General features: G+C 72.2%; 54 protein-coding genes and 2 pseudogenes (1 of these 56 only partly in view). 27 read left to right on the top strand and 29 right to left on the bottom strand.

Annotation, left to right across the window (positions count from 1 at the left end):
• Positions 1–544, bottom strand: partial view of a proline iminopeptidase-family hydrolase gene (locus HLK59_RS01335; RefSeq protein ID WP_171139272.1) — the 5' portion only. It extends 353 nt beyond the left edge of the window; the window shows 544 of its 897 coding nt (coding positions 1–544); its start codon is at positions 542–544; its stop codon lies off the left edge, out of view.
• Positions 545–776: 232 nt separating this feature from the next.
• On the opposite strand from HLK59_RS01335, the gene HLK59_RS01330 reads away from it, so the two are divergent.
• Positions 777–1,544 carry an FCD domain-containing protein gene (locus HLK59_RS01330; RefSeq protein ID WP_346779616.1) on the top strand — a complete coding sequence of 256 codons (768 nt, stop codon included), beginning with the start codon at positions 777–779 and terminating at the stop codon, positions 1,542–1,544.
• On the opposite strand, the gene HLK59_RS01325 is transcribed toward HLK59_RS01330, so the two are convergent.
• A complete protein-coding gene (locus HLK59_RS01325) occupies positions 1,486–2,025 on the bottom strand; it encodes a DUF2269 domain-containing protein (RefSeq protein WP_171139271.1) in 540 nt (179 codons plus the stop codon). The genes HLK59_RS01330 and HLK59_RS01325 overlap by 59 nt on opposite strands.
• Before the next feature lie 87 nt (positions 2,026–2,112).
• Positions 2,113–2,430: a hypothetical protein gene (locus HLK59_RS01320; protein WP_171139270.1), complete on the bottom strand. Its 318-nt coding sequence runs from the start codon at positions 2,428–2,430 to the stop codon at positions 2,113–2,115.
• 374 nt (positions 2,431–2,804) lie between these two features.
• On the opposite strand from HLK59_RS01320, the gene HLK59_RS01315 reads away from it, so the two are divergent.
• Positions 2,805–4,886 (top strand): SpoIIE family protein phosphatase, encoded by a 2,082-nt coding sequence (locus HLK59_RS01315; protein ID WP_171139269.1) that lies wholly within the window; start codon positions 2,805–2,807, stop codon positions 4,884–4,886.
• A 41-nt stretch (positions 4,887–4,927) separates the two neighbouring features.
• Complete coding sequence (locus tag HLK59_RS01310; protein WP_171139268.1) at positions 4,928–5,566, top strand: TetR family transcriptional regulator; 639 nt, start codon at positions 4,928–4,930, stop codon at positions 5,564–5,566.
• A 154-nt stretch (positions 5,567–5,720) separates the two neighbouring features.
• Here HLK59_RS01310 and dmpG read toward each other — a convergent pair whose 3' ends face one another.
• Genes dmpG through mhpD form a run of 3 tightly spaced genes read right to left on the bottom strand, consistent with a single transcriptional unit; the run spans position 5,721 to position 8,490 of the window.
• Positions 5,721–6,740, bottom strand: coding sequence for a 4-hydroxy-2-oxovalerate aldolase (gene dmpG / locus HLK59_RS01305; protein ID WP_171139267.1), 1,020 nt, complete (start codon positions 6,738–6,740; stop codon positions 5,721–5,723).
• Positions 6,737–7,678, bottom strand: a complete 942-nt coding sequence (locus tag HLK59_RS01300; RefSeq protein ID WP_171139266.1) for an acetaldehyde dehydrogenase (acetylating) — start codon at positions 7,676–7,678, stop codon at positions 6,737–6,739. The genes dmpG and HLK59_RS01300 overlap by 4 nt, the downstream gene beginning before the upstream one ends.
• Complete coding sequence (gene mhpD / locus HLK59_RS01295; RefSeq protein WP_171139265.1) at positions 7,675–8,490, bottom strand: 2-keto-4-pentenoate hydratase; 816 nt, start codon at positions 8,488–8,490, stop codon at positions 7,675–7,677. Before mhpD ends, HLK59_RS01300 begins: the two co-directional genes overlap by 4 nt.
• Positions 8,491–8,587: 97 nt before the next feature.
• Between mhpD and HLK59_RS01290 the strand changes: the two genes are divergently transcribed.
• Positions 8,588–9,310: an IclR family transcriptional regulator gene (locus HLK59_RS01290; protein ID WP_171139366.1), complete on the top strand. Its 723-nt coding sequence runs from the start codon at positions 8,588–8,590 to the stop codon at positions 9,308–9,310.
• A gap of 5 nt (positions 9,311–9,315) precedes the next feature.
• Here HLK59_RS01290 and HLK59_RS01285 read toward each other — a convergent pair whose 3' ends face one another.
• On the bottom strand, positions 9,316–10,356 hold the full coding sequence (locus HLK59_RS01285; RefSeq protein WP_171139264.1) for an amidohydrolase family protein: 1,041 nt from the start codon (positions 10,354–10,356) through the stop codon (positions 9,316–9,318).
• Between the two features lie 196 nt (positions 10,357–10,552).
• Here HLK59_RS01285 and HLK59_RS01280 point away from each other — a divergent pair, with 196 nt between their 5' ends.
• The 4 genes from HLK59_RS01280 to HLK59_RS01265 all read left to right on the top strand — a co-directional run bounded on the left by HLK59_RS01280 (position 10,553) and on the right by HLK59_RS01265 (position 14,645).
• Complete coding sequence (locus HLK59_RS01280; RefSeq protein WP_171139263.1) at positions 10,553–11,620, top strand: iron-siderophore ABC transporter substrate-binding protein; 1,068 nt, start codon at positions 10,553–10,555, stop codon at positions 11,618–11,620.
• 134 nt (positions 11,621–11,754) lie between these two features.
• Positions 11,755–12,729 carry an iron chelate uptake ABC transporter family permease subunit gene (locus tag HLK59_RS01275; RefSeq protein ID WP_171139262.1) on the top strand — a complete coding sequence of 325 codons (975 nt, stop codon included), beginning with the start codon at positions 11,755–11,757 and terminating at the stop codon, positions 12,727–12,729.
• Positions 12,730–12,733: 4 nt separating this feature from the next.
• Complete coding sequence (locus HLK59_RS01270) at positions 12,734–13,786, top strand: iron ABC transporter permease (RefSeq protein ID WP_171139261.1); 1,053 nt, start codon at positions 12,734–12,736, stop codon at positions 13,784–13,786.
• Positions 13,787–13,790: 4 nt separating this feature from the next.
• Complete coding sequence (locus HLK59_RS01265; protein ID WP_171139260.1) at positions 13,791–14,645, top strand: ABC transporter ATP-binding protein; 855 nt, start codon at positions 13,791–13,793, stop codon at positions 14,643–14,645.
• Here the strand turns inward: HLK59_RS01265 and HLK59_RS01260 are convergent.
• Positions 14,615–14,932 carry a hypothetical protein gene (locus tag HLK59_RS01260; RefSeq protein WP_171139259.1) on the bottom strand — a complete coding sequence of 106 codons (318 nt, stop codon included), beginning with the start codon at positions 14,930–14,932 and terminating at the stop codon, positions 14,615–14,617. The genes HLK59_RS01265 and HLK59_RS01260 overlap by 31 nt on opposite strands.
• A gap of 180 nt (positions 14,933–15,112) precedes the next feature.
• Here HLK59_RS01260 and HLK59_RS01255 point away from each other — a divergent pair, with 180 nt between their 5' ends.
• Positions 15,113–16,057 carry a zinc metalloprotease gene (locus HLK59_RS01255; protein ID WP_346779615.1) on the top strand — a complete coding sequence of 315 codons (945 nt, stop codon included), beginning with the start codon at positions 15,113–15,115 and terminating at the stop codon, positions 16,055–16,057.
• A 3-nt stretch (positions 16,058–16,060) separates the two neighbouring features.
• On the opposite strand, the gene HLK59_RS01250 is transcribed toward HLK59_RS01255, so the two are convergent.
• Positions 16,061–16,987: a LysR family transcriptional regulator gene (locus tag HLK59_RS01250; RefSeq protein WP_171139258.1), complete on the bottom strand. Its 927-nt coding sequence runs from the start codon at positions 16,985–16,987 to the stop codon at positions 16,061–16,063.
• 50 nt (positions 16,988–17,037) lie between these two features.
• Here HLK59_RS01250 and HLK59_RS01245 point away from each other — a divergent pair, with 50 nt between their 5' ends.
• The gene (locus HLK59_RS01245; protein WP_171139257.1) at positions 17,038–17,733 is read left to right on the top strand and encodes a type 1 glutamine amidotransferase domain-containing protein; all 696 of its coding nucleotides are present in this window, start codon (positions 17,038–17,040) and stop codon (positions 17,731–17,733) included.
• Between the two features lie 71 nt (positions 17,734–17,804).
• Here HLK59_RS01245 and HLK59_RS01240 read toward each other — a convergent pair whose 3' ends face one another.
• The gene (locus tag HLK59_RS01240; protein WP_171139256.1) at positions 17,805–20,057 is read right to left on the bottom strand and encodes a heavy metal translocating P-type ATPase; all 2,253 of its coding nucleotides are present in this window, start codon (positions 20,055–20,057) and stop codon (positions 17,805–17,807) included.
• Positions 20,058–20,217: 160 nt separating this feature from the next.
• Between HLK59_RS01240 and HLK59_RS01235 the strand changes: the two genes are divergently transcribed.
• The gene (locus HLK59_RS01235; protein WP_171139255.1) at positions 20,218–21,126 is read left to right on the top strand and encodes a hypothetical protein; all 909 of its coding nucleotides are present in this window, start codon (positions 20,218–20,220) and stop codon (positions 21,124–21,126) included.
• Positions 21,127–21,194: 68 nt separating this feature from the next.
• On the opposite strand, the gene HLK59_RS01230 is transcribed toward HLK59_RS01235, so the two are convergent.
• On the bottom strand, positions 21,195–21,797 hold the full coding sequence (locus HLK59_RS01230; RefSeq protein ID WP_346779614.1) for an iron chelate uptake ABC transporter family permease subunit: 603 nt from the start codon (positions 21,795–21,797) through the stop codon (positions 21,195–21,197).
• An 11-nt stretch (positions 21,798–21,808) separates the two neighbouring features.
• Here HLK59_RS01230 and HLK59_RS01225 point away from each other — a divergent pair.
• Positions 21,809–22,711: pseudogene (locus tag HLK59_RS01225) on the top strand (SidA/IucD/PvdA family monooxygenase); the annotation flags it as partial.
• 10 nt (positions 22,712–22,721) lie between these two features.
• On the opposite strand, the gene HLK59_RS01220 reads toward HLK59_RS01225, so the two are convergent.
• Positions 22,722–24,539, bottom strand: a complete 1,818-nt coding sequence (locus HLK59_RS01220) for a glycoside hydrolase family 15 protein (protein ID WP_171139254.1) — start codon at positions 24,537–24,539, stop codon at positions 22,722–22,724.
• Positions 24,540–24,597: 58 nt separating this feature from the next.
• Positions 24,598–25,377: a DeoR/GlpR family DNA-binding transcription regulator gene (locus HLK59_RS01215; protein WP_171139253.1), complete on the bottom strand. Its 780-nt coding sequence runs from the start codon at positions 25,375–25,377 to the stop codon at positions 24,598–24,600.
• A 138-nt stretch (positions 25,378–25,515) separates the two neighbouring features.
• On the opposite strand from HLK59_RS01215, the gene HLK59_RS01210 reads away from it, so the two are divergent.
• Together HLK59_RS01210 and HLK59_RS01205 are read left to right on the top strand one after the other, a co-directional pair.
• Positions 25,516–26,400 (top strand): SIS domain-containing protein, encoded by an 885-nt coding sequence (locus tag HLK59_RS01210; RefSeq protein ID WP_171139252.1) that lies wholly within the window; start codon positions 25,516–25,518, stop codon positions 26,398–26,400.
• 8 nt (positions 26,401–26,408) lie between these two features.
• A complete protein-coding gene (locus HLK59_RS01205; protein ID WP_171139251.1) occupies positions 26,409–27,263 on the top strand; it encodes a class II fructose-bisphosphate aldolase in 855 nt (284 codons plus the stop codon).
• A gap of 42 nt (positions 27,264–27,305) precedes the next feature.
• Here HLK59_RS01205 and HLK59_RS01200 read toward each other — a convergent pair whose 3' ends face one another.
• Entirely contained in the window at positions 27,306–28,439 is a 1,134-nt protein-coding gene (locus tag HLK59_RS01200) for a methyltransferase (protein WP_171139364.1), read from the bottom strand.
• A 67-nt stretch (positions 28,440–28,506) separates the two neighbouring features.
• On the opposite strand from HLK59_RS01200, the gene HLK59_RS01195 reads away from it, so the two are divergent.
• Positions 28,507–29,181 carry an alpha-ketoglutarate-dependent dioxygenase AlkB gene (locus HLK59_RS01195; protein WP_171139250.1) on the top strand — a complete coding sequence of 225 codons (675 nt, stop codon included), beginning with the start codon at positions 28,507–28,509 and terminating at the stop codon, positions 29,179–29,181.
• A 36-nt stretch (positions 29,182–29,217) separates the two neighbouring features.
• Positions 29,218–30,462, top strand: coding sequence for an ROK family protein (locus tag HLK59_RS01190; protein ID WP_171139249.1), 1,245 nt, complete (start codon positions 29,218–29,220; stop codon positions 30,460–30,462).
• Here the strand turns inward: HLK59_RS01190 and HLK59_RS01185 are convergent.
• Complete coding sequence (locus HLK59_RS01185; protein WP_171139248.1) at positions 30,448–31,287, bottom strand: helix-turn-helix transcriptional regulator; 840 nt, start codon at positions 31,285–31,287, stop codon at positions 30,448–30,450. The genes HLK59_RS01190 and HLK59_RS01185 overlap by 15 nt on opposite strands.
• Positions 31,288–31,388: 101 nt before the next feature.
• On the opposite strand from HLK59_RS01185, the gene HLK59_RS01180 reads away from it, so the two are divergent.
• A complete protein-coding gene (locus tag HLK59_RS01180; RefSeq protein ID WP_171139247.1) occupies positions 31,389–32,096 on the top strand; it encodes an SDR family NAD(P)-dependent oxidoreductase in 708 nt (235 codons plus the stop codon).
• Here the strand turns inward: HLK59_RS01180 and HLK59_RS01175 are convergent.
• On the bottom strand, positions 32,063–32,377 hold the full coding sequence (locus HLK59_RS01175) for a hypothetical protein (RefSeq protein ID WP_171139246.1): 315 nt from the start codon (positions 32,375–32,377) through the stop codon (positions 32,063–32,065). The two genes, HLK59_RS01180 and HLK59_RS01175, sit on opposite strands and share 34 nt — an antisense overlap.
• Positions 32,378–32,460: 83 nt before the next feature.
• Here HLK59_RS01175 and HLK59_RS01170 point away from each other — a divergent pair, with 83 nt between their 5' ends.
• Positions 32,461–33,462 carry a helix-turn-helix transcriptional regulator gene (locus HLK59_RS01170; protein ID WP_171139245.1) on the top strand — a complete coding sequence of 334 codons (1,002 nt, stop codon included), beginning with the start codon at positions 32,461–32,463 and terminating at the stop codon, positions 33,460–33,462.
• A gap of 17 nt (positions 33,463–33,479) precedes the next feature.
• Positions 33,480–33,929: an RpiB/LacA/LacB family sugar-phosphate isomerase gene (locus HLK59_RS01165; RefSeq protein ID WP_171139244.1), complete on the top strand. Its 450-nt coding sequence runs from the start codon at positions 33,480–33,482 to the stop codon at positions 33,927–33,929.
• 3 nt (positions 33,930–33,932) lie between these two features.
• On the opposite strand, the gene ilvY is transcribed toward HLK59_RS01165, so the two are convergent.
• Positions 33,933–34,784 carry an HTH-type transcriptional activator IlvY gene (gene ilvY / locus HLK59_RS01160; protein WP_171139243.1) on the bottom strand — a complete coding sequence of 284 codons (852 nt, stop codon included), beginning with the start codon at positions 34,782–34,784 and terminating at the stop codon, positions 33,933–33,935.
• Between the two features lie 88 nt (positions 34,785–34,872).
• Between ilvY and HLK59_RS01155 the strand changes: the two genes are divergently transcribed.
• A complete protein-coding gene (locus HLK59_RS01155; RefSeq protein WP_171139242.1) occupies positions 34,873–36,342 on the top strand; it encodes a ketol-acid reductoisomerase in 1,470 nt (489 codons plus the stop codon).
• A 75-nt stretch (positions 36,343–36,417) separates the two neighbouring features.
• Positions 36,418–36,960 (top strand): GNAT family protein, encoded by a 543-nt coding sequence (locus HLK59_RS01150; RefSeq protein WP_171139241.1) that lies wholly within the window; start codon positions 36,418–36,420, stop codon positions 36,958–36,960.
• Positions 36,961–37,001: 41 nt separating this feature from the next.
• Here the strand turns inward: HLK59_RS01150 and HLK59_RS01145 are convergent.
• From HLK59_RS01145 to HLK59_RS01130, 4 genes and pseudogenes are all read right to left on the bottom strand, one after another.
• Positions 37,002–37,106 (bottom strand): annotated as a pseudogene (locus tag HLK59_RS01145) (DUF1272 domain-containing protein); the annotation flags it as partial.
• A gap of 28 nt (positions 37,107–37,134) precedes the next feature.
• A complete protein-coding gene (locus HLK59_RS01140; RefSeq protein ID WP_171139239.1) occupies positions 37,135–38,043 on the bottom strand; it encodes a phosphotriesterase in 909 nt (302 codons plus the stop codon).
• On the bottom strand, positions 38,040–38,624 hold the full coding sequence (locus tag HLK59_RS01135) for a DUF4865 family protein (protein ID WP_171139238.1): 585 nt from the start codon (positions 38,622–38,624) through the stop codon (positions 38,040–38,042). Before HLK59_RS01135 ends, HLK59_RS01140 begins: the two co-directional genes overlap by 4 nt.
• A gap of 95 nt (positions 38,625–38,719) precedes the next feature.
• Positions 38,720–39,295 carry a TetR/AcrR family transcriptional regulator gene (locus tag HLK59_RS01130; protein WP_171139237.1) on the bottom strand — a complete coding sequence of 192 codons (576 nt, stop codon included), beginning with the start codon at positions 39,293–39,295 and terminating at the stop codon, positions 38,720–38,722.
• 162 nt (positions 39,296–39,457) lie between these two features.
• On the opposite strand from HLK59_RS01130, the gene HLK59_RS01125 reads away from it, so the two are divergent.
• The 3 genes from HLK59_RS01125 to HLK59_RS01115 are packed head-to-tail and all read left to right on the top strand — an operon-like array spanning position 39,458 to position 43,070.
• Positions 39,458–39,748 carry an SHOCT domain-containing protein gene (locus HLK59_RS01125; protein WP_171139236.1) on the top strand — a complete coding sequence of 97 codons (291 nt, stop codon included), beginning with the start codon at positions 39,458–39,460 and terminating at the stop codon, positions 39,746–39,748.
• Positions 39,745–40,512 (top strand): ABC transporter ATP-binding protein, encoded by a 768-nt coding sequence (locus HLK59_RS01120; protein WP_171139235.1) that lies wholly within the window; start codon positions 39,745–39,747, stop codon positions 40,510–40,512. The genes HLK59_RS01125 and HLK59_RS01120 overlap by 4 nt, the downstream gene beginning before the upstream one ends.
• A complete protein-coding gene (locus HLK59_RS01115) occupies positions 40,509–43,070 on the top strand; it encodes an ABC transporter permease (RefSeq protein ID WP_171139234.1) in 2,562 nt (853 codons plus the stop codon). The genes HLK59_RS01120 and HLK59_RS01115 overlap by 4 nt, the downstream gene beginning before the upstream one ends.
• A gap of 32 nt (positions 43,071–43,102) precedes the next feature.
• Here the strand turns inward: HLK59_RS01115 and HLK59_RS01110 are convergent, their stop codons facing one another.
• Positions 43,103–43,645 (bottom strand): ATP-binding protein, encoded by a 543-nt coding sequence (locus HLK59_RS01110; RefSeq protein WP_171139233.1) that lies wholly within the window; start codon positions 43,643–43,645, stop codon positions 43,103–43,105.
• Between the two features lie 187 nt (positions 43,646–43,832).
• On the bottom strand, positions 43,833–44,156 hold the full coding sequence (locus HLK59_RS01105) for a hypothetical protein (protein ID WP_171139232.1): 324 nt from the start codon (positions 44,154–44,156) through the stop codon (positions 43,833–43,835).
• 349 nt (positions 44,157–44,505) lie between these two features.
• On the opposite strand from HLK59_RS01105, the gene HLK59_RS01100 reads away from it, so the two are divergent.
• On the top strand, positions 44,506–45,630 hold the full coding sequence (locus tag HLK59_RS01100) for a PLP-dependent cysteine synthase family protein (RefSeq protein ID WP_171139231.1): 1,125 nt from the start codon (positions 44,506–44,508) through the stop codon (positions 45,628–45,630).
• A gap of 173 nt (positions 45,631–45,803) precedes the next feature.
• On the opposite strand, the gene HLK59_RS01095 is transcribed toward HLK59_RS01100, so the two are convergent.
• Both HLK59_RS01095 and HLK59_RS01090 read right to left on the bottom strand, forming a co-directional pair.
• The gene (locus HLK59_RS01095) at positions 45,804–46,274 is read right to left on the bottom strand and encodes an SRPBCC family protein (RefSeq protein WP_171139230.1); all 471 of its coding nucleotides are present in this window, start codon (positions 46,272–46,274) and stop codon (positions 45,804–45,806) included.
• Positions 46,275–46,326: 52 nt separating this feature from the next.
• Positions 46,327–47,157, bottom strand: a complete 831-nt coding sequence (locus tag HLK59_RS01090) for a DeoR/GlpR family DNA-binding transcription regulator (RefSeq protein WP_171139229.1) — start codon at positions 47,155–47,157, stop codon at positions 46,327–46,329.
• A 291-nt stretch (positions 47,158–47,448) separates the two neighbouring features.
• On the opposite strand from HLK59_RS01090, the gene HLK59_RS01085 reads away from it, so the two are divergent.
• Complete coding sequence (locus tag HLK59_RS01085) at positions 47,449–49,764, top strand: hypothetical protein (protein WP_171139228.1); 2,316 nt, start codon at positions 47,449–47,451, stop codon at positions 49,762–49,764.
• 33 nt (positions 49,765–49,797) lie between these two features.
• Here HLK59_RS01085 and HLK59_RS01080 read toward each other — a convergent pair whose 3' ends face one another.
• The 4 genes from HLK59_RS01080 to HLK59_RS01065 all read right to left on the bottom strand — a co-directional run bounded on the left by HLK59_RS01080 (position 49,798) and on the right by HLK59_RS01065 (position 54,512).
• Positions 49,798–52,236, bottom strand: coding sequence for a right-handed parallel beta-helix repeat-containing protein (locus HLK59_RS01080; RefSeq protein WP_171139363.1), 2,439 nt, complete (start codon positions 52,234–52,236; stop codon positions 49,798–49,800).
• A 190-nt stretch (positions 52,237–52,426) separates the two neighbouring features.
• Entirely contained in the window at positions 52,427–53,032 is a 606-nt protein-coding gene (locus tag HLK59_RS01075) for a hypothetical protein (protein WP_171139362.1), read from the bottom strand.
• 169 nt (positions 53,033–53,201) lie between these two features.
• Positions 53,202–54,032, bottom strand: coding sequence for an MOSC N-terminal beta barrel domain-containing protein (locus HLK59_RS01070; protein ID WP_171139227.1), 831 nt, complete (start codon positions 54,030–54,032; stop codon positions 53,202–53,204).
• A gap of 42 nt (positions 54,033–54,074) precedes the next feature.
• On the bottom strand, positions 54,075–54,512 hold the full coding sequence (locus HLK59_RS01065; protein ID WP_171139226.1) for a DUF6643 family protein: 438 nt from the start codon (positions 54,510–54,512) through the stop codon (positions 54,075–54,077).
• A 296-nt stretch (positions 54,513–54,808) separates the two neighbouring features.
• Between HLK59_RS01065 and HLK59_RS01060 the strand changes: the two genes are divergently transcribed.
• The coding region (locus HLK59_RS01060) for a TerD family protein (protein ID WP_171139361.1) at positions 54,809–55,404 on the top strand (596 nt) is incomplete at its 3' end.

Here is a 55,404-nt window from a genome sequence, read left to right as displayed (position 1 = left end):
TGAAGACCTGCTCGGCCGCCCGGTAGTCGGGGTGGTCCGTGGTCCCGGCCGCCTCGTGGGCGTGCAGGGTGTGCTGGACGTCGGCGGGGAGCCCGGCCCGCAGTTCGGCGGCGGCCCGGAGCCACAGCCCCATGGACGCGGGGGAGTTGGCGATGACCAGGCCGCGCAGCCCGGGCGGCCGCCGTACGGCGTGCTCCGCGGCGAGCATGCCGCCCCAGGACTGGCCGAGGATGTAGTAGGCGTCGGCGATGCCCAACTCCGCCAGGAGACGGTCGAGTTCGTCGAGGAAGAGCTGGACCGTCCAGAAGTCGGCGCCCTTGTCGGGCAGATGGCTGGAGCGGCCGGTGCCGAGCTGGTCGTAGTGCACCACGGGGCGGCCCTGCCGGGCGATGTTCGCGATGCTGAGCGTGTAGTCGTGACCGGCGCCGGGTCCGCCGTGCAGGACCACCAGAGGTGTCCTGCCCGGTCCGCCCGTGATCCGGTACCAGGTGGACCAGCCGTTGAAGTCGACGGTGCCGGTGTGGTTCGGTTCGGGGATCGCCACGGTGAGGCCTCCCAGAGCGGCCGGAAAGGATCAGCCGCTGTCTGAAAATCGTTGGGTGTGACGGGGATGGGTGAGATAGTCATTGGGCAAAAGGTCAGCGCACAAGACCTTTTAGCGGTACCTGGGGAAGACGTAACGACGCATTCACGTGGACCGCACGCGTTAACAGAAGCGGCGATCCGGAGGAGGACAACTGACATCCGCACCTGAACCCGGGGACGAGTTCTCCCGGGTGCTCGACCGGGTACTGCTCGGCGGCAACGCGTCGTCGGCACTGCGCCCGGTGCGCGTGGCCTCGGCGGTCGACGAGGTCTCCGACCGGCTGCTCACCGCGATCGCCGTCGGCGACTTCCTGCCGGGCGAACGGCTCCCTGCCGAGCGGGAACTCACCACGCTTCTGCACGTCAGCCGTCCCACCGTCCGCGAGGCCGTCGCACGCCTCCAGGCCCTCGGCGTCATCGAGATCCGCCGCGGCCGCAACGGGGGAGCCTTCGTCCGCGACAGCTGGAGCGCGTCCTCCGGCGCCGCGGTCCGCCGTACGCTGCTGCCCCGGTGGGAGGAGTTCGAGCAACTCTTCGACCTGCGCGGGCTGGTGGAGGGAATGGTGGCCGCGACGGCCGCACGGCGCCGCCGGCCGGAAGACCTGGAGCGGATGCGGGAGGCGCTGGCCGCGCATCTGGCGGCCGGCACCCCCCGCGAGGAACAGGCCGCCGACAGCGCGTTCCACCAGGCCGTCTGCGCGGCCACCCGCAATCCGCAGATCGCCCTGCTCAGCCGTGACCTGCTCACCCGGATCAGCCTCGGCTTCCCGATCGAACCCTGGGGCAAGGGCGAGCGCTCCCACCACCACCGGGCCGGCCAGGGGCACACGGCCCTGTACGAGGCCGTCGCGGCGGGGGAGCCCGAGCGGGCCGAGGAGATCGCCCGCGAGCACTTCATGATCAGCGCCGAGATGATCCGGGACGTGCTGGCGCGGGTGCGGGACGGGGAGTCGCCCTGAGCCCGCGACCCCGTCGGGTGAGGCCCCACGGCTTGAGAACCGAGATCACCGTCATGAACACGTAGGCGGACAGGGACACGATCGGCCCGAACAACACGTCACCGGCGTCGGGCAGCGGTCCGCCCGCGGCGACGGCCGCGACCGCGGAGTTCACCGCGGGACGCAGGGCGAGGACCGTCGCGGTGGTCGTGGCGAGGGTCAGCCAGAACTTCGTCCAGACCCAGCGATGCCGCGCCAGGCCCCACCGCGTGCCCACGGAGAGCAACAGGCCGCTGAGGAGGGTGAGGAACGCCAGCGGGAGCAGCAGCCAGTCCGCGAACAGCTTCATGGTCCGCACGGAGGCCTCGACGGTCACCGCCGACCCGGTGGTGGCCGCGGTGATCCCCAGCGCCAGCAGCCCGAGCGTGAGCCCGAGCCAGCCGGCCGAGGCGGTGACATGGACGACGAGGGAGGCCCGGCGGGCGGGACGTGTCAGTTTCACCCGGGCCACGGTGCCGGGCCGGGGCTCCCGGGGCGTCCGACGGCGGGAGTAACCGCGCCTACCGGCCTCGGAGTACGCGGCCCGCGCTCAGCCCTTCGGCAGATACCCGCTCAGCGCGTCGATGAGGGCGTCCAGGGGCGGCTGCTCGGCGGAGCGGTCCGTGCGGACCGTGCGCCCGTCGAAGCGGACTTCGTACTGGAACAGGTCCGCGGCGCCCATGTTCCACGTGAAGTCCGATACGTCGTCCAGCGCCGGATCGCCGAGCAGCACACGCAGCTCCTTGAACTCGGCCGCGCTCGTGCGGTGCACCACCGAGCCCTTGCGGTCGTCGCTCGCGCGCACGGTGCCGTCGCCCCGCAGCACCACCGACCGGTCGACCCCGGCGAAGCCGCCGCTGATCTTCATCGACACCAGCGTCTGCCCCGGGCTCCTGACAGGCACCGGCGTCGGGGACGGGCTCGCACTCGGAATGCCGCTCCCGCTCCCGCTCGGACTCGGACTCGTGCTCGGGGACGCGGAGGCCGGCTCGGACGGCGAGGCGGGCGTGGACGCCGCGCTCACCTCGGACTCCGTCGCCTCGGGAGCCGTACTCCCGCCCCCCTCGAAAGTGCAGCCCGCCAGCGCCAGTACGCAGGCCACCACCACAGCCGCCGAAACCCTGCCGAACACGGTGCCCCCCGCCTGCCGATCGCCACAGTTGGAGAGTCCCTATCACGGAATCCCGCACTCCGACCCGGAAGAGGCACGCACGCGACGACGAGCGGCGTACCGTCGTAAGAGTGGACGTCACGGCGGACCGTCTGGTGTCCCGGGCCGCGCGCGCACTGAGCGGGGCGGTGGACGGGCTGGTCCGCGATGTCGAGGAGTGTCTGCGCACCGAGGTCCCCGAGCTGTGGGACGACCCCGAGGCCATGGTCTCCACGAACATCGCCGACCATGTCGTCGCCGTACTGGCAGGACTGGAGCACGGAGTCGAGCCGAGCCGCATCGAACCACCCGCCGCGGAGATCGAACGGGCCCGCCGGCTCGCCCGGTACGGCACCCCCGTCAGCACGCTGCTGCGGGCCTTCCGCCTCGGACAGGGCGTCGTCCTGGACCGGCTGCTCCGGGAACTGCCACGGCTCACCGACGACGTCGCACTCCTCAGCGCCGCGACCCGCGAACTGCTGGCCACGGCGACCGGCTACGTCGACCGCACGTCCGAGTACGGCGTCCTGGCCTACCAGGAGGAGCGCGAGCACCGGCTGCGGGCGAGGCTCTCCCTGGTCAACGAGGCGGGCCTGCGCATCGGGACCACCCTGGACATCACCCGCACCACCCAGGAACTGGCCGACCTCGCCGTCGAGCACTTCGCCGACCGCGTCACCGTGGACCTGCTCGACTCCGTCCTGCACGGCCACGACGTCCCCACCGCCGACCCGCCCGTCCTGCGCCGGATCGCCCAGCGACCCCCCGCGGAGGAACCGCGGCTCCACACCTACCCGGACGGATCGCCACCGGCCCTGGCGCTGGGCACCGGAGAGGCCTCCCGGGACCGCTCGACCCTGGTCGTGCCGCTGCGCGCCCGCGGCACGACCCTCGGCGTCGCCCGGTTCGTCCGCGACCGCACCGCCGACCCCTACGACGACGAGAGCCTGCTGCTCGCCCAGGAGATCGCTGCCCGGGCCGCGGTCGCCGTCGACAACGCCCGCCGCTACACCCACGCCCGCGCCACCGCCCTCACCCTCCAGCACAGCCTGCTCCAGCGGCACATGCCGCAGCAGTCCGCCGTCGAGGTCGCCTGCCGCTATCTGCCCGCCGGCGACCGGGTCGGCGTGGGCGGCGACTGGTACGACGTCATCCCGCTGTCCGGCGCCCGGGTCGCCCTCGTGGTGGGCGACGTCGTCGGCCACGGCATCCACGCCGCCGCCACCATGGGCCGGCTGCGCACCGCCGTACGCACCCTCGCCGACTTCGACCTGCCGCCCGACGAACTCCTCACACACCTCGACGACATCGTCATCCGCCTGTCCGCCGAAGCCGCCGGGGACCCGGACGGCGAACCCGCCGGCGACATCGGCGCGACCTGCCTCTACGCCGTCTACGACCCCGTCTCCCGCCGCTGCACCCTGGCCCGCGCGGGCCATGTGCTGCCCGTGCTGGTGACCCGCGACGGCACCGTCGATCTCATCGACCTGCCACCGGGCCCGCCGCTGGGTCTGGGCGGTCTGCCCTTCGAGGCGGCGGAGGTCGACCTGGCCGAGGGCAGCCTCCTCGCCCTCTACACCGACGGACTGATCGAGGCCCGCGACCACGACATCGAGGCGGGCCTGGACCTGCTGCGCGGCGCCCTCGCCCGGGCCGGGCCCTCCCTGGAGGCCACCTGCGACACCGTCCTGGAGGCCCTGCTGCCGGCCCGCCCGGACGACGACGTCGCCCTGCTCCTCGCCCGCACCCACGCGCTGGGCGTCCGTCAGGTCGCCACCTGGGACCTGGAGGCCGACCCCGCCGCCGTCGCCGGGGCCCGGGCGGACGTCGCCCGGCAACTGCGGATCTGGGGCCTGGAAGAGCTCGACTTCACCACCGAACTCGTCGTCAGCGAACTGGTCACCAACGCCATCCGCTACGGCCGGCCCCCCATCCAGCTGCGCCTCATCCACGACCGGGGCCTGCTGTGCGAGGTCTCCGACGCCGGCGGCACCACACCGCACCTGCGCCGGGCCCGCGCCCTCGACGAGGGCGGCCGCGGACTGCTGCTGGTCGCCCAGCTCGCCGAGCACTGGGGCACCCGCCACGCCTCCCACGGCAAGACGGTCTGGGCCGAACTCAACGAGTCCGACCGGACGCTCGAGACGTTGCTGAACGTCACCGTGTCAGAATGAACGCCCGTCCCTCCCGCACCGATCGACCGAGGTAGCGCCCCGTGACCAAGCCCGTGGCCCGCGTGCCGCAGCGACGCAACGCGCGGTCCAACCGGGCGCGCATCCTGGCCACGGCCCGCCAGGAGCTCGGCCGCAACCCGGACGTCACCCTGGAGGAACTGGCGCGCGCCGCCGGTGTCGTACGACGCACGCTGTTCGGTCACTTCCCCGGCCGGCAGGCGCTTCTGGAGGCCCTGGCCGAGGAGGCCGCCGAGACGCTCCAGGCCGCGCTGGACAGCGGGGCGGCGCGGCGCGAGGAGCCGGCCGAGCGGGCGCTCGCGTACTTCGTCTTCTCGTTCTGGCCGGTCGGGGACCGCTACCGCTTCCTGCTGGCGCTGGCCCGCCGCGACCTGGGCGTGGACCGCGTGTCCGAGATCCTGGCCCCGGCCCGTGCCGCGGCCACCGCCATCCTGGAGCAGGGGCAGCGCGACGGGGTCTTCCACACCCAGCTCCCGGCCGCCGTCCTCAGCGCGGGGCTCGAAGCGATGACGGTCGCTCTGCTGGAGGAGGTCAACTCCGGGGCACTGGAGGACGACGGCACCCGCACGGCCGTCGCCACGCTGGTCGCGGCCGGGGTGCCGGAGGAGCGGGCCAGGACCGTGGTGAGCGAGGTCGCCGCGGCGGTACGGGCCGCCGGCTGAGCGCTCCGCTGGAAGGCCGGTGGCGGCCGGTCGGGCAGTTCCCCGCACCCCTCACGGAGCGCGGCACCGCGGCGGACTTCGCCAGGACCGCCCGGTCGGCCCTACGGACGACCGCCCCGGCACCGAGCGCAAGGGCAGTCCCGTATGGGGGGAGTCAGGCCGCGTTCTCCGCGCGGGCCGCCAGGTCCAGCGCGATGTCGGTGATCATGTCCTCCTGGCCGCCGACCATGCCCCGGCGGCCCACCTCGACCAGGATGGCGCGGGTGTCGAGGCCGTGGCGGGCGGCGGAGTTCTCGGCGTGCCGCAGGAAGCTGGAGTACACCCCCGCGTAGCCGAGGCTGAGCGTCTCGCGGTCCACCCGCACCTCGCGGTCCTGGAGCGGTCGTACGAGATCGTCGGCGGCGTCCATCAGCGGGAACAGCTCGCACGCGTGCTCCCAGCCCATCAGGTCCGCGACGGCGACGAACGCCTCCAGAGGACAGTTGCCCGCGCCGGCGCCCTGGCCCGCGAGGGAGGCGTCGACGCGGACGGCGCCGCTCTCCACGGCGACCACGCTGTTGGAGACGCCGAGGGCGAGGTTGTGGTGGGCGTGGATGCCCAGCTCGGTCGCCGGGTCCAGGACGTCGCGGTAGGCGCGGAAGCGGTCACGGACGCCGTCCATGGTGAGCCGGCCGCCGGAGTCGGTGACGTACACGCAGTGCGCGCCGTAGGACTCCATCAGCTGGGGCTGGCGGGCCAGTTCGGCCGGTTCGGCCAGGTGGGACATCATCAGGAACCCGGCGACGTCCATGCCCAGTCCACGGGCGGCGGCGATGTGCTGGGCGGAGATGTCGGCCTCGGTGCAGTGGGTGGCCACGCGCACTGAACGGATGCCCAGGCGGTGCGCCTGGCGGAGGTCGTGCAGGGTGCCGATGCCGGGCAGGAGCAGGGTCGTGGGCACGGCGTGGAAGGCGGCGTCGGTGACGGCCTCGATCCACTCCCAGTCGGTGTGCGCGCCGATCCCGTAGTTGATGCTGGAGCCGGCCAGGCCGTCGCCGTGGGCGATCTCGATGGCGGCCACGCCGGCCGCGTCCAGGGCGGCGGCGATGGTGCGGGCCTGCTCGACGGTGTAGCGGTGCCGGACGGCGTGCATGCCGTCCCGCAGGGTGACGTCCTGGATGTACAGACGGGTCATCGCGCGGCCCTCTCGGCAAGGCGGTGGGCGGCCATGCGTTCCGCGGTGCGCAGCGCGGCCGAGGTCATGATGTCGAGGTTCCCGGCATAGGCCGGGAGGTAGTGGGCGGCGCCCTCGACCTCCAGGAAGACCGACACCTTCAGGGCGTCGCCCGCGCCCGGCGCGAGGGTGCCCAGCGGGTCGTCGGCGGCCACCCGCTCGAACTGCACCTTCTGCTTGAGGCGGTAGCCCGGCACATACGCCTGGACCCGGCCGACCATCTCCTCGACCGACGCGGTCACGGCCTCGGTGGCGCAGTCGGAGACCAGGCAGTGCACGGTGTCCCGCATGATCAGCGGCGGTTCGGCCGGGTTGAGGACGATGATCGCCTTGCCGCGCGCGGCCCCGCCGACCCGCTCGATCGCGGCGGACGTCGTCTCGGTGAACTCGTCGATGTTCGCCCGGGTGCCGGGACCGGCGGAACGGGAGGCGATGGACGCGACGATCTCGCCGTAGTGGACGGGCGAGACGGCGTTGACCGCGGCGACGATCGGGATGGTGGCCTGGCCGCCGCAGGTGACCATGTTGACGTTCGGGGCGCCGAGATGGGCGTCGCCGTTGACCGGCGGGACGACGTAGGGGCCCAGGGCCGCCGGGGTGAGGTCGACGAGGGTGCGGCCGAGCGGCCGGAGCACCTCGTCGTGGCGGCGGTGGGCGCCGGCCGAGGTGGCGTCGAAGACGATGTCGACATCGGCGAACTCGTCCAGTTCCACCAGTCCTTCGACGCCCCCGTGGGTCGTGGCGACCTTGAGGCGGCGGGCGCGGGCCAGGCCGTCGGAGTCCGGGTCGATGCCGGCGAGGGCGGTGATCTCCAGGCTCTCCGAGAGCCGCAGGACCTTGATCAGGAGGTCGGTGCCGATGTTGCCGGAACCGATGATGGCGACCTTCGTCCTGTTCATCGCCGCTCCCCTTGCGTTGCCTCGGCGAAGCCGACCTGGACGGAGCCCAGGCCGAAGATGTGGGCGGCGAAGACGTCACCGGGGGCGGCGGGGACCATCGGCCCGAGGGCTCCGGTCAGCACGAGGTCACCGGCGCGCAGCGGGTCGCCGCGCTCGGCAAGCGCCCGGGCCAGCCAGACGGCCGCGTTGAGGGGGCTGCCCAGACAGTCGGCGCCGGTGCCCTCGGAGACGGTCTCGCCGCCCCGGGTCATGGTCATCGACACCGAGCGCAGGTCGAGCCCGCCGAGGGGTACGGGGGTGCCGCCCATGACGTACAGACCGCAGGAGGCGTTGTCGGCGACGGTGTCGAGGAGGGAGATGTCCCAGTCCGAGATGCGGCTGTCGACGATCTCCAGGGCGGGCAGCGCGAAGTCGACCGCGCGCAGCAGGTCCACGACCGTGCATTCGCGGTGCGGCAGATCGCGGGCGAGGACGAGCGCGACCTCCGCCTCCACCTTGGGCTGAAGGAGCCGCCCGGCGGCCACCTCACCGCCCTGCGGTACCGCCATGTCCGCGAACAGGGCGCCGAAGTCGGGCTGGTCGACGCCCAGTTGCCGCTGCACGGCCGGGGACGTCAGGCCGATCTTGCGGCCGACGATCCGGCGCCCGGCGTCCAGGCCGCGGCGGACGTTGAGCTGCTGCACGGCATAGGCGGTCTCGAGGTCGCCGTCGTCGAGCAGCGTCCGCACCGGCGGGCAGGCGGCGCCGGTACGGGCGGCCTCCTCCAGCAGGTCGGCGGCCTTGACCACGGCCGGCGAGGCGGCGTTCGGCATGGATTCCTCCAGGGGTGCGAGTACGGAACCGATATAGACAGCTCTCTCTGAATGAGCCAAACTTTGTTCCGTGTCACGGAACATCGCGAGCGGCAGCATGCTGGAGAAAGCCGCAGTCATCCTGGAATGCTTCAGCCCCAGCGGCGGACCGTTCCGCCTCTCGGAACTTTCGGAGCGGGCCGGCCTTCCCAAGCCGACGGTGCACCGGCTGGCGGCGGACCTCGTCCGGCTGGGCTGGCTGGAGCGGTCGGGCACCGAGTACCGGCTCGGCGCGAAACTGTTCGAACTCGGCTCGCTGGTCCCGCACCGCCTCGACCTGCGCGAGGCGGCCCTGCCCTTCCTCCAGGACCTCTTCGAGGCCACCCGCGAGACCGTGCACCTCGGCGTGCGCGACGGCATGGACGTCGTCTACCTCGAACGCATCCACGGCCACGAGGCCCTCCGGCTGCCCTCCCGTATCGGCGGCAGCCTCCCGCTGAGCTGTACCGCCGTCGGCAAGGCCCTGCTCGCCTTCTCCGGCGCCGAGCCGACCGAGGAGGTGCTGTCGCGGCCGCTGCCGAGCCTCACGCCGTACTCGATCACCGACCCGGCGCGGCTGCGCATGGCCCTGGAGAAGATCCAGGTCTCGGGCCTCGCCTACGAGGAGCAGGAGGCGGCGCCGGGGGTGAGCTGTATCGCGGCCCCCGTCTTCTCGGGCGGTACGGCGGTGGCGGCCCTCTCGGTGGCCGTGCCACGCTCCCGCTTCAGCCCGGCTCAACTGGCGCCCGCGGTACGGACGGCGGCGCTGGGGCTGTCACGGGTGCTGCGCCGGAGTACGTGAGGGCGTCACTTCGTGCCGGGTTGGACCAGCTTGAAGAAGAGCCGGGCGGCGGCCCGTCGGGCGGACTGCCGCAGCCCCGTCCGCGCCCGGGAAGGAGCCGGGGCTCCGCCGAAACGGGGGAAGAGGGCCTCGGCGTTGGCATGGTTGACGGCCTTCAGGGATCCGGGCACGAGCGGGTGGCTGTCGAGGCCGTTGGCGAAGTACTGGCCCGCCGGGGTGGGGGCGAAGGGCCAGTCGCTGCCGAAGAGGACGTGCCCGGGCCGGGCGAAGGCCAGCAGGGTGGGCAGGGCGGCGGGGCTGGAGGACAGCGCGGTGTCGAAGTAGAAGTCGCGGAAGTCGTCGAGGACGTCCAGCGCACTGCGCCCGGTGTCCCCGGCGATGGCGACGGCCATGCGGTGCGAGGCGTAGGGGACGAAACCGCCGGCGTGGCCGAGGATGAACCGGATGTTCGGGAAACGGCGTGGAATGCCGTTGCGGACGAGCAGGTACGCGGCCCGGGTGGTGTCCAGGAGGAAGTCGGCGGCGAACGGCGGGATGCCCTCGACCGGTGGCGCCGGAAGGTCGGCCGGGTGCACGAACACGACGGCCGCGTGCTCGTCCAGCACCTGCCACAGGGAGTCCTGCCCCTTGGTTCCCAGATAGCTGCCCCGGTTGTTCGCGAGCAGGGTGACCCCGTCGGCGCCCAGTTCGGTCAGCGCCCGCCGGGCCTCGGTCGAGGACGCGGCGGCATCCGGCATGGGCAGGGTGGCGAACCAGCCGAACCGGCCCGCGTGATCGGCGGCGAGGCCGGCGGAGAAGTCGTTGAGTCGCCGGGCCAGTCGGGCGGCCTCGTCCGGGTCGTCGAGGAAGCCCGTGCCCGGCGTGGACACGGAGACGATCGCCGTGGCCGTGCCCAGCAGGTCCATCAGCTCCAGAGCCGCCCGGGGACTCCAGTCGGGCAGCGTACGGCCGCCCGCCTCGGCGATGCCCCGCTCGGCGAGGAGGTCGCGGTATAAGGCGGGAACGATGTGCTGGTGGACGTCGATACGACGTGGGGTGGCGGTCATTAGGTGACTTCCTTGCGGATCTGACGCGCGGGTGACTGTAGCGGTCACTCCAATTGGAGTAAACGCTACAGCAAGGGTTGATCACCATGTCGACCGCGATGGGGGATGTCACAGTGCAGGGCTAGCCGGAACACAAGGCGATAGTTAGCCTTACCTAAGTTTTCTGGTCGGTCGGTCCCGATGCGAAGGAATGCCCATGCGCCCCTCCCGAAGAGCAGCGCGGTTCATCTCCGCGTTCGCCTCCGCCGTGTTGCTCCTGGGCGCGGCCACCGCCTGCGGCGGCGACTCGGACTCCGGCGCACCCGCTGCCGACGCGAAGCCGGACGCCTCGGGTGGGTCGGCGTTCCCGGTCACCCTCGCGCACAAGTACGGCTCCACGACGCTCACTTCGGAGCCCCAGCGGATCGTCACCGTCGGCCTCACCGACCAGGACGCCGTCCTGGCCCTGGGTCAAGTCCCCGTCGCCACCACCCAATGGCTGGGCACCTACGAAGGCGCCATCGGCCCCTGGGCCAAGGACAAACTCGGCAACGCCGAGGTACCCACCGTCCTCAAGGACACCGGCACCGGACCCCAGATCGAGAAGATCGCCGCCCTCAAACCCGACCTGATCCTCGCCCTCTACAGCGGACTCACCAAGGACCAGTACACCTCCCTGTCCAAGTTCGCCCCCGTCGTCGCCCAGCCCAAGCAATACAACGACTACGGCATCCCCTGGCAGGAACTCACCACCACCGTCGGCCAGGCCCTCGGCAAACCCGACCAGGCCGCCCAGCTCGTCAAGGACACCGAAGCGAAGATCGCCGCCGCCGCGGCCGCCCACCCCGAATTCAAGGGCGCCACCGCCCTCATGGCCACCCCCTACGAAGGCATGTTCGTCTTCGGCAGCCAGGACCCCCGCTCCCGCCTCCTCACCGACCTCGGCCTCACCCTCCCCAAGGACTTGGACAAGGCGATCGGGGACCAGTTCGGCGCCAACATCAGCAAGGAACGCACCGACCTCCTCGACCAGGACGCCATCGTCTGGATCGTCGGCGACGTCACCAAGGACGCCGCCAAACTCCACAACGACGCCTCCTACGGCGACCTCAAGGTCGCCACCCAAGGCCGCGAGGTCTTCGTCCACGAGACCAGCGACTACGGCAACGCCACCTCCTTCGTCTCCGCCCTCAGCCTCCCCTACGTCGTCGAACGCCTCGCCCCCCAACTCGCCGCCGCCCTCGACGGCAAAACCGCCACCAAGGTCGAGCAACCCACATCCTGAAACCGGCCCGCATCGTGAAACCGGCCCGCATCGTGAAACCAGCCGACGTCCTGAGAGGAGCCGGGCGGACAGAGCACCCGGCGGCGCGCGTACCGAAAGGCCCGCGCGCCGCCCTCCTGCTGACACTGTCCGTCATGGCGCTCCTGCTGCTGTGCGCCCTGTCGATGGCGTTCGGCGCGCTGAACGTCCCGCTCGGCCAGGTCTGGGACACGTTGCTCGGCAACGCGCCCAGCTCCCGAATAGACAACGTCATCTGGTCCGTACGACTGCCCCGCACCGCCATCGGTCTGGCGACCGGCGCCGCGCTGGGCCTGTCGGGCGCGCTGATGCAGGCGCTGACCCGCAACCCGCTGGCCGACCCGGGCATCCTGGGCGTCAGCGCGGGCGCCGCCTTCGCGGTGGTCGTCTCCGTCGGTGTCCTCGGCATCGGATCCGCCTACGGCTACATCTGGTTCGCCTTCGCCGGCGCCCTCGTCGCCAGTGTCCTCGTCCAATTCCTCGGCGGACTGGGCCGGTCGGGCAGCACACCGGTCAAACTCGCCCTCGCCGGCGTCGCGGTGACCTCGCTGCTGTTCTCACTGACCAGCGCCGTCGCCCTCACCGACCCGGACGCCCTGAACCGCTACCGGTTCTGGTCGGCGGGCTCGCTAGCCAACCAGGACACTGAAGTCCTGCTGCGCGTCCTGCCGTTCCTCGCCGTCGGCGCCGTCCTCGCCCTGGCCTGCGCCCCCGCGCTGAACCGCCTAGCGCTCGGCGACGACGTGGCGAAGTCCCTCGGCCTGAGGATCGGACTGGTCCGCACCCAGGGCGTGGTGGCCGTCACGCTGCTCACCGGAGGCGCCGTCGCCGTCATCGGACCCGTGGTCTTCGTCGGCCTGGTCGTGCCGCACATCGCCCGCGTCCTGGCCCAGTACGCCGGCATCGGCCCCGACCACCGCTGGCTGCTGCCCCTGTCGGCCGTCCTCGCGCCCTGTCTCCTGCTGACCGCCGACATCGCCGGACGGCTGATCGACCGGCCCGTCGAGATCCAGGCCGGAGTCCTGGTCGCCTTCATCGGCGGACCGTTCTTCATCGCGCTGGTCCGGCGCCGACGCCTCGCGGAGGTGTGAGTCCATGACGGCCCAACTGGACCGCCTGACCTACCGGTTCACCGCCCCGCCCGTCTCCGGTGTGCTGAGCCCCCGGCTGCTCGGCGTGTGCGCGGGCCTCGCGGCCGCCGCCTTCCTGGTGTTCTGCGTGGAGGTCTCCGTCGGGGACATCTCCCTCCCGCTCACCGACGTACTCCAGGCCCTCTTCGGCGCCGGCGACCCGGGCACCCGGCTCATCGTCCACGAACTGCGCCTGCCGCGCGCCCTGGCGGGGCTCCTCGTCGGCATCGCCTTCGGTGTCTCCGGCGCCCTCCTCCAGACGCTGACTCTCAACCCGCTGGCCAGCCCCGACATGATGGGCATCACGCAGGGCGCCGGCACCGCGGTGGTCGCCGGGATCGTGCTCGGCTGGGACGGGGGTCTGAGCATCCAGTCCCTCGGCCTGATCGGCGCGTTGTCCGCCGCGGCCCTCGTGTACGCGCTGGCGTGGAAGCGGGGCGCGACCGGCTACCGCATCGTCCTCGTCGGGATCGGTGTCGCCTGGATCTGCACCAGCGCCACCGACTACCTCATGGCCCGCGGCCAGCGCTTCCAGGCGCAGGCGGCGCTCGGCTGGCTCGTCGGCAACCTCAACGGCCGTACCTGGGACCAGATCGGCCCGCTCGCGACGGCCGTGGCGGTGCTGGTCCCCGCCGCCCTGCTGCTGGGGCGGCAGCTGCGGATCCTGCAACTCGGCGACGACGTCGCCCGGGGCCTGGGGACCCGGGTGCAGACCGTACGGGTGGCCGTGCTGCTCGCCGCGGTCGGCCTGGTCGCCTTCGGCACCGCGGCCGCCGGGCCCGTCGCGTTCGTCGCGCTCGCCGCCCCGCAGGTCGCCCAGCGGCTCGCGGGCACCGCCTTCCCACCACCCGTGGCCGCCGGACTGACCGGCGCCGTCATGGTCCTCGTATCCGATCTCGTCGCACGCAAGCTGATCCCGGACACCGAGCTTCCCGTCGGGATCGTCACCGGCGTGCTCGGCGCGCCCGTGCTGCTGTGGCTGCTCGTCCGCGCCAACCGCGCCGGCTCAGGAGGCTGACACCGTGTCGTCCCAGCGTGAAGCTTCTTCCACAGGACCTGAGTTGAGGGCCGAAGGCCTGCGCCTCGCGTACGACGACCGGGTGGTTGTCGAGGATCTCGACGTGCTGATCCCCACCGGGCGGGTCACGGCGATCGTCGGCGCCAACGCGTGCGGCAAGTCCACCCTCCTGCGTGCGCTGGCCCGGCTGCTGACGCCCAAGGCGGGCACGGTCCATCTCGACGGCCGTTCGGTGCACTCGATGCCGACCAGGCTCCTCGCCCAACAGCTCGGCATCCTGCCGCAGTCGCCGCTGGCTCCCGAGGGGCTGACCGTCATCGACCTGGTGGGGCGCGGCCGTTCACCGCACCAGACCTGGTGGCGGCAGTGGTCGTCCGCCGACGAGGAGGCCGTGCGGGAGGCGCTGCGGGCCACCGCCATGACCGACCTCGCCCACCGGGCCGTCGACGAACTCTCCGGCGGACAGCGGCAACGCGCCTGGATCGCCATGGCCGTCGCCCAGGGCACCCCGGTGATGCTGCTGGACGAGCCGACGACCTATCTCGACCTGGCCCACCAGATCGACGTCCTGGACCTGATCACCGACCTCAACCGGCAGCAGGGCCGCACGGTCGTCATGGTCCTGCACGACCTCAACCAGGCCTGCCGGTACGCCGATCACGTCATCGCCATGAAGGCGGGCCGGATCGTCGGCGAGGGTGCCCCCGCCGAGGTCGTCACGGCGGCGACGGTGGAGGACGTCTTCGGGCTGCGCTGTGTCGTGGGCGAGGACCCGGTCAGCCGGACCCCGATGGTCGTGCCGATCGGACGGCACCACGAGGGCGCCGATCAGTCGGAGGCCCGCAGCTTGAGCACCTGATCGTCGACGTACAGAACCTCCAACTGACGTTCCGCGCCCGGGACGTCGAGCGCGAGCCGACGCCCCTCCGGGTCCGCCGGCGCCCAGCGGCCGGTGCGCCGCCCGGGGGCGTCGGCGCGGCCGAGGGGGCGCTCGGTGAAGGTGCCGTCCGCGGCGAACTCCAGCCCGCGGCGGCCCCGCGCGGGCGGCAGCGGGTAGCCCGCCGGGCGGTACACCATGACGCCGGGCGAGTCCTCCTCGTAGGCGTGCACCCATGTCCCGATCAGTTCCGGCGGCGGACCGCTCATGGCCGGGCACCTCCTGGTCTGTCGCCAGTTGAGCCGATACGGAAAGCAACACCGGATTTACGACGGAATTCGCGATTCGGCTTACCATGTCCGTTCCGTCGCCCTACCGTAAACCCCAACGGGCCCGCTCCACCCTCACCTCCGCGCCGTTGCGGTGCGGCCATCTCCAGGCGGTGCAGCGTGCCCGAGAACGAGACCGACGAGACCACCCCCGCACACCGAGTCTGCGGCACCATGCCGGTCCACCGGCGACTGCTGACCGAGGACCCCTCGTACGCCGTCGCGCGGGACGCCGTGGAGAACCGCGCCTTCGCCTTCGAGCAGGGTCTTCGGACGCCGGCCCGCGTCGGTGTGACGGTGATCCCCGTCGTGGTGCACGTCGTCCACCACACCTCCGAGCAGGACATCGGCGACGCCCAGATCCTCAGCCAGATCGACGTCCTGAACCAGGACTACCGGATGCTCAACGCGGACGTGTCGCAGGTGCCCACGGTCTGGCAGCCCCTCGTCGCCGACTGCCGGATCGAGTTCCGGCTCGCCTCCCAGGACCCCGACGGGGCTCCCACCGGCGGTATCACCCGCACCCGGACCGCGACGGACACCTTCGGGATGGACGACGCGATCAAGTTCACGTCGGGCGGCGGACAGGACGCCTGGCCCGCCGACCAGTACCTCAACTTCTGGGTGGCCCCGCGCCTCGAAGACCCCTCCGTCGGAGAGATCCTCGGCTACGCCCAGTTCCCCGGCGGCCCCACCGCCACCGACGGCGTCGTCATCGCCCACACCTTCGTCGGTACGACGGGGACCGCCAGGGCACCGTTCCACCTCGGCCGCACGGCGACCCACGAGGTGGGCCACTGGCTCAACCTGTTCCACATCTGGGGCGACGACGGCCAGGGATGCAGCGGGAGCGACTTCGTCGCGGACACCCCCAACGCGGGCGGCCCCAACTTCGGCACACCCGCGTTCCCCCATGTGACGTGCAACAACGCCCCCGACGGGGACATGTTCGTCAACTACATGGACTACACCGACGACGTGGGGATGTTCATGTTCACGCAGGGGCAGGCGGCCCGCATGGACGCCACCCTGGAGGGCCCCCGTTCGTCGTTCCTCACGCTGTAGCCGTCAGCCGCGGGCGGCCCTCAGCAGGTGGTCGCGGACCAGGGCCACGTGCGGATTGCCCGAGGCGCCCGGGCGTTGCACGAGGAAGCCCGTGTTGATCGGCGGGTCGTCCGGGTCGTGGAGCAGGACGAGCGCACCCGAGGCCAGCTCGGCCGCGCACAGATAGCGGGGGAGGACCGAGAAGCCCGCACCGCCCATGACCGCCGCCTTCACCGCGTTCAGGTCGGGCATCGTGACCGCGGGGTCGCGGGTCAGACGCTTGCCGAAGACATGCCGCCAGTAGCGGCGCACGATGGGCAGGTCCTCGGCGTACGCGACCAGGGGGACGCCGTGCAGCGCGGCCGCCCCCTCCGTCGCGATCCGTGCCGGCGAGCCGATCCGCTCCGCCCGGTCGGGGGCGGCGACCAGCACGAACTCCTCGTCGTTGAGGGGCACCGAGGTCAGGGTGCGTCCACGCGGCCGGAAGGTGGCGATCACCAGGTCGTGGCGGCCCGCGCGCAGATCCTCCAGGAGCGGTTCGGTCAGACCGGGGGTGACGCGCAGCCGTACGCCCGACTCCACCAGCGGCGCGATACCGGGCAGGACGGAGACGGTGAGGAACTCGGCCGGGCCGGCGAGGTGCACGGGCTCGGCCGGGGCGTCGTCCGCTCCCGTGACCGTGGCCAGCGAGTCCAGAGGGTCGACGATCCGAGCGGCGAGCTCGTCCGCGTAGGGCGCGGGCGCGACACCGCGGGCCAGCCGCTCGAACAACTCGCGGCCCAGTTGCCGCTCCAGGGCGCGGATCTGTGTGGTGACCGTGGGCTGGGAGAGGCCCAGGAGCCGGGCGGCGGCGGTGAAGGAGCCGGTGCGGTACACGGTCAGGAAGGTGCGGAGCAGATTCAGGTCCAGCGGTGCCGCGACCGGGTGGTGATTGGATTCCCTATCTCTCACATACGTGAGCCTATTGGATTCCTATGGGTGGATCGACTTACCGTCGGAGCATGGCAAAGATCCTCTTCGTAATCACCGGCGCCGACCACTGGACGCTGGCCGACGGCACTCAGCACCCCACCGGCTTCTGGGCCGAGGAGGCCGTCGCCCCCTACGAGGCCTTCAAGGCCGCCGGTCACGAGATCACCGTGGCCACCCCCGGTGGCGTCGTCCCCACCGTCGACAAGGGCAGCCTCGCACCCGAGGTCAACGGCGGTCAGGTGAACGCCGACCGGATCGCCGGCGTCATCGCCACCGCGACCGAGATCCAGCACCCGATCCGCCTGGAGGACGTCGACCTCGACGACTACGCCGCCGTCTTCTACCCCGGCGGCCACGGGCCCATGGAGGACCTCGCGGTCGACGCCGGTTCCGGCGCACTGCTCACCAGCGCCCTGGAGTCCGGCAAGCCCCTCGGTGTCGTCTGCCACGCCCCGGCCGCGCTGCTCGCCACGGTCGAGGCCGACGGCGGCAACTCCTTCGCCGGGTACCGGATCGCCGCCTTCACCAACGCCGAGGAGACCCAGGCCGGCTTCGCCGACAAGGCCAAGTGGCTGCTCCAGGACCGGCTGACCGAGGCCGGCGTGCTGGTGCAGGTGGGCGAGCCGTGGGTGCCGAACGTCGTGGTCGACCGCAACCTCGTCACCGGCCAGAACCCGGCGTCCTCGGCCCCGCTGGCCGTGGAGCTCCTGAAGAAGCTGGGCTGACGTCGACAGGGTGCCGGACCACCGCGGTGGTCCGGCACCCTGATCATCGCTCCGCGTTCACCGGTCCGCGTTCACCGGGCCGCCCTGAACGACCGCAGCCGCAGCGAGTTCCCCACCACGAACACCGACGAGAACGCCATCGCCGCCCCGGCCAGCATCGGGTTGAGCAGCCCCGCCGCGGCCAGCGGCAGCGCGGCCACGTTGTAGGCGAAGGCCCAGAACAGGTTGGACCGGATGGTGCCGAGGGTCCGGCGGGCCAGCCGGATCGCGTCCGCCGCCGCGCGCAGGTCACCGCGGACCAGGGTCAGGTCACCGGCCTCGATCGCCGCGTCCGTGCCCGTGCCCATGGCCAGCCCCAGGTCCGCCTGGGCGAGCGCGGCCGCGTCGTTGACGCCGTCGCCGACCATCGCGACCGAACGGCCCTCGCCCTGAAGGCGCTTGACGACGTCGACCTTGTCCTGCGGCAGCACCTCGGCGATCACGTCCTCGGGCGCGATCCCGACCTCGCGGGCGACGGCCCGGGCCACCGCCCCGTTGTCACCGGTCAGCAGGATCGGGGTCAGACCGAGCGCCCGCAGTCGGGTGATCGCCTCGGCGCTGGTCTCCTTGACCGCGTCGGCGACCTCCAGGACCGCCCGCGCCTCGCCGTCCCAGGCGACCGCGATCGCCGTACGACCGGACGCCTCGGCCGCAGCCTTCGACCGGGCCAGCTCCACGGGCAGTTCCATCGCCCACTCGGCCAACAGCCGCTCCCGGCCGACGAGTACCGCATGCTCCTCGACGATGCCCTGCACTCCGAGCCCCGGCACGTTCGCGAAGTCCTCCGGCGCGGGCAGCGCACCCAGCTTCTCCAGCGCCCCCTCGGCCACCGCCCGGGCGATCGGATGCTCGGAGGCGTGCTCCAACGCGCCCGCCAGCCGCAGGACTTCGGCCTCGTCCGTGCTGTCGGCGGTGTGCACGGCCAGCAGCGTCATCCGGCCCGTGGTGACCGTGCCCGTCTTGTCGAGGACGATGGTGTCGACCCGGCGCGTGGACTCCAGGACCTCCGGACCCTTGATGAGGATCCCGAGCTGCGCACCGCGCCCCGTGCCCACCAGCAGCGCGGTCGGCGTCGCCAGCCCCAGGGCGCACGGGCAGGCGATGATCAGCACGGCGACCGCGGCGGTGAAGGCGGCCGTCGGACCGGCCCCGTTGCCGAGCCAGAAGCCGAAGGTGCCCAGCGCGAGGGCGATCACGATCGGCACGAACACCGCGGAGATCCGGTCCGCCAGCCGCTGAGCCGCGGCCTTCCCGTTCTGCGCGTCCTCCACCAGCTTCGCCATCCGGGCCAACTGCGTGTCCGAGCCGACCCGGGTCGCCTCGACGACGAGCCGTCCGCCGGCGTTGACCGTGGCACCGGTGACCGCGTCACCCTGGGCGACCTCCACCGGCACGGACTCGCCGGTCAGCATTGACGCGTCCACCGCCGACGAGCCCTCGACGACCGTCCCGTCGGTCGCGATCTTCTCGCCCGGACGGACGACGAAGCGGGCGCCGACCGTCAACTCGCCCACAGGAAAAGTCTGTTCACTGCCGTCGGCGCGCAGCACGGTGACGTCCTTCGCGCCCAGCTCCAGCAGCGCCCGCAGCGCCGCGCCCGCCTTCCGCTTGGACCGCGCCTCGAAGTACCGCCCGGCCAGGATGAAGGCGGTGACACCCGCGGCGGCCTCCAGATAGATGTTCCCGGCGCCGTCACCGCGGGCGATCGTCAGCTCGAAGGGGTGCGTCATCCCCGGCGTCCCCGCCGTCCCGAGGAACAGCGCCCACAGCGACCAGCCGAACGCGGCCAGGGTGCCGACCGAGATCAGCGTGTCCATCGTGGCCGCACCGTGGCGCGCGTTGGTGAACGCCGCCTTGTGGAAGGGCCATCCGGCATACGTGACCACGGGCGCGGCGAGGGTCAGCGAGAGCCACTGCCAGTACTCGAACTGGAGGGCCGGGATCATGGCCATCGCGACGACGGGAACGGCGAGGAGCGTCGCGGTGATCAACCGCTCGCGCAGTGTCCGGAGTTCGTGGTCCACCGGCTCGTTCTCGCCGTCGGGTTCCTCCGGTACGGGTTCCTGCGCGCTGTACCCGGTCTTCTCGACGGTCGCTATCAGGTCCCGCACGGTGATCTCGCCGTCGTAGCTGACCTTCGCCTTCTCGGTGGCGTAGTTGACGGTCGCGGTCACCCCGGCCATGCGGTTCAGCTTCTTCTCGATGCGCGCGGCGCACGAGGCGCAGGTCATGCCGCCGATGACGAGCTCTACCTCGGACGCGGTGTCGGTCGCCGGCTTGGTCATCGGTGCTCCTCGATAGGGGGCGGGGGTATTTCCGTGCCGCTCTCCTGTATACCCCTAGGGGGTACCGATCGCAAGCTTGACTTTATACCCCCCAGGGGTATGGTCGATGGTGTCGAGGCCCCGTGTCCGAGCCGGAGGCCGTGATCCCCAGGAGCTGGCCATGCGTGCTGGACTCAAGATCTCCGCATTCGCCGCCGCGCTCGCCGCGACGTTCGGCACCGCGTACGGCGTGGGGCAGGGCATCGACCCGCTGGTGACGGAGAGTGCGCCGGAGCCCCACGCGAGCCATGAGGAGGCCGCGGCGGAGGGCGCCGCGGCGTCACCCGCCGGTGGCCTCCAGGTGTCCGAGGGCGGTTACGCACTCGACCTCAGGACCCCCAGCGTCACCGCCGGACAGCGGTCCGACCTGCGGTTCGTCATCCGGGACTCCGCGGGCCGGGCCGTCACGGCGTACGAGCGGGAGAACACCAAGGAACTCCACCTCATCATCGCCTCACGCGACCTCGGCACCTACCGCCATGTCCACCCCGCCCGCGGCGCCGACGGCACCTGGAGCATCCCCGTCGAACTGCCCCGCGCGGGCGGCTACCGCGTCCTCGCCGACTTCACCCCGGCGAAGAAGGGCGCCGAGAACCTCACCCTCGGCGCGGACCTCGCGGTCGCGGGCGCGTACGAGCCGCGGCGGCTCCCGGAGGCGACCCGCACCGTGGACGTCGACGGCTACCAGGTCCGGCTGACCGGCGGCCTGACCCCGGGCACCGGGAGCGAACTGGAACTCACGGTCGCCCGTGACGGCAGGCCCGTCACCGACCTTCAGCCCTACCTCGGCTCCTACGGCCATCTCGTCGCCCTGCGCTCCGGAGACCTGGCGTATCTGCACGTCCACCCCCATGGCCGGCCGGAGCCCGGCCCGGACGTGTCCTTCGAGGCCACCGCGCCCAGCAGCGGCACGTACCGGCTGTTCCTCGACTTCAAGCACGACGGCCAGGTGCGTACGGCCGCGTTCACGGTGACGGCCGGAGCCGTGACGCCGGGGGCGGACACCGACGAGGCCGCCCACGGCCACTGACACGAACCCGACCCGGCCGCCGCATCAGGAACCGCTTGGGCTACTGCCGGGTATCCGGGGCCGTCGGCTCAGATCCGGCCCAGCCGTCGCTGTCGCCGCAGCAGCCACCCCAGGTACAGCCCGCCGACCACCGCCGTCACCACGCCCACCGGCAGCTGGGCCGTCTCGTGGATCCGTTGGGACGCGAAGTCCGCGGCGACCACGAGGAGGGCGCCGGTGCAGGTGGCGACCGGCAGGTTGGGGCCCGGTGCCCGGGTGAGGCGCCGGGCCAGCTGCGGTGCGATGAGGGCCACGAAGGGGATCGGGCCGGCCGCGGCGGTGGGCACCGCGCAGGCCGCCGTACCGAGGACGAGGATCAGCAGCCGGGTGCGCTGGACGGGCACCCCGAGACCGCCCGCCACGTCGTCGCCCATCTCCAGGATCTTCAGCCTGCTCGCGGCGAGCGCGACCAGGGGCAGCACGACGAGCAGTCCGAGCGCGGCCGTGCGGACGTCCTGCCAACCCCGGCCGTTGAGGCTGCCGTTGAGCCACACCATCGCCTGCGCGGCCTGCGTGAAGCGGGCCTTGGCCAGCAGATGGGCGTTGACGCCCTGGAGCAGGGCGCTGACCCCGATGCCGACCGGCACCAGCCGGTAGCCGTGGATGCCGTGCCGCCAGGCGAGGACGTACACCAGGACCGCGGTCCGTCGAACCGGTCCGGGACGACTCGGGTGCCGTCACCGGCTTCGAGGTGGTCTGCGGCGGGACGACGTACCGGACCCGCGATCTGGCCGTGGCCGTCGGTCTGGAACCCCATGTGCCACCGGGCGCCGAGCTCTCCGAACGGGTCGGGCACAACGGCCAGTTGCTGCCCGGCGTGGAGAAGCTCCTCGCCGAGGGCGAGCCCGTGCGACGGGCCGTGGTCCTGGGCGCGGGGCAGAGCGCCGCCGAGTCGGTCGACTGCCTGTACCGCTCCTTCCCCGAGGCCGAGGTGTGCGCGGTCTTCTCCAAGTACGGCTACACCCCGGCGGACGACAGCCCGTTCGCCAACCGCATCTTCGACCCGGAGGCGGTGGACGTGTACTTCGGCTCCCCGTCGGAGGTGAAGCAGTCCCTGTTCGACTACCACCGCTCGACCAACTACTCCGTGGTCGACATGGAGTTGATCGAGTCCCTGTACGCGACCGCGTACCGCGAGAAGGTCACCGGCCGGGAACGGCTGCGCTTCCTGAACGTCTCCCGTATCCGCGAGGTAGGCCAACGCGCCGACAACGCCCTCGACATCACCGTCGAGTACCTCCCCACCGGCGTGGAGCGGACCATGGTGGCCGACCTGCTGGTGCACGCCACCGGATACCGGCCACGGGACTTCACGACCCTGCTCGGCGAGGCGGCCAAGGTCTGCCTCCGGGACGACGGGGACGCGATCCGGGTGACCCGCGACCACCGCGTGGAGACCGCACCCGACGTCACGGCGGGCATCTATCTCCAGGGCGGCACCGAGCACACCCACGGACTGACCTCGACCCTGCTGTCCACGACGGCGATCCGCGCCGGCGAGATCCATCGCTCGCTGCTCGCCCGGCAGGCGGCCCGCTCCGGCTGACCGAGCCCCCTCAGCCCAACGCGCGATCCAGGTTGAACGCCGCGCTGATGAGCGCCAGATGCGTGAACGCCTGCGGGAAGTTGCCCTGTTGCTCGCCGGTGTGGCTGATCTCCTCGGCGTACAGGCCCAGATGGTTGGCGTACGTCAGCATCTTCTCGAAGGCGAGCCGTGCCTCGTCGACCCGGCCGGCGTGCACCATCGCCTCGACGTACCAGAAGGAGCAGATGGAGAACGTGCCCTCGTCGCCGCGCAGTCCGTCGGGGCTGGCCAGCGGGTCGTAGCGGTAGACCAGGGAGTCGGAGACCAGCTCCTGGGTGAGCGCGTCCAGGGTGGACAGCCACTTGGGGTCGGTCGGGGCGATGAACTTCGTCAGCGGCATCATGAGGACGGCGGCGTCCAGTACGTCGCTGTCCTCGTGCTGCACGAACGCCTTGCGGGTCTCGGACCAGCCCCGGCTCATGATCCGCCGGTAGATCGTGTCGCGGCACTCCAGCCAGCGCGGCAGATCCGCGGGCAGACCGCGCCGGTTGGCCATGCGGATCGCCCGCTCGATCGCCACCCAGCACATCAGGCGCGAGTACAGGAAGTTCTTGCGGCCGCCCCGGGTCTCCCAGATCCCCTCGTCGGGCTGGTCCCAGTGCTCGCACACCCACTCCACCAGGGCGCACACATCGTCCCACTGGTCGCTGGAGATCGGCTTGGCCCACTTGTCGTAGAGGTAGATCGAGTCGATCAGCGCACCGTAGATGTCCAGCTGGAGCTGTTCCGCCGCGGCGTTGCCGACGCGCACCGGCGCGGAGCCCTGATGGCCTTCCAGGTGGGGGAGTTCGGACTCGGTGAGATCGGTGCGGCCGTCGATGCCGTACATGATCTGGAGCGGTCCGGAGGGCTTGCCGTCGCCCGGACTGACGTGCTTGGTCACGAACTTCATGAACGCCTCGGCCTCGCCCGTGAAGCCGAGCCGCAGCAGGGCGTACACACAGAACGCGGCGTCCCGCACCCACACGTACCGGTAGTCCCAGTTGCGTTCCCCGCCGAGCTGTTCGGGCAGGCTCGTGGTCGGCGCGGCCACGATCGCGCCGGTCGGCGCGTAGGTGAGCAGCTTGAGGGTGAGGGCCGAGCGGTGCACCATCTCCCGCCACCGGCCCCGGTACTTGGAGGCGGAGAGCCAGCGGCGCCAGTAGTCGACCGTGCTGTTGAACTGTTCCTCGGCCTCGGTGCGGGCGCACCGGCGCGGGGTCACCTCACCGCCGACCTGGTCCAGCGCGAACACCGCCGACTCGCCCTCGGCGAGCTTGAAGTCGGCGCGGGCGTCCTGGCCGTCGGTCTCCAGCGGCACGGTCGCGGTCAGGCCGAGCGACAGCTCCGCGGAGTCGAAGACGGCGACGTCACCGACCATGCGCACGGTGTGCGGCTGCCTGCCGTAGTCGAACCGCGGGGCGACGCGGGTGCGGAACGGGATGGAACCGCGCACGCACACCACCCGCCGGATCAGCCGGTGCCGCTCGGTCTCGGCCGACTCGCTGTCGACCGGCATGAAGTCCTGCACCTCGCCGACGCCGTCCTCGGTGAAGAACCGGGTGATCAGGACGTTGGTGTCGGGGAAGTAGAACTGCTTCGTCTTCGCCGGCACCGCCGCGGCGAGCCCGAAGGACCCGCCGCGCTCCGCGTCGAGGATCGAGGCGAAGACGCTGGGGGCGTCGAAGGACGGGCAGCAGTACCAGTCGATCGTGCCGTCCGTGCCGACCAGGGCCACGCTCCGCAGATCACCGATCAGCCCGTGCTCGGCGATCGGCAGATACGGCTGGTCCATAGGTGTCGCGCTCATCGCAGCCTCCCTGGAACCAGCCTAGGTCGGTTCGGTCCGGCAGGTGCGGTGAACGGGCTCAGACCGCGACGACCCGGATCCCCGCCTCCTCGAAGCGCCGCACGGTGTCCTCGCCCGCCGCCGTGTCCGTGACCAGCGTGTCCACCGCGCCGGCCGCGCAGATCCGGGCGAACGCCCGCTGCCCCAGTTTGCTGGAGTCGGCGGCCACGATCACCCGCCCGGCGCGCTCGCACAGCAGCCGGTTGATCGCGGCCTCGGCCTCGTCGTGCGCGGCCGCGCCGTGCGTGACGTCGAAGGCGACCACACCGAGCACCGCCACATCGATGGTGATCTGGCTCAGCACCCCGTCGGCGAGCGGCCCGATGAGCTCGTACGACTGCGGACGCGCCACCCCGCCGGTCACCACGATCTTGAACTGCGGGCGCACGGCCAGCTCGTTGGCGATGTTCAGCGCGTTCGTGACGACGGTGAGCGCGGGGGAGCCGGCCGCCAGGTCGGGGCGGACGGCCAGGGCGCGGGCCACCTCGGTGGTGGTCGTGCCGCCGGTCAGGCCCACGGCCGTGCCGGGCGTGACGAGAGCGGCGACGGCCTTGGCGATGCGCTGCTTCTCGGAGGCGCGCCGGGCCGTCTTGTAGCGCAGCGGCAGCTCGTAGGACACCCCGTGCACGACCGCGCCGCCCCGTGTGCGCACGAGCATCTGCTGCTCGGCCAGCTGGTCGAAGTCGCGGCGGATGGTGGCGGCCGAGACCTCCAGCTCGGCGGCGGCCTCCTCGACGTCCAGCCGGCCGCGCTCCACGAGCAGTTCCAGCAGCGCCTTCCAGCGGGCGTCGCGGGACATCCGCGCCCTCCGTTCCTCGATCTCTCCGTGACCTTAGCGCACCCCCATGACCGAAGAATGCTTGATTCTGCTCGAAACCTCGCTATATCTTGCAGAAACAAGCACGGCGATGTTCGGGGCAAGGGGAGGGGTCACGACATGACTCATGTCGAGGACGAGCTGGTCAGCCAGCCCGAGTGCTGGATCCGCGCGGCGGCCGAGGCACCGGAACACGCCGCCGCGCTGCCGGCGCCGGGGGAGCGGGTCGCGATCGTGGGGTGCGGTACCTCGTACTTCATGGCGCAGTCCGTCGCGGCGCTGCGCGAGGGGGCGGGCCAGGGCGAGACGGACGCCTTCGCCGCGTCGGAGTTCCCGCACGGCCGCCCCTACGACCGGGTCCTCGCCCTCACCCGCTCTGGCACCACCACCGAAGTGCTGGAACTGCTCGGGCGGTTGAAGGGCCGCACCCGGACCACGGCCCTCACCGCGGACCCGCACACACCGGTCGTGCGGGCCGCCGACGACGTCGTCCTGCTCGACTTCGCGGACGAACAATCCGTCGTGCAGACCCGGTTCGCGACCACCGCCCTGACCCTGCTCCGCGCCCACCTCGGCCTGCACACCGACGCCGTCGTCGCCGACGCCCGCACCGCGCTCACCGGCCCGCTGCCGGACGGACTCGTCGACTGCGCGCAGTTCACCTTCCTCGGCCGCGGCTGGACCGTGGGGCTCGCCAACGAGGCCGGTCTGAAGATGCGTGAGGCGGCCCTGTCCTGGACCGAGGCCTACCCCGCGATGGAGTACCGGCACGGCCCCATCAGCATCACCACACGGGGCACCGCGACCTGGATGCTCGGCGAGGCGCCCGAGGGGCTGGCCGACCAGGTGCGGGAGACCGGCGGGCTGTGGGTCGCGGGCGGGCTCGACCCGCTCGCCGAACTGGTGCGCGCCCAGCGGCTCGCCGTGGCCGTCGCCGCGGCCCGCGGTCTGGATCCGGACCGGCCGCGCCATCTCACCCGCTCCGTGATACTCGCCGGTTCGTAGGAGCGATCGTGCCTCTGGTGACCACCGGCGAACTCGTCACGCGGGCCGCCGCCGCGCACTGCGCCGTCGCCGCGTTCAACGTCGTCACGCTGGAACATGTCGAGGCGGTCGTCGCCGGCGCCGAGTCGGCGGACTCCGCCGTCGTCCTCCAAGTCAGCGAGAACGCGGTCAGGTTCCGCCTCGGACGACTGCGACCCCTTGCCCGAGCAGCCGTCGCCGCGGCCGAACGCGCCGCCGTTCCGGTCGCGTTGCACCTGGACCACGTCCGGAGCGACGCCCTGCTGAGGCAGGCCGCGGACGCCGGATTCAGCTCCGTGATGTACGACGCCGCCCACCTGCCCTACCGGGAGAACCTCGCCGCCACCCGTGTCGCCACCGACTGGGCCCACGCCCAAGGCCTCTGGATCGAGGCGGAGTTGGGCGAGGTCGGCGGCAAGAACGGTGAACCGCCGCTCGACGCCCACGCCCCCGGCGCCCGCACCGACCCCGCCGAGGCCCGCGCCTTCGTGACCGACTCCGGCGTGGACGCCCTCGCCGTCGCCATCGGCAGCTCGCACGCCATGACCACCCGCACCGCCACCCTCGACCACGCGCTCCTCGAACACCTCTCCGGAACACTGGACGTACCGCTCGTCCTGCACGGCTCGTCGGGCCTGCCGGACGACGAACTGACCGCCGCCGTCACGGGCGGCATCACCAAGGTCAACATCGGCACCGCCCTCAACATCGCCATGACCGGCGCCATCAGGGACTTCCTCACCGCACATCCCGAGGCGGTCGACTCACGCGCCTACCTGAGCGTGGGCAGGGAGGCGATGACACGGGCGGTGACCCGGATCATGGGGGTGCTGGGGGCTCCCTGACGATCGACTCCGCCGCCACCCGCCGCGACGGGACGCCCGCGTCTAGCGCTTGACGGCCTTCAGCACCACGAACTTCGGTTCGCTGGCGACCAGTTCACTGTTGCCGAACAGCCGCCGCAGCTTGACGTGGTAGCCCAGATGGCGGTTGCCGATCACCCACAGCTCGCCGCCCGGACGCAGCGCGCTGTGTGCGCCGGTGAACATCCGCCAGGCCGTCGCGTCGGTGGTCGTCTGGTGGGTGTGGAACGGCGGGTTGTTGAGCACCAGATCGGCACTCCGGGCCGCCACCCCGGCGAGCCCGTCCCCGACCCGGAACTCGGCATGCCCCGGAACGCCGTTCGCCTTGTACGTCGACTCCGCGGAGGCCACGGCCTGGAACGACTCGTCCACGAACAGCACCTCGGCCTCGGGGTTCGCCAGCGCCACCGCCGTACCGACGACCCCGTTGCCGCAGCCGAGGTCCACGACCCGCTGGGCGCCCTTGCTGTCCGGCAGGTGCTGGAGGAAGAACCGGGTACCGACATCCAGTCGCTCGGCACAGAAGACACCCGCGTGATTGACCACGGTGCGTCCCGAGACCGATCCGATGCCGGCAGGCAGGTCATAGCGGTACGGCCACGGGCTCGGGGCCGGCTCCGGCGCGGGCTCGGGCGTGCAGAAGATGAGCCGGGCCTTCTTCTCGGCGAGGGAGGTGCGGGTCGGTCCGAGGATCCGCTCGAACAGCTTCAGCGTCGAGGTGTGGATCTCCTTCACCATCCCGGTCCCGACGACGACCGTGCCCTCGTGCACCGCAGGCGCCAGCCGCAGCAGCTGGTCCTCCAGCAGGGCCAGGCTCTTCGGCACCCGCACCAGCAGGACGTCGATCCGGCCGGGCGGCGCTTCCTGCGTGGTGAGGAGCCGCACCGCCCCCGTCTCGACACCGCCCCGGGCCAGGTTCGCCCGGGTCGCCTCCTGGGCGAGGTACGAGTCGGTGATCTGTACCGGCCGGTGCGCGGCCAGCGCCGTGACCAGCGCGCCCCAGCGGTCGCCGAGGACCACCACCGTGCCGGACAGCGGGACCTCCTGCTCGGCCAGGTGTCTCAGGAGGTACTCGTCCGAGGCGTCCCAGGCACGCAGCCTGTCACGCGGGTCCTCGGGGAAACGGGCCAGCGCGAGCTCGCCCCAGGGCGTCGTCATACGGTCGGTCATCGTGGGTCCAGGCTAGCGGAGCCGCAGCTCAGGGCTGCTCCGGCAGGATGGCCTCATGGATGCCGAGCTGTTCCCGAGGTCCCGCACGGAGGTCGCGCCGGGCGCGGCGCATCTGCCGGACTGGCTCGACGCGAGCCGGCAGCACGAGCTGCTGGTGGCCTGCCGCGAGTGGGCGCGTGCCCCGGCGGGTCTGCGGACGGTCCGCACGCCCGGCGGCGGCACGATGACCGCCCGGCAGGTCTGCCTGGGCTGGCACTGGTACCCGTACGCCTACGCCCGCACGGTCGTCGACGGCGACGGCGCCCCGGTCAAGCCGTTCCCCGAGTGGCTGGGGGAGCTGGGCCGCAGCGCGGTGCGGGACGCGTTCGGCCCGGATTCTCCCACGGCTGGGAACACGCTGGGGGCGACCTCACCGTCGTACGACATCGCACTGGTCAACTTCTATGAGGGCGACGCCCGTATGGGCATGCACCGCGACAGCGACGAGCACGTGGACGACCCGGTGGTGTCGCTGAGCCTCGGGGACACCTGTGTCTTCCGGTTCGGCAACACCGCGACGCGGACGCGGCCGTACACGGACGTCGAGCTGCGCAGCGGTGACCTGTTCGTGTTCGGCGGGCCCTCGCGGCTCGCGTACCACGGGGTGCCGAAGGTGTACCCGGGCACCGCGCCCCCGGAGTTGGGGCTGGCCGGGCGGCTGAACATCACGCTCAGAGTCAGCGGCCGGTAGGACGCCGGTCCAGCGGATCATGGGAGACTCGCCCTCATGAGCGGCAAGGCGGACCCCCGGCCGACGGGGGAAGGAACGACCTCGAGGACGCGGTTGGACCGGGGGCGCGGTGCGCTCGGGCCCGCTCTGGAGCTCGTGCACACCGGACGCGCCCCCACCCGCGCCGTGCTCACCGCCGAACTCGGAGTGACACGCGCCACGGCCGGTGCGGTCGCCGCCGAGCTGGAGGCGCTCGGGCTGATCCGGGTCGACGCCCGGCCCGGCGCGGCCGCCGGTTCGCAGGGCCGGCCCTCGCACCGGCTCGCCGTCGCCGAGGACGGGCCGGTCGTCCTCGCCGCGCAGGTGCATGCCGACGGATTCCGGGCGGCGCTGGTCGGACTCGGCGGCCGGATCGTCGCCACCGCACCCGGCTGCGAGACCGTCGACGCCGACCCGGCGAAGGTCCTCGCCTCGGTCGTCGAGGCGGGCGCCGAACTGCTGCGCACCACCGGCCTGCGCTGTGTGGGCGCCGGGCTCGCCGTCCCCTCCGCCGTCGCCGAGCCCGACGGCACCGCGCTGAACCCGCTGCACCTGGCCTGGCCCGTGGGCGCCCCCGTCCGCCGGATCTTCGCCGAGTGCGTTCGCGCCGCCGGCATCACCGGACCCGCCTTCGCGGGCAACGACGTCAACCTCGCCGCGCTCGCCGAGCACCGGCACGGCGCGGGCCGCGGCGCCCGCGACCTGCTGTGCGTGGCCACCGGCCACCGAGGAGTCGGCGGGGCGCTGGTCCTCGACGGCCGTCTGCACACCGGCAGTTCGGGCCTGGCACTCGAAGTCGGCCATCTGACCGTCAACCCCGAGGGCCGTCCCTGCCACTGCGGCAGCCGAGGCTGCCTGGACGTCGAGGCCGACCCGCTCGCCTTCCTCGACGCCGTGCGCCGCGAGCCCGGACCCGAGGTGTCCCTGCTCCAGCAGTCCAACGAACTGATCCGCGACCACTACGACGACCCGGCCGTCCGCACCGCCACCGAGGCCCTCATCGACCGCCTCGGACTGGGCCTCGCCGGGCTGGTGAACATCCTCAACCCGGACCGCATCATCCTCGGCGGCCTGCACCGCACCCTCCTCGACGCCGACCCGGACCGGCTGCGCGCGGTCGTCGCGGACCGCAGCCTGTGGGGACAGAGCGGCGGCGTCCCGATCCTCGCCTGCACCCTCGACCACAACAGCCTCGTCGGCGCGGCCGAGTTGGCGTGGCAGCCGGTGCTGGACGACCCGCTGGGGGCGCTAGCGCGCCAGTGACTGGATGCCGAGCACGGAGACCAACTCCAGTTTCTCGGCGGCCTCGGTGCCCGGCTCGGCCGAGTAGACGAGGAGGTGCAGATCGCTGCCCTCCACCCGCAGCAGATCGCAGTCCAACGTCACCAGGCCGACCTGCGGATGCTCGATCGTCTTGCGCGAAGCCTCAAGACGGCCGACCACACCCGCGTCCCACAGCTCGGCGAACCGCTCGCTGCCCGCCCGCAACTCCGAGATCAGGCGCCGCAGTTGCAGGTCGGCGGGATACCGCGAGGCCGTCGACCGCAGCTCGGCGACCATGCCCGCCTCGAAGGCACGCCGCTCCTCGGGAGTGTGGCGGACCCGGCCGGGCGCGCCGAGGAAGTTGCGCCACACCCCGTTGCGCTCGAAGCCGCGCAGACCGGAGGGGTCGCCCAGCAGCGCCGCGTACATCGGATTGGCCACGAGCAGCGTCATCGCCGCGTCGGAGACCCCCACGGGGGTGCCCACCAGCCGGTCAAGCAGCCGCTGCACGCTCGGCGTGAGGTACCCGGGCACCGTCTCGGGGCCCGGTGGCGCCAGCCCGGCCAGCCGGAACAGATACCCCCGCTCGTCCCCCGACAGCCGCAGCGCCCGCGCCAGCGCCTCCACGACCTGCCCCGACGGACTGGCCGCCCGGCCCTGTTCGAGGCGGGTGACATAGTCGACCGAGATCCCCGCCAGCAGGGCCAGCTCCTCACGCCGCAGCCCGGCCGCGCGCCGTTGGCCACCGGCGGGCAGCCCCGCGGTCCCCGGGGCGACCCGGTCACGCCAGCGCCGCAGCGCCTGCCCGAGTTCCGTCGTCGTCATGCCCCAAGTCAACCGCTTCGGCCGACACGGTGCCTGGTACCGCGAGTCCCAGGAAGAAGCGTCATCTGGCTGTCCCGCCGGTCCGGCGGGACGGTGGGGTCATGACTACGACACTCATCACCGGAGCCAACAAGGGCCTGGGCCTGGAGGCCGCCCGCCGGCTCGTCGCCGCAGGTCACACCGTCTACATCGGCGCCCGGAACGCCGAACGCGGCCGCCGCGCCGCCGAACAGCTCGGCGCCCGGTTCGTCCATCTCGACGTCACCGACGACGCCTCCGTCCGGGCCGCCGCGAAGACCGTCGAGGCCGAGGGCGGGCTCGACGTCCTGGTCAACAACGCCGGCATCGAGGTCCGGGGCGAGAACAACGCCGTCCCGGCCGCCGCCGACACCACCGCCGACGAGATGCGCACGGTGTTCGAGACCAACGTCTTCGGCGTCGTCCGGGTGACCCGCGCGTTCCTGCCGCTGCTCCAGCGGTCCGCGGCCCCCGTCGTCGTGAACGTCAGCAGCGGCCTCGCCTCGCTGTCCCGGCTGTCCGACCCGGACTCGCCGGCACACTTCTACCAGGCCCTCGCCTACCCGGCGTCCAAGACCGCGGTCAACATGATCACCGTGCAGTACGCGAAGGCGTTCCCGAACATCCGGATCAACGCCGTCGAGCCCGGCTTCACCGCGACCGACCTCAACGGCCGCACCGGCACCCAGAGCGTCGAACAGGGCGCCGAGATCGTCGTCCGCATGGCCCGGATCGGCCCCGACGGCCCGACCGGCGGCTATGTGGACGTCGACGGCCCGCTGCCCTGGTGATCCTCGGCGGTCTCCAGGATCCGCGTCCGAGGCGTCCCGGCCAGCGCCGGGGCGTTCCCGGGCGAGGCCCACACCGTCGACCTCAGGAATCCCAGGAACCCCTCGGCGGCCGCCACATCGTCGAAATCGAGGTCCACGACGACGTAGGCGGGGTCGTCGACGGGCCGCTGGACGCGATGGCGCCGTACGCCCGCGTCGGCACGCGCGGCCGCGAAGCGGTCGAAGGCCGTCCTCCAGAGGGCGAAGTCGGTGACCGGATGCTCTATGCGCAGGGTCGGCATGATTCCTCCTCGATGCTCGTCCCCAGGCTGCGCCGTTGCGCCCGGTGCCGTACATCCCAGAAATATGGGGATACGCTCGGCCCATGTCCGGACGGGAGCGCATCCTGCGGCTGTGCGAGGCGGGCGGCGACGCACGGGAACTTCGCCTGCGCCTTCTCGACGAGCTCCGCGCCACCATCGGCTTCGACGCCTACGCCTTCCTCCTGACCGACCCGGAGACCTCGGTCGGCTGCGCCCCGATCGCCGACGTCCCCGTGCTGCGGGAGCTGCCCCGGGCGATCCACCTCAAGTACGTGACCCGGGCGAACCGTTGGACGGAGCTGCGGGACGTCGCCCTGCTGAGCGACCTCCCCGACCGCTCGGTCAGCCCCCTGTGGAACGACCTCCTGCGCCACCACGGCATCCGGGACATCGCCTCGACGGTCTTCCGGGACCGCCACGGAACCTGGGGCTTCCTCGACCTGTGGCGCCGCGACCGCGACTTCACCCCGGCGGAGGCGGCCCACCTCGCCGGCCTCACGGCGCCGATCACGACGGCACTGCGCCGCAGCCAGGCCGCCACCTTCGTCGTACGACCGCCCCACGAGCCCCGCTCCGAACCCCTGGTGCTCGTGCTCTCACCCGACATGGGCGTCGTCGGCCAGACCCCCGGCACCCACGCCTACCTGCGCGTCCTGGTCCCCCCTGAGCACGGCCGCCCGGCCGTGCCCGCCGGCGCCTACAACGTCGCCGCCCAGCTCCTGGCCGTCGAGGCCGGGGTCGACGACCATCCGCCGCGGGCCCGCGTGCACCTCGCCGACGGACTCTGGCTCACCCTGCGCGCCGCCCGCATGGAAGGCGCCGTCGCCGTCACCATCGAGGAGTCCTCACCCGCCGAGCGACTGTCCGTCTTCTGCCCGGCCCACGCCCTCAGCGCCCGGGAGACCGAACTCGTCGGCCTGCTCTCCAAAGGCGCCGACAGCCACACGGTCGCCGCCACCATGCACGTCTCCGAGCACACCGTGCAGGACCACCTGAAGTCGGTGTTCGCGAAGACGGGCACCCACAACCGCCGTGACCTGCTCGCCCGCGCGCTCGGCGCGTAGGCTCTAGGCTCGGGGCCATGCGGATCTCCGTCTCCTCGGACATGGACGAACCCGTGGCCCGCAGTCTCGTCGCCGAGCTGCGCGCACGCGGTCATGAAGTGGTCACCCACGGGGCGTTGCGTCCCGGCTCCGACCCCCGGTGGGCCGTGTGCTCCGAGTCGGCGGCGCGGGACGTCGCCACCGGGGCGGCGGACCAGGCGGTCGTGTGCTGCTGGACCGGCACGGGCGCCTCGATCGCCGCGAACAAGGTCCCGGGCGTACGGGCCGCCCTGTGCACCGACGCCTACACCGCGGACGGGGCCCGCCGCTGGAACGACGCCAACGTCCTCGCCCTCAGCCTGCGCCTGACCTCCGAGCCGCTGCTCAAGGAGATCCTCGACGCGTGGTTCGCGGGGGAGCCCTGCGAGGACGCCGAGGACCGCGAGAACGTGGCGCGGATCGAGCTCCTGGACCGCCGGGAGCCGTGAATCTCAGGGAGCTGTGAGGCTCCACAGGGCGGCCACCAGCGGTCGGCGCAGATCGGCCCGCCGTACGCACAACCCGATGGGGAACGGCTCCGGCGCGGGATCCGCCGCGATCACCGACAGCCGGTCGCGCACCGCGCTGTGCTCCAGTACGAGACGGGGGACCACCCCCGTGCCGCAGCCGAGGGCGACCAGCGTCAACAGCCCTTCGTGGCCGTCCGGTTCGCAGGCCACCTCGGGCGCCGTGCCGCGGGCACGGAACCAGCGGTCGGCGGCGTCGCGGACCAGACCGCGGTGGGGCAGGACGAAGGGACCGGCGAGGTCCGGGTCCGGCCGGTCCCGGGCCGTGACCAGGACCAGTTCGGTGACCGCGACCGTCCGGCCCACCAACGGCTCCGGCAGCCGCGCCGGGATCCCCGCCACGGCCACGTCCACCTCGCCCTCGTCCAGCCGGGCCAGCGCCGCCGCCGCGTCACCGGTGCGCAGATCGAGCCGCACCTGAGGGTGCGCGGCGCGGAACGGGGCCAGCAGGTCCGGCAGCAGCGCCTGGCAGGCGGTCACCGTGGCGAACACCGCCAGCCGGCCGGTGAGTTCGGCCGGATCGGGGTGCTCCTCCCGATAGGAGCGCCACAGCTCCAGTGCCTCGACGGCGTACGCGCGAAACCGGTGCCCCTCCGCGGTCAGCGACACCCCGCGCGGCCCCCGGTCCAGCAGCCGGTGCCCGAGCCCGGCCTCCAGCCGCTGCACGGTCCGGGTGAGCGTCGCCGCGCTGACATGGCAGTCGAGACTGGTCCGCCCGAAGTTCAGTGTCTGCGCCAGATGCAGAAAAAGACGCAGGTCCCGATGGTCTTCACGCATGCTGTGACCTGCGTCTTTCATTTCATGCAACAACCCGCTTCGGATGTTGCGCTTGCCGCAATGCCCACCCGGAGCCTACAACTCGACCATGACCTCGACCACGTACAGCTCCCGTGTCTTCTCCCTCGAGACGATGGACGTGCCCGGCGGCACCGAGACCATCCTGCGCGGCGGCCGGCACCTCTTCCCGCTGCTTCCGCGGGCCTTCGCCGGGGTCCGCCGCATCGGCGTCATCGGCTGGGGCCCACAGGGCCGCGCCCAGGCCCTGAACCTGCGCGACTCCCTCGCCGGCACGGACATCCGGGTGGCCGTCGGACTGCGCCCCGGCTCGCGCTCGGCCGCCGACGCCCGCGCCCACGGCTTCACCGAGGAGGACGGCACCCTCGGTGACTGGCTCGCCGTCACCGCCGACAGCGACCTGGTGATCCTGCTGATCGCCGACGCCGCACTCGCCGCCCACCACGAGCAGATCTTCGCGGCTCTCAAGGAGGGCGCCGCCATCGGCCTCTCGCACGGCTTCCTGCTCGGCCACCTCCGGGAGACCGGCGGCGACTTCCCGCCGGGACACGCGGTGCTCGCGGTGTGCCCCAAGGGCATGGGCGACTCGGTGCGGCGCCTCTACCAGCAGGGCGCCGAGATCAACGGCGCCGGGATCAACAGCAGTTACGCGGTCCACGCCGACCCCGACGGCCGGGCCGTCGACCTCGCGCTGGGCTGGTCGGTGGCGCTCGGCTCGCCGTACACCTTCCGCACCACGCTGGACAGCGAGTACCTCTCCGACATCGTCGGCGAACGCGCCATCCTGCTCGGCGCCGTCCACGGCATCGTCGAGAGCCTCTTCACACGCCACCGCCTCGCCGGGGACGACGAGGTGACGGCGTACGAGCGCTCCTGCGAGAACGTGACCGGCCCGATCGCCCGCACCATCTCCCGAGCCGGCCTGCGGGCGGTCCGCGAGGACCTCGGCACCGCCTCCCGGGCCGTGTTCGACCGCGCGTACACGGCGACGCACGGACCCGCCCGCGAGATCGTCGCGGAGATCTACGACGAGGTCGCCGACGGCACGGAGCTACGCAGTGTGATCCTGGCCGAACGGCGGCTCGGCGCCCGCGAGATGAGCCGGATCGGGGGCTCGCCGATGTGGTCGGTGAGCGAGCGGGCGCACGCCCGCCGGGCCGAACGGGACCTGCCCGTGGACCCGTTCACCGCCGGGGTCTTCGTCGCCACCATGACGGCCCAGATCGACGAGTTCGCCGACCGCGGCCACCCCTGGTCCGAGATCGTCAACGAGTCCGTCATCGAGGCCGTGGACTCACTCCTGCCCTACATGCACGCCCGCGACGTCGCCCACATGGTCGACAACTGCTCCCGCACGGCCCGCCTCGGCGCCCGCCGCTGGGGTCCGCGCTTCCAGGCCGCCTACGAGCAGATCGCCTTCCCGGCCGCCGAACTCCCCGCGGACACCGCTCTGTTGGCGGCCTTCGACGCCCACCCGGTGCACGAGGCCCTGGCCGCGGCCGCCAAGCTGAGGCCGTCGGTGGACATCTCGGTGGCGTAGGTCCTGACCGGCGGTCGCCGACGCGCTCACCTTAATCGTTTGCCGTCGGCGAGCCCGGTCGGATAGGAAGCCTGCATGCTCAGAGGTACCAAGGTAGGGCTCAGGGCCCGGCACGAGGACGACATCCCGGTCCTGCGGACGGAGCTCTACGACGACGTCGTCAACTCCGCGCGGTCCGAAAGCCGGCCGTGGCGTCCGATGTCGCCCGGCTCCAAGGACCCGCGGCTGGTGGTGGACGACAAGGAGGAAGCGCACGTCCCGTTCTCCGTGGTGGAGCTGGAGGGCGGCACGTTGATCGGCTCCGCGACTCTGTGGGGCATCGACACCCACAACCGCTTCGCCCACATCGGCCTCGGACTGCTGCCCTCCGCCCGCGGCAAGGGCTACGGCACCGATGTGGTCGCGGTGCTGTGCCACTACGGCTTCACCGTGCGCGGCCTGCACCGGCTCCAGATCGAGACGCTGTCGGACAACACCGCGATGCTGCGCTCGGCCGAGCACAACGGCTTCGTCCGCGAGGGCGTGCTGCGCTCCGCGGCCTGGGTGATGGGCGAGTTCCTGGACGAGGTGGTGCTCGGTCTGCTCGCCCAGGACTGGAAGCCGGGGGCGAACGGCTAGGCCACCCCCCGACCGCCTCTTCGCCGCTTCGGCGCGGTTGTCGGCACACAGAAGGTGCACTCGTACGAGCAGATGCGGGCCGGCGCGTCCGGCGGCAGCTCGGCCGTCTCACAGCGTTCGCATCTCTCCCGCATCTCCAGTGCCATCTCCGCTCCCTTCCTCTCTCTTCCTCGGTCAGCGCCACTCGACGGCGAGTGCCCGCCCAGGATTCTCGCTCATGACGCGTTCGACCAGCTCGGCGCCGATCTCCGCCGCCAGCCGGGGCCGCACCCGGCGCAGCAGATACGGCATCCCCGGACCGCCGTTCACCGAACGCGCCGCCGCGGTCGTCGTGTCGCCGCCCAGGAGGAGCCGATCTCCGTGGCCCGCCTCGGCCAGGGCCCGTACGGCGTCCGGCATCCGCCAGTCCGTGGCGTGGTGGGCACGTGAGGGACCGTCGAAGGCCAGATAGCAGCCGGTCGCCGCGGCCTGCCGGTGCACCACGAGGTCGGGGGAGCGGTTCAGATGGCCCAGGATCACCCGGTACGGCGCCACGCCCAACTCGCCGCACAGCAGGTCCAGTACGTCGAGCGCGCCGGTGCCCAGCTCCAGATGGACCGCGATCGGCGCACCGGTCGCGTGGTGCGCCTCGGCCGCCGCGGTCATCGTCCAGCGGGCGTGCGCGTCGAGGGCGTGGAAACCGCCCGCCACCTTGATGAGTCCGGCGCGGACCCCCGATGTGCCGATCCCGTCGGTCAGTTCGGCGACGAAGACCTCGGCGAGCCGGTTGCGCAGTTCCTTCAGGGTCCGGTCGTCGTAGTGGACGGACTGGTGCAGTCCCGTCGCGGCCACCACCAGGACCCCCGTCTCCCGGGACAGCGGCGGCAGATCGGCGACCCGCCTCCCCAGCCCGTACGGCGTCCACTGCACCACGCTGTCCCCGCCCGAGGCGCGGAACGCCGCCAACTCCGCGCGGGCCGCGGACACGTCCCGCAACTCCTGCCCGGGCAGCCGGGGGCTGCCGAAGAACAGATGGTCGTGCGCGTCGCACACGCCCAGCCGCTCCGGCCCCACATCCCCGAGAACCGTACGGACCACGCTCACCACTGGCGCCCCCGCGGCAGCCCGGCGAGCCCCGGCGCCGACAGGTGCAGCACCTGGAACACATCGCCCTCCGCCTCGGGCGTGTCATGGGCCCAGAGCGAGAAATGGACCAGCTCCCAACGGCCGGTGTCCACGGCTGCCGCCGCCAGCACCGCCCCGTCCTCCGCCGCCAGCCGCCCCGTCGCACGCACCGCGTCCGCCATGACCTCCGCCAACTCCGCCCCGTCCGGCACCGGTTGCCGCCGCCGCACAGCGACCCGCGCCGGTGAACCGGCGGCGCCGCCCGCCTGGTGGGCCAGCCCCGTCCACTGCCGGACCGACGGCCGCCCGAAGTCATCGCTCAGCCTCTGGAAGGCGCCACCCCACAGGAAGGAGTTCATCCCCGCCATGGTGTCCCAGAGATAGAACGGCGCGTACTGGTTCACCGGCGAGCCGTGCGCCCCGCGCTCACGCATCAGATACGCCTTGAGCCCGAGGCCCTCCCACTCGTCGAGCAGATGCCCGACCCGCGCCACACGACCGCGGATCACGCCCATGTCGTAGTCGGCGGGCAGGGTGAGTTCGTACTGCATCGCATGCATCGGGTGCCTCCTCAGGCGGGGTACTCCGCAGCGTCGGCGTGCGCTTCCCGGCCGTGCGGGTGGCGGTGCCGGGCGGTGTGCACATGCGTGCACTCCTAGGGCCGTGGTGCCAGAAGGGAGAGGAGGCCCCGGACGCCCGCGTCGAAGACGGCGGGGGAGCCCGAGGCGCGGGCGAGGACATAGCCGCCCTGCACGGTGGCGACGACCGTCGCCGCGATCGCCTCGCCGTCGAGCGAAGCCGCGAACTGTCCCTGTTCCCTGCCCTCTTCGACGATCCCGGCGATCCGCTCGCGCAGCCAGTCGAGGGTCTCGTCGACCGGCTCGCGCAGCTCGTCGCTCGCGATGACGTCCGGATCCATCGTCAGCCGCCCCACCGGACAGCCGCGCAACACATCGCGCTCGCGCAGCAGATACGCCTCGATGCGCTCGTACGGCGTCCCCGGCCCGCCGAGTACTCCCTCGGCGGTAGCCCGCAACTCCTCGGCCGTGCGCCGGATCGCGGCCAGCGCGAGGTCGGGTTTCCCCTTGAAATGGTGGTACATGCTGCCCTGCCCGGCACCCGAACGCTCCAGGATGGCCTTGGGGCTGGTGCCCACGTAACCGCGCTCCCACAGCAGCTCCCGGGTGGACTCGATCAGACGCTCCGGAGTACTCACACACCTACTGTACATACTAGTAGTTACAGAAGTCGACCTCGCGCGGAGCAGCCGGAACGGCTCCTCGTACTCCCCGGGAGGTACACGCACTGCCGCTGGCCGTACGACGACCCGGACCCCGCCCCGGGGCCAGTCTCGGGACATCACCCGCACACACCACTAGGGAGATGACCCGAGATGCAGACCCTGGCGCACTGGGACGGCGGGCCCGGCCCGTGGATCCTTCTCTTCCCGCTGATCTGGGCGGCCGTCGTGGTCGGCGCCGTCACCGTCCTGCGCCGCACCGCGTGGCGTGGTCGCCGCGGCCCGTGGCGCACGACGGCCGACACCGGCCCGTCCGCCGACTCGCCGATCGCGATGCTCGGCCGCCGCTTCGCCGCCGGCGAGATCGACGAGGACGAGTACTGGCGTCGGCTGTCCGTCCTGGACGAGCAGTTCGGCCGCACGGGCAAGGGCGGTGCGGCATGACGACCACGACCACCGTCCGATCGGCCGCCCGAGTGACCGACGCCGTGAAGGTCTACGGCACTGGCGACACCGGCGTGCGGGCTCTGGACGGGGTGAGCGTCGACTTCCCGGCCGGCCGCTTCACCGCGATCATGGGGCCCTCGGGCTCCGGCAAGTCCACCCTGATGCACTGCGCGGCCGGCCTCGACACCCTCACCTCGGGCACCGCCCACATCGGCGACACCGCACTGGGCGCCCTCGACGACCGCCGTCTGACCCTGCTGCGCCGCGACCGTGTGGGCTTCGTGTTCCAGGCGTTCAACCTGGTACCCACCCTGACCGTCGAGGAGAACATCACGCTCCCCCTCGACCTGGCGGGCGGCAAGGGCGACCGCGAGTGGATCGACGCACTCGTCGACGTCGTCGGCCTGCGCGACCGCCTCCACCACCGCCCCTCCGAACTCTCCGGCGGCCAGCAGCAACGCGTCGCCGTGGCAAGGGCGTTCGCCGGCCGGCCCGATGTCGTCTTCGCCGACGAACCGACCGGGAACCTGGACTCCCGCTCCGGCGGCGAGGTCCTCGGCCTCCTCGGCCGCGCCGTACGCCAGACGTCCCGGACCGTCGTGATGGTCACCCACGACCCGGTCGCCGCCGCCCACGCCGACGAGGTCGTCTTCCTCGCGGACGGGCGCCTGGTCGACCGTATGACCGCCCCGACCGCCGACAAGGTCCTGGACCGTATGAAGGCCCTCGACACCACCGCACCGCTCGGAGGACCGTCATGAACGCCGCCGTCCGGCTGAGCGTGTCCTCCCTGCGCGCCCACAAGCGCCGCTTCGCCGGAACCTTCCTCGCGGTGTTCCTCGGCGTCGCCTTCCTGGCCGGCACGCTCGTCATGGGCGACACCCTGCGCGCCAGCTTCGACACGATGTTCGGCAGGGCCACCAGCGGCACCGACGCCGTGGTCCGCAGCGCCGACGCCATCACCACACCGGGCGAGAGCGAGGGCGTACGCCAGCCGGTCGCCACGGACCTGGTGAGGACCGTCGAGCAGGTCTCCGGCGTGGCGGCCGCCGCCCCCAGCATCCAGGGCGCGGGCCAACTGGTCGGCGCCGACGGCGACCCCATCGGCGGGCAGGGTCCGCCCACCCTCGCCGGCAACTGGATCGCCGACCCCGAGCTCAACGCCTACCAGCTCGCCGAGGGCCGCGCCCCCGCGAAGCCGGGCGAGGTCGTCATCGACCGGGGCACCGCCGAACGCGGTGACCTGAGTATCGGCGACACGACGACTCTGCGGACGCCGGACCCGGTCGAGGTGACGATCGTGGGCCTGGCGACCTTCGGCGGCGAGGACGGCATGGCCCAGGTGACCTTCACCGGCATGACGCAGGCCGACGCCGAGAAGTACCTCACCGCGCGGCCCGGCGAGGCGACCACCATCCAGGTGCGCGCCGGGCCCGGTGTCGGTCAGCAGGAGCTCGTCGACCGGCTGACTCCCGTACTGCCCGAGGGAGTCGAGGCGATCACCGGTCAGGAGTCGGCCGAGGAGAACACCGAGATGATCTCCAGCCAGTTCCTGACCGTCTTCACCCTCTTCCTCCTCGTCTTCTCCGGCGTCGCCCTGCTGGTGGCGACCTTCTCCATCCACAACACCTTCGCGATCGTCGTCGCCCAACGCACTCGCGAGAACGCCCTGTTGCGTGCCCTGGGCGCCTCCCGCCGCCAGGTCACCGCGTCGACCCTCGTGGAGGCGACCGCGGTCGCGGTGACGGCCTCGCTCGCGGGCCTGGCGGGCGGCATCGGTATCGCCGCGGGCCTCCAGGCACTGTTCCCGGCGATCGGATTCCCCTTCCCCGAGGGCGACTTGGTGGTCAGCGCACTGTCCATGCTGCTGCCGCTCGCGGTCGGCATCGTGGTCTGCCTCGGCTCCGCGCTCCTGCCCGCCGTACGGGCGGGCCGCACCGCCCCCATGGCGGCACTGCGCGAGACGGCCGTCGACGCCTCGGGCGCCTCGCGCGTGCGCGCCGTGACGGGGACGGGCCTCGCCGCCCTCGCCCTCGGCGTGACGATGAGCGGTGTGCTCGTCTCCCCGTCCCTCTGGCTCGCGGGCACCGGTGCCGTCCTGGCCCTGGCCGCGTTCGTGATCCTCGGCCCGGTCGCCTCCACCACTGCGGTACGCGTCCTCGGCGGCCCCCTCGACCGACTGCGCGGAGTCACCGGCGGCCTCGCCCGCCGCAACGCCCTGCGCAGCCCCAAGCGCACGGCCGCCACCGCCGGCGCCCTGATGATCGGCGTCGCGGTCGTCTCCCTGTTCACCGTGTTCGCCGCGTCCCTCAAGGCGACCATGGACCAGACCGTCTCCCGGTCCTTCGCGGGCGACATCGCGGTGAGCACCCCGGCGTTCGGCGCGGGCGGCAGCGGCCTGAGTCCGCGTCTGGCCGGCGCCCTCGACCGGCTGCCCGAGGTGGACACGGCCGTCGGACTCGGCCGCGGAGTCGCCGAAGTCGACGGCAAGGGGCGGGCGTTGACCGTCACCGACCCGCTCGCACTGGAGCGCACCTTCGACCTGGGCACGATCCGGGGCTCCTTGAGCGACCTCGGCACGGACGGCATCGCCATCACCGCGAGCGAGGCCGACAGGCAAGGCCTGAAGCCCGGCGACACGACCCGACTGACGTTCACCGACGGCCAGAAGGAGACCTTCACGGTCCGCGCGGTCTACGGCCGGTCCGAACTCGCGGGGGAGTACGTCATCACCCGCGCGGCCTGGCAGCCGCACCGCACCCAGGACTCCGACACGCTGGTCGCCGTGTCGTTCAAGGACGGCGTGAGCACGGACACCGGCAAGGCGGCGGTCGAGAAGGTGGCCGAGCGCTACGGCAACCCCGAGGTGCAGACCCGGGACGAGTACGCACAGTCGTCGGCGGGCGGCATCGACATGATGCTCACCCTGGTCTACGCCCTGCTGGCCCTCGCGGTCCTCATCGCACTCCTCGGCATCGCCAACACCCTGACCCTGGCGATCCACGAACGCACCCGGGAACTGGGCCTGCTGCGGGCGGTCGGCCAGACCCGCTCCCAACTGCGGGCCATGGTCCGCTGGGAGTCGGTCCTGGTGGCCGCGTTCGGCACGGTCGGCGGCCTGGCTCTCGGCGGCTTCCTCGGCTGGGTCCTGGTCAAGGCCTCCGACGGCGCGAGCGACAGCGACTTCGCCTTCGCGATGCCGCCGCTGCGACTCGCGATCGTGGCCCTGGTGGGCCTGGCGGCGGGCGCCCTGGCGGGCCTGCGCCCGGCCCGGCGCGCGGCACGCCTGGACGTGCTGCGGGCGATCGCCACCGAGTGACACGGGGCCCGGCACACGATGTCACCGCCCGGTCAGCCGGCAACGGCCGACCGGGCGGGAGCATGTTCGGTCCTGCGGGCCTCGACCTCGGCGAACACCCGAGGTGCCTTCTCCGCCGCGGCACGCCGCGGGGGCCGCCCCGCCCCGGCTTTCACGGCGGCGGGCGCGGAGAGCGCGAACCACACGACCTTGCCCGCCTCCCCGTCCGGCCGCACGCCCCAGCTCTCGCTCACGGCGGCCACCATGGCGAGCCCACGCCCGCGGGTGGCGAGCGTGTCGGCTTCCAGGAGGTTGTCGGGCATCTCCTCCACGACCGGCAGACGCGGGTCGTGGTCGTGCACCGAGACCATGAGCCGGTCGAGGACCAGCTCGATCTCCACGGTGCACATCTTGTCGGGCTGGGCGTGCCGGTGGACGTTGGTCAAGAGCTCCGTCACACCGAGCGCCGCCCGGTCTATGAGGGGGTCCAGATGCCAGTAGCGCAACTGCGCAGAGACGATTCTGCGGACCTGGCCGATCCGCGACGGCAGGGCTTGGAGCTCCACCGTGCAGTGCCTGCTTGGGTGACTGATCACGGCTGCGACTCCCCGACTGAAGAGGTCCGGAAGAACACGGAGTTCGGATCGATCCAGCAAGGCGCCTGGTGAGACGGCTGCCTGCTGCCATGCCCGGCGGGCTGGTTCGCAGCGTTATCGCCGGTAAACCCAGAGTGACGTGAGAACAGCGTGACTCAGGGGGTGGGGTACCGCAACTCGCGGTAGCTCACCCGTGACGTCCCGCGGCCTTCCGTACGGCCTCGATGAACCGGCGTGCCGCGGGTGGACCCGGCTCGCCCGGTGCCGGGTCGTGATCGCCGAGGGTCAGCAGATACCGCTTGCCGTTGATGTCGGCGAGCGCCCGGTCGTCGGCGGCGAACCAGGGCTTGGACGCCCGCACCGCCTGCACCGGCGCGCTGTCGATCTCGCTGCCGTAGCTGGTGAGCAACTCCAGCCTGCCGTCGCTGATACGGACCTGTCCGGCCCGGGTCAGCGAACGCAGCCGCTTCCCGATCCGCACGCCCGTGGCCGTGAACTCCGGCTCCGCCATGCTCCCCGCCCCCTAGTGCGCCCTCGATGTGCCGGCCCGGGGTCCTGCGTGGGTCCGTGGGCCGACTGCCTGCATGATCCAGTGTGCGCCCCCGTCGGGGACCTGCGTCCCGTTCGGTGCAGTCTGCCCGCACCCGGCGTCGAGCACCAGTGCGCATGCGACCCCCGGTACGGGAGCCCGGAGCACTCGTGCGAATGCGCCCCCATGGCCCTGCGGAGCTCGGTCCCCAGGGTGGCCTTTGAGGTGCCCAAAGGTGTGTTTATGCAGGTGAGAAGCGTGCGGAAGGTGCATATGATCGATGCGTCGACAGCGCGACCCGCCGTCGGCGCGAAGCCTAAGGAGCCCCGCCGTGAGCACCCCCCAGCAGATCCGGACCGGCGCCACCCTCGACGTCGACCACAGCGACGCCGCTTACCGTGACTGGCTGAAAGAGGCCGTCCGCAAGGTCCAGGCCGACGCGAACCGTTCGGCCGACACCCATCTCCTGCGCTTCCCGCTCCCGGAGAAGTGGGGCATCGACCTGTACCTCAAGGACGAGTCGACCCACCCGACCGGCAGCCTCAAGCACCGCCTCGCCCGCTCCCTGTTCCTCTACGGTCTGTGCAATGGCTGGATCCGGCCGGACCGCCCGGTGATCGAGGCGTCCAGCGGCTCGACGGCCGTCTCCGAGGCGTACTTCGCCAAGCTGATCGGGGTGCCCTTCATCGCCGTCATGCCGCGCACGACCAGCGCCGAGAAGATCCGCCTCATCGAGTTCCACGGCGGCCGGTGCCACTTCGTGGACGACTCACGCAGGATGTACGAGGAGTCTGCCCGGCTCGCGGTGGACACCGGCGGCCACTACATGGACCAGTTCACCTACGCGGAACGGGCCACGGACTGGCGCGGCAACAACAACATCGCCGAATCCGTCTTCCGCCAGCTGGAGTCGGAGCGGTTCCCGGAACCCGCGTGGATCGTCGCCACGGCCGGCACCGGCGGCACCTCGGCGACCATCGCGCGCTACGTCCACTACACCCAGCGCGACACCCGCATCTGTGTCGCCGACCCGGAGAACTCCTGTTTCTTCGAGGGCTGGACCACCGGCGATCCGGACGTCACCTGCGACTGCGGCTCCCGCATCGAGGGCATCGGCCGGCCGCGCATGGAGCCGAGCTTCGTGACCGGCGCCGTCGACCGCATGATGAAGGTCCCCGACGCCGCCAGCGTCGCGGCCGTGCGGGCACTGGAACAGGCCATCGGTCGCAAGGCGGGCGGCTCGACCGGCACCGGACTCTGGAGCGCGCTGAAGATCGTCGCCGAGATGGTGGCCGAGGGACGGCGGGGCAGCGTGGTGACGCTGCTGTGCGACCCGGGGGACCGCTACCTCGACAAGTACTACTCGGACGCGTGGCTGGCCGAACAGGGCCTGGACATCCAGCCGTACGCCGAGGCGATCGAGTCGCTGCTGGAGACGGGGATCTGGCCCTGCTAGACCGAGCCGAGGGGCGGCCCTGCCAAGCGGGTCGGGCGAAGTCCGCTGCGGTTCGGCCGCGCCCCGAAGGGGTGCGGGCTGTGTCGATGTGCGGCTACCGCCGCGCGGGCGCGACCAGCCACGACGGCGCCGCGGCCGAACGACGGCACATCACCGCTCATCCAGCGGAGCGCTCAGGCCGCGAGACGCCGGTCCAGTGCGGCGACCGCGCCCCGGAACGCCCGCCCCAGCCCGGGCCGTGCGAGCTTCGCCGCGAGGCGGAACGCGGCCGTGCCGTCCACGGCGCAGGTCCAGCGCACCAAGGTGCCCGTCCCCGAAGGGGTGAGTCGCCACTCCTCGGCGAAAGCGCGGACACCGGGCGTGTTCGCCACGTCGACGCGGTAGGCGTACACCTCCGGCTGCTTCGCCGCGATGATCGTCTCCTGGAAGCGCCCGCCACCCCTGAGACGGACCTCGCGCGTCGATCCGTCGCCGGTCGACCGGGCGGAGGTGACGGCCGAGAACCACTGGGGCCAGCCCGGCACGTCGTCGGCGAGGGCTCGGTAGACGGCCTCCGGGCCGGCGGACATCTCCCGGGCGAAGACCATGCGGACGGGAGCGACCTCGATGAAGTCGAGCCCCACGGCGCGCAGTTGGTGAGCCACGGTCACACTCCCCAGGCGACGGCAGAGGTGTGACACCCTAACTGACGCCCAGTCAGCTGTCTGTACCCTCACCGGGCTCACCGGCCACCACCAGCCGCCGCAGATGCTCGGCGACCTCCTCGCGCGCCTGCGCCGGCAGCCCCGCGTCCGTCACCAGCGTGTCCACCTGCTCCAGTGCCGCGAACGAACTCAGGCCCACCGTGCCCCACTTGGTGTGGTCGGCGACCACCACGACCCGTCGCGCCGACTGCACCAGACGGCGGTTGGTCTCCGCCTCCGCGAGGTTCGGCGTGGACAGACCGGCCTCGACCGATATCCCGTGGACCCCGAGGAACAGCACGTCGAAGTGGAGCGCCGCGATCGCCTGGTCGGCCACCGGGCCCACCAGCGAGTCCGACGGCGTGCGCACACCGCCGGTCAGCACGACCGTGGCCGCACCCTGGCGGGGGCCCGTGGTGCGCTGCGCCGCGTGGAAGACATCGGCCACCCGCACCGAGTTGGTGACGACCGTGAGGTCCGGCACGTCGAGCAGATGATGGGCGAGCGCGTACGTCGTCGTACCGCCCGACAGGGCGATCGCCGAACCCGGGGCGACCAGCTCGGCCGCCGCTCGCGCGATGTCCTCCTTGGCCGTCAGCTCAAGACCCGACTTGGCCTCGAAACCCGGCTCGTGGGTGCTCGCCTCGACCACCGGGACCGCGCCGCCGTGCACCTTCTCCAGAACGCCCTGGCGGGCCAGCGCGTCGAGATCGCGACGCACGGTCATGTCCGACACGCCGAGCTTGCGGGTCAGCTCGTTGACCCGGACGCCGCCGCGGCGCCGGACCTCGTCCAGGATGAGGGCGCGCCGCTGCTCCGCGAGGAGGTTCTGATTCTCGCTCACGTACGCTCCGGTCCTTTCGCCTCAACCCGTCCGACACGCCCCGCGCACCTGCTCCGACGAGGACGTTCTCCCCGTTCCCGCTGCGTGGACGACCCATCCTCGCACGGCACGGTACCGGTCGCGCCACCGACCGTCACGACGCGCGCATGTCACTTCGGCCTTGTCCTGCGCCCCGACCGTCACACGGAACGGGGAGATTCCGTGACGAGAGGTGTACGGCGCAGTCCCAGCGGAGATCCTTGAGCCCGCACCGACAAAGCGGGCGGCACGTCACGGGGGAAGAGCGAAACAGTGGAACATCTGCAGAAACGTGCCTCGACGGGCGGCCCGGAGGGCTCCGCGCTGGAGCTGCTGGTCCACGGGGTGGGCGGTACGACGCCCGAGAAGATGCTCGACGATCCGCGCACCGTGCGGATCACCGGCGACGACACGGCGGCCGTGTTCCGGCGCGCCGAGGACGCCGGGACCGACGCCGGGACCGACGCCGGGGCTGACACCGGACCGGACAGCGCCCGGCGTGAGCCGGTGCCCGAGGCGTACGTCTGGTGCAACCTCACCTCCGGCAACGCCTCGCGCGCCCTGTGGCTGCTGCTGCTCCCGTTCATGGTGGTCAACCTCTCGCACTGGATGCGCCCCGCCGCACGCGGCCGCACCCGCGCGGTCCGTCTCTACGGGCTGCTGGTGCGACTCGCGGGCCTGTCCCTGACCGTGCTGCTGGTCGCGGCCGTCTGCGAGGTGGCCCTCGATCTGACGGCATGGCAGTGCGCGGGCGCGCGCGCGTGCGCCGACCGGCACTCCTGGCTGGGCTTCCTGTCGCCGACCGTCTCCGACGGCGGCTGGTGGAGCCGCCCCGGGCGCAGGCTCGCCCTCGCCGCGCTGCTCCCCGCCGTGCTCACCTGCCTGCTGTGGTACCTGTCCCACCGCACCTGGAACGCCTACGAGTCGCAGGCGCCGATGTCCCGCCCGTCCGAGCCCGACGAGGACACGGTCCGTACCGCCCTCGGCCGCCCCGGCTTCTGGTACGGCCGCCGGCTGGTGGCCCGGCTGCGCGCCGCCCACACCGCCGCGGCCCTGCTCACGGTCGCCGCGGCCGTCGGCTCCGCGGCGGCCCGCTTCGACCGCCGCCCCGACGGACCCGCCCTGCTCGACGGGCTGGGCCGGCTCCTGATGGTGTCGCTGGCCGGCGGCGCGGTCATGGTCGTCTGGGTGGTCTGCCGCCGCGGCCGCAGCGAGAACCGCCTCGACCGGGAGCTCGACGAGCATCTCGTACGACGTCTGCCGCTCGCCGCGCTCGGCCTGCTCGCCCTGACCATGCTGTACGCCGGCTGGGAGCGCCCGGGATGGGCGTCGCAGGGACGGCTGCCGGGCGACGCCACCTTCGGCGGAATCGCCCTGGTCCAGGGACTGATCGTGATCGTCATGGCTGTCGTGGCCCATACCCTGCACCGCACCCGCCCCGACCCGCGCGCCGCCATGCGCGGCCTGGGCGGGCCCGCCGTCGCGATGCTGGCCTGCGCCCTGGGCGGGGTGATGTCCGGCGGTGTGTCCCAGCGGGTGGCCGACTGGCTCGACGGCACCGGAACCACCCTGACCGGCCCGCCGGTCCTGCTGACCTGGCAGGCGTCCGTGATCCCGCCGCTGATCGTCGTCCTGCTGGTGCTGTGCGGCTGGCTGGGACGGCGCACCTGGCAGCTGCGCCGCACCGAACTGGCCGCCGTGGACACCGACTACCCGGACAAGCCCAAGGACCGGGCCCGCACCCGGCGTATCGCCAACGCCCGCGCGCTGGCCACGCTCACCGACCGGGCCCCGCTGATCGTCGCCGTCACCTCCGCCACGACCCTGCTCCTGGGCGCCGGCGCCCTGGTGGGCGCCCTCGCCACCGGGAAGACACCGGGCGCGGCGGTGGACGGGTCGTACGCCTTCGTCCAGGGCGCCGCCGAGACCGCTCAGGCACTCGGCTCCTGGCTGATCGGGTTCGGCTTCATACTGTTCGTCACCTGGGGCCGGCGCGCCTACAAGGACCCCTCCGCGCGCCGCACCATCGGCATCCTGTGGGACGTCGGCACGTTCTGGCCGCGCGCCGCCCATCCCTTCTCACCGCCGTGCTACGCCGAGCGGGCGGTCCCCGACCTGACCTGGCGGATGGCCACCTGGACACGCGCCACCGGCGGTCGCCTGGTGATCTCCGGACACTCCCAGGGCAGCGTCCTCGCGGCCGCGGCGGCCTGGCAGCTGACGCCGGCCGACCGCAGGCGGGTCGCGCTGCTGACGTACGGCTCACCGCTGGAGCGGCTCTACGGCCGCTGGTTCCCGGCCCACTTCGGCCCGGCCGCGCTCAGCGCCCTGCACCACGACGTCGCCTGCTGGCGCAATCTGTACCGGCCCACCGACCCCATCGGCGGCCCGGTCCGGCTCTCCGGCGAATGCGGCCCCGAGGTCGACCACGAACCCCTGAAGGACCCGCTGGCCTACGGCCGTACCGAGCAACACCCGCTGCCCACACCGATCCTGGGCCACTCCGACTACCAGGCCGACCCGGCCTTCGCCGAGGAGCGGGCCAGGCTGCTGGCCCGGCTGCGACCGGACGTACCGGCGCAGCGGTAGCCGCTCTGGTGCTCTGGTGCTCTGGTGCTCAGGTCAGGGAATCTCCGGCAGATCCTCCGCGTACAGCAGCGTCAGATCGTCCGTGCTGGGCTCCGCGACCTGGGCGACGCGGCTCGCGTGCCGCTCGACCATGGCCTCGAAGGTCTGGCGGGCGGTACGGCCGTTACCGAAGGCGGGGCCCTTGGGGATCGCCGTGAAGTACGTGAGGAGGCCCTCCGGGGCCCCCGACGCCAGTCGGTACTCGTGCTCGTCGGCCTGCTGCTCCACGATCCGCAGCAGCTCGTCGGGGGCGTAGTCGCCGAAGGTGATGGTCCGTGAGAAGCGGGACGCCACACCGGGGTTGACCGACAGGAACCGCTCCATCTCGGCCGTGTAGCCCGCGACGATCACCACGACCGCGTCCCGGTGGTCCTCCATGAGCTTCACCAGGGTGTCGATGGCCTCCTTGCCGAAGTCGCGGCCGGAGTCCTCGGGGGAGAGCGCGTACGCCTCGTCGATGAACAGCACCCCGCCGCGCGCCTTGTCGAAGGCCTCCTGGGTACGGATCGCGGTGGAACCGATGTGCTCACCGACCAGGTCGACGCGGGACACCTCGACGAGATGTCCCTTCTCCAGGACACCGAGGGAGGCGAGGATCTCGCCGTACAGGCGGGCGACCGTCGTCTTGCCGGTCCCGGGGGAGCCGGTGAAGACCAGGTGGCGTTTGACCGAGGCCGCCTTGAGGCCGGCCTGCTGGCGGCGCCGGCCGACCTCGATCATGTCGGTGAGGGCCCGCACCTCGCGCTTGACGCTGTCCAGGCCCACCAGCGCGTCGAGTTCACCCATGACGGCCTTGGAGGTGCGCGAGGGCTGGTCGGGCTCGGCGGGGGCGGCAGGCTGCTCCGGCTCGGTGGTGCGCTGCCCGGGGATGACGCCGAGCAGACCGGGGGCCTGGCTCGCCGTCTGCACGGCGGGCTCCGGGGCGGCCGGCGGGCGGAGCCCCGCGCTCTCGTCGCTCGTGCAGTCCTCGACGACCGGACCGACGCCGGATCCCGTGTCCGGGCCGGCGTCCGCGAACTCGTACCCGCCCCGGGCACACCGCTCCGTACGGCACTTCCTGAGCGTCGTACGGGAGCCGTCGATCACATGGAAGCCGTAGCCGCCGCTGCCGGTGACCCGGCAGTTCAGGAAGCTGCCCCGGCCGCCCGCCGACACGTAGAAGCCGGCCTCGGCGGGGGAGTCCACCGTGCACCGCTCGATCGTCGGGTCGGCGCCCTTGGTGACGATCACGCCGGTCTGGGTGCCGTCCACCGTGCAGTTGTTGAGGGTGCCGCCACTGCCGTGGTCCCGGAACCAGGCGCCGGTCGCCGCGTCCCGGATACGGCAGTCGTCGAGCTGCGCGGTGGCGCCGTCGCTCACCGACACGGCCGTGTTGCGTACCTGGGAGAGGTCGCTGTCGACGACGTCCGCGCGGGAGCCGCGGTCCAGGACGAACAGGGCGTCCGGTACGTCGTGCACCCGGCACGAGTCCAGCACCGCGGTCGCCCCGTCGCTCACCCACACCGCGGGGTAGTCGCCGGTGCTGTCGAAGATCTCGCACTGGTTGGCGTCCACGCGGGTGCCCGGATCCCACACCGACAGGCCGTTGCGCCCGAACTGGCGCACCGTAGTGCGGGTGAGGGTGAGGACGGAACGCGACCTGAGGTCCACCGCGTTCTCGGGGATGTCGTGGATACGGCAGTCGGCCAGGGTCAGCACGGCGTCCGTGTCCAGGGTGACGCCGTCGCCGGTGGTGCGGTGCACATCGCAGTCGGTCAGGTGCGCGGTGGCCTTGTTGGTGATCTGGACGCCGCTGCCACGCACCTCGTAGACCTCGCAGCCCACCGCTTCCAGCGCGGAGTTCTCGCCGGTCACCGACAGGCCCACACCCGAGGCGTGATGCACCCGGCAGCGTTCGAGACGCGGATGGCCCCCGCCGCGGACCGCGACGCCGGCCTGACCGGCCGCCACGACCTCGCACTCCTCGAACACACCGCCCCCGCCGTCGAGTACGGCGACACCGATCCCGGCCGGATTGTCGACGGTGCAGCGCCGCACCGTCGGCCGGGCGCCGCCGCGCACCTCGATGCCGGCCGCGGACCGGGTGACGATCCGGATGTCCGTCAGCTCCGGTGTGCCCTCCTCCACGAGCAGCGCCGGCGCGGCCGCGTCCTGGCCCTCCACATGCAGGTCCTGGACCACCGCCGAGGCGCGCACGGTCAGCGGCACCCCGTCGGCGGGCGCGATGCGCACCGAGCCGGGGGAGCCCTCGGGCCCGCGCAGGGTCACCGCCCGCTGCACGACGAGGTTCTCCCGGTAGGTGCCGGGGGCGACCGTGAGGACGTCGCCGTCGGCCGCGGCCTCCAGGGCGGCGGCGAGCGATGCGTACTCACCCGTGCGGCGCCGCCACCGCGAGGTGCCGGTGTGCGTCACCTGGACCGTGCCCTGTGCCATGGTGTTGCCGTGCCCCCACTGTGCGGTACTCATGGCTCGCGGGCCGTGGGGACAGCCGCACCGACGTCAACTGCCCGACACCGGCACGTCCCTGGGGCTCGCTCGCTCGCGGGTTCGTGCTGCCGAAGAAGTTCGGCCGGTCCACCGTAGCGTGCGTGCGGGCGGTGGGTTGACCAGAGCCGGAAGGCTGTCAGCTGCCGGTGCCGGTCCTGCCCCAGTCCGGGCCCGCCCGGTCCCAGGCCTGGTCCCAACGGGCGTACCGGCGACGGACCATGCGCCAGACGATCAACCGGCGGGCGCTCTCGACCAGTCCGATGCCGAGCAGGGCCGCGCCGAACCCGGCGAGCACGGCATGCGTCGTGGCGGTCGCGGAGTCCAGCGGCCGGGCCACTATGTGGCCCTGCGCGTCCGTCCATATCGCGAAGTGGTCGCCCTGATGCGGGTCCTTGAGGTTCGCCAGCACCGGGCCGTGCTGTGCGGTGCCATCCGGCGCGGTCCAGTCGGCGAGGACACGGGTGCGTGTCTCACGGCCGGTGGAGGTCTCGGGATCGACGTCCAGCGGGGACCGGTCCAGCTTGCGGGCCACCGTGGCCGTCACCAGATGACGGGCGACGCGCTGATTGCGGACCGATTCCTGGAGGGAGTCCTGGGCGAGGCCGCCGACGACGACGCCGGCCACCGGCGTGACGACCAGGATCAGCACCACGGCCGCGAGTGCGACCCAGGCCTCGGCCAGATCGGTCGCACGGCGCAGCGGATTGTGCCGCCAGCGCCAGATTCCGCTGATCGCTCGCACCGTCCGCACCCCCTTCCCGCTCCGTGATAACCCCTGGCGGAGATGTTCACGTGCAGGCCCGGTCAAAGAGAGAGCGAAATCACCAACCGGACCTCTCATGAACTTCTCACGATTATCAACGCGCGGTCCCCCACGGTGGGTTCCCGCACATCAGGCGTCGAGCGGGTCTCTACCGATCGAGGATCGTGACGGGGTCGCCGACGCGGATGGTGCCACGGGACCGGGCCACCAGGTTCTGCCCGAAGACCAGTTTTCCGCCCAGGCGCCGGTGGTGTCCCAGGGTGTGCAGAGGTTCCCTGCCGCGGGCGGCGGTGGACTGGTCGGTGGTGGTCACGACACAGCGTCCACAGGTCTTGGCGGCCCGGAAGAGGACCTCACCGATCGCGAGCCGCGACCAGTCGTCCTCGGCCCAGGCGTCGGTGCCCGACACGACCACGTTGGGCCGGAACCGGTCCATGGGCAGCGGGCCCTCGTCGGCGTGATCACCCCGCGCGATCAGGGCATTGAGGGCATCGAGCGAGGCCGTAGTGGTGAGCAGCAGAGGAAAGCCGTCGGCGAAGGAGACGGTCTCCCCCTCGAACGCGTACTCAGGGTCGACCAGCCGGCGCGTGGCGGGATCGTCCATGTGCACCAGACGGACGTCCGCGCCGAGATAGGCACTGCACCAGGCGTGCGCCGCCGAGCCCTCGGCCGGCACCGCCTCCACCTTGTCCCGGAAGATCGCCACCGGCACGGTGCCGACCGGGCGCGGCACGGGGACCTCCAGTGGCTCCATGCCGGGCGCGGACAGCCGGACACCGCCACCGGGCAGCAGCTCGGCGGCGGCAAGCGCGACCCGCGGCTCCCGGCGTTGGGAGACGACCTTTCCCCCGTCGTCGATCAGCGCCCAGCGCCTGTCCCCGGCCAGCCCCCAGGGCTCCACGTCGGCCTCCCCGGGCGCGAGGGCCCGGAACGCCTTGACCGGATGGACATGAATCGACTCGAGCCGCGCATCACCCATGAACCCATCGTGCCATCAGGCACGGAAGGTCCATGGAGCGGCTCAGTAGCCGCGGTACTGCTGGTTGTTGTACGGGTCCTGGTACGGAGCCGGAGCGGGGCGGGGAGCCGCGGGGCGCATCGCCTCGTAGCCCATGCCCTGCGGCGCCGCCGGACGGGGCTGCTGCATCTGCGGACCGGGATAGCCGCGCGGGGCGCCGGCCTGCTGCGGGATGTACGCGGCGGGCGCCTGTTGCAGGGGAGCGGGCTGCTGCGCCTGCGGGTAGCCGTAGGAGGACTGGGAGGGACCCGCCGGGAGGGCGGGGAGTGCCGACGGCAGCGCGGGCAGGTTGCTGCTGCTCGGCATGGCGTACTCGGCAGGGACCCGGATCGGGGCGATCTGCGGAGTACCCCGCTCGGCCACGAGCGAGTCGTAGATCGGAGTGTCCGGGAAGGAGGCGGAGTAGTAGCCGCCGCCATAAGTGGAGCGGGGGGAGGTCATGGCACATAAGTTAAGCCCACGATGTGCTGGTTGGGGAGACCGATAAGAGGGTTGATTTCCGTGTCGGCAGTGGCCTCGGATCCCCAATGCGAGCGAAGGTGGGAAAAAGGGGCAGCGGCAGGGGTTGAGATCCTGTAAAGGCCGAGTTCCGGGCGGGTTACCGAGGGTTGACGGGCGATCTCTCTGCGCACCGGATGGGAGTTCGCCGTCGCGGGGAATAGGTTTGCCCTGTAGGGAATCAATGGGCTGCCGGGACATGCCTGGCGCGGTGACACGTGATGGGGGCGGACATGTCGATGTCGAAGGGGTCCAATGCTCCGGTGCCGACGACGGCACTGCGGGTCGAACTGGGCTGGAACTCCGGACCGGGCGTACCCGACGCGGACGCCTCGGCTCTGCTCCTCGTGGGCGGCAAGGTCCGTTCCGACGGCGACTTCGTCTTCTACAACCAGCCGGCGCACACCTCCGGCGCGGTCCGCCACGAGGGCAAGCAGAACGCCGGTGGGCGGGTGGTCGACACCCTTCTCGTCGACCTCGCGCGCGTGGAGCCCGCCGTCGAGACCGTGGTCCTGGCCGCCTCCAGCGACGGCGGTTCCTTCGGTCAGGTGCCGGGCCTCTACATCGAGGTCAAGGACGCCGCCCAGGGCGCTGTGATCGCCCGCTTCGACAGCAGCGGCGCCAGTGTCGAAACCGCTTTCGTCCTCGGCGAGTTCTACCGCCGCCAGGGCAACTGGAAGTTCCGTGCGGTCGGCCAGGGCTACAGCAGTGGGCTGGAAGGGCTGGCCACCGATTTCGGGATCACTGTGGACGAACCCCAGCAGGCCGCCCCACCGGCACCGGTGGCCCCTGCGGTCACCGCCCCGCCGGTGGGGCGGCCTGCTGGGGTTCGTCC

Origin of the sequence: Streptomyces sp. S3(2020) (genome assembly GCF_013044505.1) — a bacterium.
Lineage (GTDB): Bacteria > Actinomycetota > Actinomycetes > Streptomycetales > Streptomycetaceae > Streptomyces.
Note: the sequence above shows the minus strand (reverse complement) of the source record. Positions and strands in the feature narration are given on the sequence as shown.

Excerpts from the sequence above, each read along its gene's own strand:
- HLK59_RS01320 (WP_171139270.1), bottom strand. The coding sequence starts at position 2,430 with ATGAAGATCAGCGGCGGCTTCGCCGGGGTCGACCGGTCGGTGGTGCTG.
- dmpG (WP_171139267.1), bottom strand. The coding sequence starts at position 6,740 with ATGACCCGTCTGTACATCCAGGACGTCACCCTGCGGGACGGCATGCAC.
- HLK59_RS01300 (WP_171139266.1), bottom strand. The coding sequence starts at position 7,678 with ATGAACAGGACGAAGGTCGCCATCATCGGTTCCGGCAACATCGGCACC.
- mhpD (WP_171139265.1), bottom strand. The coding sequence starts at position 8,490 with ATGCCGAACGCCGCCTCGCCGGCCGTGGTCAAGGCCGCCGACCTGCTG.
- HLK59_RS01290 (WP_171139366.1), top strand. The coding sequence starts at position 8,588 with ATGCTGGAGAAAGCCGCAGTCATCCTGGAATGCTTCAGCCCCAGCGGC.
- HLK59_RS01285 (WP_171139264.1), bottom strand. The coding sequence starts at position 10,356 with ATGACCGCCACCCCACGTCGTATCGACGTCCACCAGCACATCGTTCCC.
- HLK59_RS01280 (WP_171139263.1), top strand. The coding sequence starts at position 10,553 with ATGCGCCCCTCCCGAAGAGCAGCGCGGTTCATCTCCGCGTTCGCCTCC.
- HLK59_RS01275 (WP_171139262.1), top strand. The coding sequence starts at position 11,755 with ATGGCGCTCCTGCTGCTGTGCGCCCTGTCGATGGCGTTCGGCGCGCTG.
- HLK59_RS01270 (WP_171139261.1), top strand. The coding sequence starts at position 12,734 with ATGACGGCCCAACTGGACCGCCTGACCTACCGGTTCACCGCCCCGCCC.
- HLK59_RS01260 (WP_171139259.1), bottom strand. The coding sequence starts at position 14,932 with ATGAGCGGTCCGCCGCCGGAACTGATCGGGACATGGGTGCACGCCTAC.
- HLK59_RS01245 (WP_171139257.1), top strand. The coding sequence starts at position 17,038 with ATGGCAAAGATCCTCTTCGTAATCACCGGCGCCGACCACTGGACGCTG.
- HLK59_RS01240 (WP_171139256.1), bottom strand. The coding sequence starts at position 20,057 with ATGACCAAGCCGGCGACCGACACCGCGTCCGAGGTAGAGCTCGTCATC.
- HLK59_RS01235 (WP_171139255.1), top strand. The coding sequence starts at position 20,218 with ATGCGTGCTGGACTCAAGATCTCCGCATTCGCCGCCGCGCTCGCCGCG.
- HLK59_RS01220 (WP_171139254.1), bottom strand. The coding sequence starts at position 24,539 with ATGAGCGCGACACCTATGGACCAGCCGTATCTGCCGATCGCCGAGCAC.
- HLK59_RS01215 (WP_171139253.1), bottom strand. The coding sequence starts at position 25,377 with ATGTCCCGCGACGCCCGCTGGAAGGCGCTGCTGGAACTGCTCGTGGAG.
- HLK59_RS01210 (WP_171139252.1), top strand. The coding sequence starts at position 25,516 with ATGACTCATGTCGAGGACGAGCTGGTCAGCCAGCCCGAGTGCTGGATC.
- HLK59_RS01200 (WP_171139364.1), bottom strand. The coding sequence starts at position 28,439 with ATGACGACGCCCTGGGGCGAGCTCGCGCTGGCCCGTTTCCCCGAGGAC.
- HLK59_RS01195 (WP_171139250.1), top strand. The coding sequence starts at position 28,507 with ATGGATGCCGAGCTGTTCCCGAGGTCCCGCACGGAGGTCGCGCCGGGC.
- HLK59_RS01190 (WP_171139249.1), top strand. The coding sequence starts at position 29,218 with ATGAGCGGCAAGGCGGACCCCCGGCCGACGGGGGAAGGAACGACCTCG.
- HLK59_RS01185 (WP_171139248.1), bottom strand. The coding sequence starts at position 31,287 with ATGACGACGACGGAACTCGGGCAGGCGCTGCGGCGCTGGCGTGACCGG.
- HLK59_RS01180 (WP_171139247.1), top strand. The coding sequence starts at position 31,389 with ATGACTACGACACTCATCACCGGAGCCAACAAGGGCCTGGGCCTGGAG.
- HLK59_RS01175 (WP_171139246.1), bottom strand. The coding sequence starts at position 32,377 with ATGCCGACCCTGCGCATAGAGCATCCGGTCACCGACTTCGCCCTCTGG.
- HLK59_RS01170 (WP_171139245.1), top strand. The coding sequence starts at position 32,461 with ATGTCCGGACGGGAGCGCATCCTGCGGCTGTGCGAGGCGGGCGGCGAC.
- HLK59_RS01165 (WP_171139244.1), top strand. The coding sequence starts at position 33,480 with ATGCGGATCTCCGTCTCCTCGGACATGGACGAACCCGTGGCCCGCAGT.
- ilvY (WP_171139243.1), bottom strand. The coding sequence starts at position 34,784 with ATGCGTGAAGACCATCGGGACCTGCGTCTTTTTCTGCATCTGGCGCAG.
- HLK59_RS01155 (WP_171139242.1), top strand. The coding sequence starts at position 34,873 with ATGACCTCGACCACGTACAGCTCCCGTGTCTTCTCCCTCGAGACGATG.
- HLK59_RS01150 (WP_171139241.1), top strand. The coding sequence starts at position 36,418 with ATGCTCAGAGGTACCAAGGTAGGGCTCAGGGCCCGGCACGAGGACGAC.
- HLK59_RS01135 (WP_171139238.1), bottom strand. The coding sequence starts at position 38,624 with ATGCATGCGATGCAGTACGAACTCACCCTGCCCGCCGACTACGACATG.
- HLK59_RS01130 (WP_171139237.1), bottom strand. The coding sequence starts at position 39,295 with ATGTACAGTAGGTGTGTGAGTACTCCGGAGCGTCTGATCGAGTCCACC.
- HLK59_RS01125 (WP_171139236.1), top strand. The coding sequence starts at position 39,458 with ATGCAGACCCTGGCGCACTGGGACGGCGGGCCCGGCCCGTGGATCCTT.
- HLK59_RS01120 (WP_171139235.1), top strand. The coding sequence starts at position 39,745 with ATGACGACCACGACCACCGTCCGATCGGCCGCCCGAGTGACCGACGCC.
- HLK59_RS01115 (WP_171139234.1), top strand. The coding sequence starts at position 40,509 with ATGAACGCCGCCGTCCGGCTGAGCGTGTCCTCCCTGCGCGCCCACAAG.
- HLK59_RS01105 (WP_171139232.1), bottom strand. The coding sequence starts at position 44,156 with ATGGCGGAGCCGGAGTTCACGGCCACGGGCGTGCGGATCGGGAAGCGG.
- HLK59_RS01080 (WP_171139363.1), bottom strand. The coding sequence starts at position 52,236 with ATGGCACAGGGCACGGTCCAGGTGACGCACACCGGCACCTCGCGGTGG.
- HLK59_RS01070 (WP_171139227.1), bottom strand. The coding sequence starts at position 54,032 with ATGGGTGATGCGCGGCTCGAGTCGATTCATGTCCATCCGGTCAAGGCG.
- HLK59_RS01065 (WP_171139226.1), bottom strand. The coding sequence starts at position 54,512 with ATGACCTCCCCCCGCTCCACTTATGGCGGCGGCTACTACTCCGCCTCC.